The organism is Streptomyces sp. AC512_CC834 (genome assembly GCF_019049325.1).
Taxonomy (GTDB): Bacteria; Actinomycetota; Actinomycetes; order Streptomycetales; family Streptomycetaceae; genus Streptomyces.
The window spans coordinates 1-57,671 of the sequence record NZ_JAGMUO010000033.1 but is presented as its reverse complement, the minus strand read 5'-3'; the positions used below and the strand labels follow the sequence as shown (position 1 = coordinate 57,671).

Genomic DNA, 57,671 nt, shown 5'->3' with positions numbered 1-57,671 from the left:
CGAGAGCTTCGGGATCATCCTCGTCGAGGCCATGTCGGCCGGCGCCCCCGTGCTCGCGGCCGACCTGGACGCCTTCGCGCAGGTACTCGACCAGGGGGCGGCCGGCGCACTCTTCCCCAACGAGGACGCCGACGCCCTCGCCGACGCGGCCCTGCGGCTGCTGGCCGACCCGGAAGCCCGGGCCGTTCTGCGGGAGCGGGGCAGCGCCCACGTACGGCGCTTCGACTGGTCCACGGTCGGCGCCGACATCCTGTCCGTCTACGAGACGGTCACGGCGGGCGCGGCGGCGGTGGCCACCGACGAACGGGCGACGGGCCTGCGGGCCCGTTTCGGACTGGCGAGGGACTGACCCGCCTGCGGCCGGGGGCCCACCGATAGGGTTGCCGTCCGTGACCGCAACCCTCATCTGGATCCTGGTCGTCCTGGCCGTCCTCGTCGCCGTCGGCCTGTATCTGAGCTGGACGGCGGGCCGGCTGGACCGGCTGCACGCCCGGATCGACGCCGCCCGTGCCGCGCTGGACGCGCAGTTGCTGCGCAGGGCGTCCGTGGCCCAGGAACTCGCCACCTCGGGCGTGCTCGACCCCGCCGCCTCCATCGTCCTGTACGAGGCCGCGCACGCCGCCCGGCAGGCCGAGGAGGAGCTGCGGGAGGTCGCCGAGAGCGAGCTGAGCCAGGCCCTGCGGGCCGTGTTCGCCGATCCGCAGCAGGTGGACGTCCTGCGCGAGGCGCCCGGGGGAGAGGAGGCGGCCCACGAGCTGGCCGAGGCCGTGCGGCGCGTCCCGATGGCCCGGCGCTTCCACAACGACGCGGTGGGGGCCGCCCGCAGGCTGCGCGAGCACCGCAAGGTCCGCTGGTTCCGCCTCGCCGGACACGCCCCCTTCCCGCCGGCCTTCGAGATGGACGACGAGTCACCGGCGGCCCTGGTCGAACGGGCCGCGTAACCCCGGTCCGAGGGTCCACGCGCCGAAAACGATCCACCGCCTTCTCATTGGCTCTTGCTGTGGCCTGCTCGCCTCGCGTTTCCTCGTTGCTGCACAAACCCCTTCCCCTCAGCGAGGTACCCGTGTCCAGCACGCTCTCCGAAAACCAGGCACCCGAGACCGGCACCGCCCGGGTGAAGCGCGGCATGGCCGAGCAGCTCAAGGGCGGCGTCATCATGGACGTCGTCACGCCGGAGCAGGCGAAGATCGCCGAGGACGCGGGCGCCGTCGCCGTCATGGCGCTGGAGCGGGTCCCGGCCGACATCCGCAAGGACGGCGGGGTGGCCCGCATGTCCGACCCGGACATGATCGAGGGCATCATCGGCGCCGTCTCCATCCCCGTGATGGCCAAGTCCCGCATCGGCCACTTCGTGGAGGCCCAGGTCCTGCAGTCCCTCGGCGTCGACTACATCGACGAGTCCGAGGTCCTCACCCCGGCCGACGAGGTCAACCACAGCGACAAGTTCGCCTTCACGACCCCCTTCGTGTGCGGCGCCACCAACCTGGGCGAGGCCCTGCGCCGGATCACCGAGGGCGCCGCGATGATCCGCTCCAAGGGCGAGGCCGGCACCGGCAACGTCGTCGAGGCCGTCCGCCACCTGCGCCAGATCAAGAACGAGATCGCCCGGCTGCGCGGCTACGACAACAACGAGCTGTACGCCGCCGCCAAGGAGCTGCGCGCCCCGTACGAGCTGGTCAGGGAGGTCTCCGAACTGGGCAGGCTCCCCGTGGTGCTCTTCTCCGCGGGCGGCGTCGCCACCCCGGCCGACGCCGCGCTCATGCGTCAGCTCGGCGCCGAGGGCGTCTTCGTCGGCTCCGGCATCTTCAAGTCCGGCGACCCGGCCAAGCGCGCCGCCGCCATCGTGAAGGCGACCACCTTCTACGACGACCCGAAGGTCGTCGCGGAGGCGTCCCGCAACCTCGGCGAGGCCATGGTCGGCATCAACTGCGACACCCTGCCCGAGACCGAGCGCTACGCCAACCGCGGCTGGTAGGGCACGGAACCCATGAGTGACACCCCGGTCATCGGCGTCCTGGCCCTCCAGGGCGACGTACGGGAGCACCTCGTCGCCCTGGCCGCGGCCGACTCCGTGGCCAGGCCGGTGCGGCGCCCCGAGGAACTCGCCGAGGTGGACGGCCTGGTCCTGCCCGGCGGCGAGTCCACCACCATCTCCAAACTGGCCGTCCTCTTCGGAGTGATGGACCCCCTCCGCGCGCGCGTGCGGGACGGTCTGCCCGTCTACGGCACCTGCGCCGGCATGATCATGCTGGCCGACAAGATCCTCGACCCGCGCTCGGGGCAGGAGACGGTCGGCGGCATCGACATGATCGTGCGCCGCAACGCCTTCGGACGGCAGAACGAGTCCTTCGAGGCGGCCGTCGCCCTCGATGGCGTCGAGGGCGCCCCGGTGGAGGGCGTCTTCATCCGCGCGCCCTGGGTGGAGTCCGTGGGCGCCGCGGCCGAGGTGCTCGCCGAGCACGACGGCCACATCGTCGCGGTCCGCCAGGGCAACGCGCTGGCCACGTCGTTCCACCCGGAGCTGACCGGCGACCACCGCGTGCACCGCCTCTTCGCCGACATGGTGCGCGCGAACCGGGCAGCGGAGTCCTTGTAGGATTCCTGCGTTCGTTGCAGAGATGGGTTACGCGAAGGAGACAGGCAGATGTCCGGCCACTCTAAATGGGCTACGACGAAGCACAAGAAGGCCGTGATCGACGCCAAACGCGGCAAGCTCTTCGCGAAGCTGATCAAGAACATCGAGGTCGCGGCCCGGATGGGTGGCGTCGACATCGAGGGCAACCCGACGCTGTACGACGCCATCCAGAAGGCGAAGAAGCAGTCGGTGCCGAACAAGAACATCGACTCCGCGGTCAAGCGGGGCGGTGGCCTCGAGGCGGGCGGCGCCGACTACGAGACGATCATGTACGAGGGTTACGGCCCGAACGGCGTCGCGGTGCTCATCGAGTGCCTCACCGACAACCGCAACCGCGCCGCCTCCGACGTGCGCGTCGCCATGACCCGCAACGGCGGCTCCATGGCCGACCCGGGCTCGGTGTCGTACCTGTTCCACCGCAAGGGCGTCGTGATCGTACCCAAGGGCGAGCTGGGCGAGGACGACGTCCTGACCGCCGTCCTGGACGCGGGCGCCGAGGAGGTCAACGACCTCGGCGAGTCCTTCGAGGTCCTCAGCGAGGCCACCGACCTGGTCGCGGTCCGCACCGCCCTCCAGGGCGCGGGCATCGACTACGAGTCCGCCGACGCCAACTTCGTCCCGACCATGCAGGTCGAGCTGGACGAGGAGGGCGCCCGGAAGATCTTCCGGCTCATCGACGCCCTGGAGGACAGCGACGACGTGCAGAACGTCTTCGCCAACTTCGACGTGAGCGACGAGGTCATGGAGAAGGTGGACGCGTAGCGCGTCCCCCGCACGGCGGGCCGACGGGGACACACCCTGTCGGCCCGTCGCCCTGTCAGTGGCACCCGATAGCCTGGCGCACATCAAAGATCACCACCCGCGGACCGCAATCATCAATTGAGCAACCCCGATGGTGACCAGCCAGGTCCGCGAGAGCGGCGGCGGTTTAGCCGCAAAGGAGGCGGGGCGTTGCGCGTACTGGGGGTGGACCCGGGGCTGACCCGTTGCGGGGTCGGCGTCGTGGAGGGCGTCGCGGGCCGACCGCTCACCATGATCGGCGTCGGCGTCGTCCGCACGCCCGCGGACGCCGACCTCGGCCACCGTCTCGTCGCCGTCGAGCAGGGCATCGAGCAGTGGCTGGACGAGCACCGGCCGGACTGCGTCGCCGTGGAGCGCGTCTTCAGCCAGCACAACGTCCGTACGGTCATGGGCACCGCCCAGGCCAGCGCCGTCGCGATCCTGTGCGCCTCGCGCCGCGGCATCCCCGTCGCTCTGCACACCCCCAGCGAGGTCAAGGCGGCCGTCACCGGCAGCGGCCGCGCCGACAAGGCACAGGTCGGCGCCATGGTCACCCGGCTGCTGCGGCTCGCCGCGCCGCCCAAGCCCGCCGACGCCGCCGACGCCCTCGCGCTCGCCATCTGCCACATCTGGCGCGCCCCCGCGCAAAACCGCCTCCAGCAGGCCGTGGCCCGGCACGCCCCGAAAGCCCCGCAGACCGCCCGCACCCCGCCCGCACCGAAAGGCCGTACGGCATGATCGCCTTCGTCAGCGGTACCGTCGCCGCCCTCGCTCCCGACGCCGCGGTGGTCGAGGTCGGCGGCGTCGGCATGGCCGTCCAGTGCACGCCGAACACCCTCTCGACCCTCAGGCTCGGCAAGCCCGCCAAGCTCGCCACCTCCCTCGTCGTCCGCGAGGACTCGCTCACGCTCTACGGCTTCGCCGACGACGACGAGCGCCAGGTCTTCGAGCTGCTCCAGACGGCCAGCGGCGTCGGCCCCCGCCTGGCCCAGGCGATGCTGGCCGTGCACAACCCCGACGCCCTGCGCAGAGCCGTCTCCACCGGCGACGAGAAGGCGCTCACCGCCGTGCCCGGCATCGGCAAGAAGGGCGCGCAGAAGCTGCTCCTGGAGCTGAGGGACCGGCTCGGCGAGCCGATCGGCGCCCCCGCGGTCGGCGCCCCGGTCAGCACCGGCTGGCGCGACCAGTTGCACGCCGCGCTGATCGGCCTCGGGTATGCGACCCGCGAGGCCGACGAGGCCGTGACCGCCGTGGCCCCCCGAGCCGAGGCCGCCGAGGGCACGCCGCAGGTGGGGCAGCTCCTGAAGGCGGCCCTGCAGACCCTGAACCGCGCCCGCTGACCACACCCCCCGAACTCCCGAACCGCGCCCCACCAGCCACCCACCGACCCACGAGGCACACATGAACTGGGACGACACGACCGACGCGGAGGCCGCCGCCGAGCGGCTGGTGGGCGCTGTCGCCGACGGCGAGGACCAGGCCGTGGAGGCGGCCCTGCGCCCCAAGGACCTGGGCGAGTTCATCGGACAGGAGAAGGTCCGCGAGCAGCTCGACCTGGTGCTGCGGGCCGCACGCGCGCGCGGGGCGACCGCCGACCACGTGCTCCTCTCCGGCGCTCCCGGCCTCGGCAAGACCACCCTCTCGATGATCATCGCGGCCGAGATGGAAGCCCCCATCCGCATCACCTCGGGACCCGCCATCCAGCACGCGGGCGACCTCGCGGCGATCCTCTCCTCGCTCCAGGAGGGCGAGGTCCTCTTCCTCGACGAGATCCACCGCATGTCGCGGCCCGCCGAGGAGATGCTCTACATGGCCATGGAGGACTTCCGGGTCGACGTCATCGTCGGCAAGGGCCCGGGCGCCACCGCCATCCCCCTGGAGCTGCCCCCGTTCACCCTGGTCGGCGCCACCACGCGCGCGGGGCTGCTGCCGCCCCCGCTGCGCGACCGCTTCGGCTTCACCGCCCACATGGAGTTCTACGGACCGGCCGAACTGGAACGCGTCATCCACCGCTCCGCCGGTCTGCTCGACGTCCAGATCGACACCGTCGGCGCCGCCGAGATCGCCGGCCGCTCCCGCGGCACCCCCCGTATCGCCAACCGCCTGCTGCGCCGGGTCCGCGACTACGCCCAGGTCAAGGCCGACGGTCTGATCACCCAGGAGATCGCCGCGGCCGCCCTCGCGGTCTACGAGGTCGACGAGCGGGGCCTCGACCGCCTCGACCGGGGAGTGCTGGAGGCCCTCCTCAAGCTGTTCGGCGGCGGACCGGTCGGCCTGTCCACGCTCGCCGTCGCCGTGGGGGAGGAGCGTGAGACAGTGGAGGAGGTCGCCGAACCCTTCCTCGTACGGGAGGGGCTGCTCGCCCGCACCCCACGCGGGCGGGTCGCGACGCCGGCCGCTTGGGCCCACCTCGGCCTCACCCCGCCGCGTTCGCAGGGTTCCGGAAACGGACAACAGGACCTGTTCGGGGCGTGACGACCCCGTCACGAGCGGCACATTCGCCGGAGCAGGAACCCCGGTGCCATGCTGAGCGTTGTTCCATGCGCGCGGACTCGCTTAGACTCCGCCGATGCCGTCCTTGCCGGCGGCGTACACACCCCCAACCATCAGGCCGCTCACCATCGCGGTCGTGTGAAGGAAGTACCGACCCGTGAGTCTCGTGACCCTCCTCCCGTTCATCGTGCTCATCGGGGCCATGTTCCTGATGACCCGGTCGGCGAAGAAGAAGCAGCAGCAGGCCGCCAACATGCGGAACGAGATGCAGCCCGGATCCGGTGTCCGCACCATCGGGGGCATGTACGCCACGGTCAAGGAGGTCAACGAGGACACGGTCCTCCTCGACGCCGGCCCGGGCGTCGACCTGCTCTTCGCCAAGAACTCCATCGGTGCCGTCCTCACCGACGACGAGTACAACCGCATCGTCCACGGCATCGAGCACGACCTGAAGTCGGACTCGGACGTCGTCCCGGACGACGCCTCCTCCCTCACCGAGACCGACGCCCCCGCCGACGCCGCCTCCGACGACAAGTCCGTCGACCTCGGCAAGAAGGCCGCCGAGCCGGACGACAAGCCGGACGACGAGCCCGCCGCCGAGCCGGCCGACGAGCCGACGGTCGACGCCGCGCCCGCCGAGGCGAAGGCGGACGAGCAGGCGAAGAAGTCCGACGGCGGTTCCGAGGCGAAGTAGGCCGTGCCCCCCGGGGTGCGCGGGACGTTCCCGCGCATCCCGTGTGACGCGCGGCTCGCACGGATCCGGACACCATGTGATGGCCGCCGGTGACGCCTTCCCGGCGCGAAGCGGCCCGAGAGGGAGTACGCAAAGGTGGTAGCACCTAAAAAGGGAAAGAATGCGAGCGCTCAGAGTAAGCCCGGGCGCTCGCTGGCCCTGATTCTGATCGCCATCGTGGCGCTCACCGGAGGCATGTTCGCCTCCGGACACACGACTCCGCGTCTCGGTATCGACCTGGCCGGCGGCACCAGCATCACGCTCCGGGCCGTGCCGGAAGAGGGCCAGGAGTCCGCGATCAACAAGACCAACATGGACACCGCGGTCGAGATCATGAACCGCCGTGTCAATGGTCTGGGTGTTTCCGAGGCCGAGGTTCAGACCCAGGGCGACCGGAACATCATCGTCAACATTCCCAAGGGGACGAACTCGAAGGAAGCCCGGGCACAGGTCGGCACCACCGCCAAGCTCTACTTCCGTCCGGTCCTCGCCACCGAGCTCTCCGGCGCGGGCGCCACCGGCACCCCCTCGGCGAGCGAGACGGGCGGCGCCTCGGACAAGGCGACCGACAAGGCCACGGACAAGGCGTCCGACAAGGCGTCCGACAAGGACAAGGCCACCGACGGGGACAAGGCGAGCGGCACGCCGTCCGACTCCGCCTCGGCGAGCGCCACCAGCCAGGGCCGCGCCGCCAGCGACGCCCTGAAGGCGGACCCGAGCCCGTCCGCGACGAGCTCCGACGGCGCCTCCCCGTCCCCGAGCGCCAGCGCCTCCGGCGACGACGCCACCGCCAAGCTCCAGCAGCAGTACGCGGCCCTGGACTGCACCGACAAGGGCGCCCGCGCCACGGCCGGCGACGGATCCAAGCCCGCCGACTCGATGGTGGCCTGCGGCCAGAACTCGCAGGGCCAGTGGCAGAAGTACATCCTCGGCCCCGCGGCGGTCGACGGCACCGAGGTCGACGAGGCCGAGGCCGTCTACAACACGCAGACCGCCGCCGGCTGGACCGTGACGATGAAGTTCACGGACGAGGGCTCCAAGAAGTTCGCGGACGTCACCGGCAAGCTGGCCCAGAACCAGTCCCCGCAGAACCAGTTCGCCATCGTCCTGGACAACGAGGTCGTCTCCGACCCCTACGTCAGCCAGGCGCTCACCGGCGGCAGCGCGGAGATCTCCGGCAGCTTCGACCAGGAGGAGGCCCAGGGCCTCGCCAACATGCTGTCCTACGGCGCGTTGCCGCTGACCTTCAAGGAGGACAGCGTCACCACCGTCACCGCCGCGCTCGGCGGTGATCAGCTCAGGGCCGGTCTGATCGCGGGCGCGATCGGCCTCGCCCTGGTCGTCATCTACCTGCTGCTGTACTACCGCGGCCTGTCGTTCATCGCCGTCTGCTCGCTGCTCGTCTCGGCCGGTCTCACCTACGTGATCATGTCGCTGCTCGGCCCGACCATCGGCTTCGCGCTGAACCTGCCGGCCGTGTGCGGTGCCATCGTCGCCATCGGCATCACGGCGGACTCGTTCATCGTGTACTTCGAACGCGTCCGCGACGAGATCCGGGAGGGCCGCACGCTGCGTCCCGCCGTCGAGCGGGCCTGGCCGCGCGCCCGGCGCACCATCCTGGTCTCCGACTTCGTCTCCTTCCTCGCCGCCGCGGTGCTCTTCATCGTCTCCGTCGGCAAGGTGCAGGGCTTCGCCTTCACGCTGGGTCTGACGACCCTGCTCGACGTCGTGGTGGTGTTCCTCTTCACCAAGCCGCTGCTGACGCTGATGGCCCGGCGCAAGTTCTTCGCGAGCGGTCACAAGTGGTCCGGCCTCGACCCCAAGGCCCTGGGTGCCAAGCCTCCGCTGCGCCGCACCCGCCGTCCGTCCCGTCCTGCCGCCGGCCCTGTCGACCCGAAGGAGGCGTGAGAGATGTCGAAGCTCGGCACACTCGGCGCCCGTCTGCATCACGGCGAGGTCGGCTACGACTTCGTCAAGAACCGCAAGATCTGGTACGGCATCTCGATCCTCATCACCATCACGGCCATCCTCGGCCTGGCGGTGCGCGGACTGCACATGGGCATCGAGTTCCAGGGCGGCGCGGTCTTCACCACCCCGAAGAACATGAGCGCCTCGGTCTCCCAGGCCGAGACCTGGGCGGAAGAGGCCTCCGGCCACGACGCGATCGTCCAGAAGCTCGGTGACGGCAGCCTCCGCATCCAGATCTCGGGCACCGACACCCAGAAGTCGGACCAGATCAAGGAAGACCTCTCCAAGGACCTGGACGTCCCGGCGGAGAAGATCAACGCCGACCTGGTCGGCCCGAGCTGGGGTGACCAGATCGCGAACAAGGCCTGGCAGGGCCTCGGGATCTTCATGGTCCTCGTGGTGATCTACCTGGCGATCGCGTTCGAGTGGCGCATGGCGCTCGCCGCGTTCGTCGCGCTGATCCACGACATCACCATCACGGTCGGCATCTACGCCCTCGTCGGTTTCGAGGTCACACCCGGCACGGTGATCGGTCTGCTCACGATCCTCGGTTACTCGCTCTACGACACGGTCGTCGTCTTCGACAGCCTCAAGGAGCAGACGAAGGACATCACCAAGCAGACCCGCTGGACCTACGCGGAGATCGCCAACCGCTCGATCAACAGCACCCTGGTCCGCTCCATCAACACCACGGTGGTCGCGCTGCTGCCGGTGGCGGGCCTGCTGTTCATCGGCGGCGGTTTCCTCGGCGCCGGCATGCTCAACGACATCTCGCTGTCGCTGTTCGTCGGTCTCGCCGCGGGCGCGTACTCGTCGATCTTCATCGCCACGCCGCTCGTCGCCGACCTCAAGGAGGCCGAGCCGCAGATGAAGGCCCTCAAGAAGCGGGTCCTCGCCAAGCGTGCCCAGGCGGCGGCCAAGGGTGAGCCGGCGGACTCCGCCGTCGCCGAGGGGTCCTACGCCGAGGACGGAGCCGACGGGGGAGACGAGCCCGACGACGCGGCTCCCGCGGTCGTCGGTCCCCGCAACCAGCCCGCGTCCCGCGGCCGGGGCCGCGGCCGGCCCTCGGGGAAGCGCCGATGACCGGGACGACCGACATCACGGAGCTGCTCCTCAGCCGTATCCGGGATGTGGCGGACCACCCGGAGCCGGGCGTGGTGTTCAAGGACATCACCCCACTCCTGGCGGACCCGGCGGCGTTCACCGTCCTGACCGACGCGCTCGCCGAGGTCGCCGGGGACACCGGCGCCACCAAGGTCGTCGGCCTGGAGGCCCGGGGCTTCATCCTGGGCGCCCCGGTGGCCCTGCGGGCGGGCCTCGGCTTCATCCCCGTACGCAAGGCGGGCAAGCTCCCCGGAGCCACCCTCAGCCAGGCGTACGACCTGGAGTACGGCTCCGCCGAGATCGAGGTGCACGCCGAGGACCTGACCGCGGGCGACCGGGTACTGGTCGTCGACGACGTCCTCGCCACCGGCGGCACCGCCGAGGCCTCGCTGGAGCTGATCCGCCGGGCCGGCGCCGAGGTCGTCGGCCTCGCCGTCCTGATGGAGCTGGGCTTCCTCGGCGGCCGCGCCCGCCTGGAGCCCGCTCTGGCAGGGGCACCGCTGAAGGCGCTGCTCACGGTCTGAGCGCGCCGAGAGCACCCACCGCACGACGTGAGGCGGGCCCGGAGGAATCCGGCGCCCGCCTCAGGCGTTGCAGGTGTTGACGGCCCTCACATCGGCCTGCAGGCGATCCCGCGGCGCAGGATCGCTACCATGGGGTTTCCGGAGCCTGACCGGGCGAGCCGGATCGCGCACGAGGAGTCCTCTTGCCAGACGAGGCCCAGCCACTGACCGCCGCAAAGCCCGAGTCCGCCTCGGCGCCCGCGGCGAAGCCCGCGCCGAGCGAGCCCCAGGCGAAGAACGACACGCGCGGGCCGATCAAGCACGCCCCGTCCACGCCGGTCGACAAGCCGGCCGAGCAGCAGCCACGCCCCAAGGCGCTGCCGCCCGAGCGCGCGCAGAACGCTCCCGTGGTCCGCGCCCCCTCCGGGCAGCCCGCCCGCTCCGGCTCCTCCAACCGCGTCCGCGCCCGCCTCGCCCGCCTCGGCGTCCAGCGCGCCAACCCGTACAACCCGGTCCTGGAGCCGCTGCTGCGCATAGTGCGCGGCAACGACCCCAAGATCGAGACGTCGACCCTGCGCCAGATCGAGCGCGCCTACCAGGTCGCCGAGCGCTGGCACCGCGGCCAGAAGCGCAAGAGCGGCGACCCGTACATCACGCACCCGCTCGCCGTCACCACCATCCTCGCCGAGCTGGGCATGGACCCCGCCACGCTGATGGCCGGGCTGCTGCACGACACCGTCGAGGACACCGAGTACGGCCTGGAGGACCTGCGCCGCGACTTCGGCGACGTGGTCACCCTGCTCGTCGACGGCGTCACCAAGCTGGACAAGGTCAAGTTCGGCGAGGCCGCGCAGGCCGAGACCGTGCGCAAGATGGTCGTCGCCATGGCCAAGGACCCGCGCGTCCTGGTCATCAAGCTCGCCGACCGCCTGCACAACATGCGCACCATGCGCTACCTCAAGCGCGAGAAGCAGGAGAAGAAGGCGCGCGAGACCCTGGAGATCTACGCGCCGCTCGCCCACCGGCTGGGCATGAACACCATCAAGTGGGAGCTGGAGGACCTCGCCTTCGCGATCCTCTACCCCAAGATGTACGACGAGATCGTCCGCCTGGTCGCCGAGCGCGCCCCCAAGCGCGACGAGTACCTGGCCGTCGTCACCGACGAGGTCCAGCAGGACCTGCGCGCGGCCCGCATCAAGGCGACCGTCACCGGCCGCCCCAAGCACTACTACAGCGTCTACCAGAAGATGATCGTCCGCGGCCGTGACTTCGCGGAGATCTACGACCTGGTGGGCATCCGCGTCCTGGTGGACACCGTCCGCGACTGCTACGCGGCGCTCGGCACGGTCCACGCCCGCTGGAACCCGGTTCCGGGGCGGTTCAAGGACTACATCGCGATGCCCAAGTTCAACATGTACCAGTCGCTGCACACGACGGTCATCGGCCCCGGCGGCAAGCCGGTCGAGCTGCAGATCCGCACCTTCGACATGCACCGCCGCGCCGAGTACGGCATCGCCGCGCACTGGAAGTACAAGCAGGAGGCCGTGGCAGGGGCCTCCAAGGTGCGCACCGACGCCCCCAAGTCGTCCGGCAAGAGCAAGGACGACCACCTCAACGACATGGCGTGGCTGCGGCAGCTCCTGGACTGGCAGAAGGAGACCGAGGACCCCGGCGAGTTCCTGGAGTCCCTGCGCTTCGACCTCTCCCGCAACGAGGTCTTCGTCTTCACGCCCAAGGGCGACGTCATAGCGCTCCCGGCCGGGGCCACCCCCGTGGACTTCGCCTACGCCGTCCACACCGAGGTCGGCCACCGCACCATAGGGGCACGGGTCAACGGGCGGCTCGTCCCGCTGGAGTCCACCCTGGACAACGGCGACCTGGTGGAGGTCTTCACCTCCAAGGCGGCCGGCGCGGGCCCGTCCCGCGACTGGCTGGGCTTCGTCAAGTCGCCGCGCGCCCGCAACAAGATCCGCGCCTGGTTCTCCAAGGAGCGCCGCGACGAGGCGATCGAGCACGGCAAGGACGCCATCGTCCGCGCCATGCGCAAGCAGAACCTGCCGATCCAGCGCATCCTGACCGGCGACTCCCTGGTCACGCTCGCCCACGAGATGCGCTACTCGGACATCTCCGCGCTGTACGCGGCGATCGGCGAGGGCCATGTCTCCGCGCAGAACATCGTGCAGAAGCTGGTCCAGGCGCTGGGCGGCGAGGAGGCCGCCACCGAGGAGATCGACGAGTCGATCCCGCCGGCCCGCGGCCGCAAGCGCCGGACCAACGCCGACCCGGGCGTCGTCGTCAAGGGCGTCGACGACGTGTGGATCAAGCTGGCCCGCTGTTGTACGCCCGTTCCCGGCGACCCCATCATCGGCTTCGTCACCCGCGGCAGCGGCGTCTCCGTGCACCGCAGCGACTGCGTGAACGTGGACTCGCTGTCCCGCGAGCCGGAGCGCATCCTCGAGGTCGAGTGGGCCCCCAGCCAGTCCTCCGTCTTCCTGGTCGCCATCCAGGTCGAGGCCCTGGACCGCTCGCGGCTGCTGTCGGACGTCACGCGCGTGCTGTCCGACCAGCACGTCAACATCCTCTCCGCGGCCGTCCAGACCTCCCGCGACCGCGTGGCCACCTCCCGCTTCACCTTCGAGATGGGCGACCCGAAGCACCTCGGTCACGTCCTGAAGGCCGTACGCGGCGTCGAGGGCGTCTACGACGTGTACCGGGTGACATCGGCGCGCAGGCCGTCGTAGCGGGCGCTCACACAGGCACAGGGGCTCCCGTACGGCGTGTACGGGAGCCCCTGTGCGGTTGAGCGTGTGCGTCGGCCGCGTGTGGCCGGGTGGCCGGGTGGCCGTGTGCGGCCGGGTGTCAGCCGCCGAACTCGTGCAGCCCCTTGAGCGCCTGGTCAAGCAGCGCCTGCCGGCCCTCCAGCTCACGCCCGAGCTTGTCCGCCTTGGCGTTGTTGCCCTGGGCGCGCGCCTGCTCGATCTGGGAGCGCAGCTTGTCCACGGCGGCCTGGAGCTGACCGGTCAGACCCTCGGCACGCGCGCGTGCCTCCGGGTTGGTCCGGCGCCACTCGGTCTCCTCGGCGTCCTGGAGCGCCCGCTCGACCGCGTGCATCCGGCCCTCGACCTTCGGCCGGGCGTCGCGCGGCACGTGGCCGATGGCCTCCCAGCGCTCGTTGACCGAGCGGAACGCGGCACGGGCCGCCTTCAGGTCGGTGACCGGGACGAGCTTCTCGGCCTCCTCGGCCAGCTCCTCCTTGAGCTTCAGGTTCTCCGTCTGCTCCGCGTCCCGCTCGGCGAAGACCGAGCTGCGGGCGGCGAAGAACACGTCCTGGGCGCCGCGGAAGCGGTTCCACAGGTCGTCCTCGTGCTCGCGCTGGGCGCGGCCCGCCGCCTTCCACTCGGACATCAGGTCGCGGTAGCGCGCGGCCGTCGGTCCCCAGTCCGTCGAGTTGGAGAGCGCCTCGGCGTCGGAGACCAGCCGCTCCTTGGTCCGCCGGGCCTCCTCGCGCTGCGCGTCGAGCTGCGCGAAGTGCTGCTTGCGGCGCTTGGAGAACGCCGAGCGCGCGTGCGAGAAGCGGTGCCACAGCTCGTCGTCGGACTTGCGGTCCAGACGCGGCAGGCCCTTCCAGGTGTCGACCAGGGACCGCAGCCGCTCACCGGCCGCCCGCCACTGGTCCGAGCGGGCCAGCTCCTCGGCCTCGGCGACCAGTGCCTCCTTGGCGCCGCGCGCCTCGTCGGACTGCTTGGCGCGCTGGGCCTTACGCTCCTCGCGCCGGGTCTCCACCAGCGCGACGAGCTTGTCCAGCCGGGCCCGCAGGGCTTCCAGGTCGCCGACCGCGTGGTGCGCGTCCACCTGCTCCCGCAGATGGTCGACGGCGGTCTGGGCGTCCTTCGCCGACAGGTCGGTGGTCTTCACCCGCTTCTCGAGGAGGCCGATCTCGACAACCAGGCCTTCGTACTTGCGTTCGAAGTAGGCCAGTGCCTCCTCGGGGGAGCCTGCCTGCCAGGAGCCGACGACCTTCTCGCCGTCGGCCGTACGCACGTACACGGTCCCCGTCTCGTCGACGCGGCCCCACGGGTCGCTGCTCACAGCGCCTCCTCCACATGATGCCTGCGGGGGGCTTCGCTACCCCCGGGCATCGTCCACAGTTTCGTCACGGCAAACATAGGCGACCGGCGGGGGGCCTGTCCGCATCCCGCACGACCGAACTTTCGCTGATGAGGGTCAGGATTTGGCGACCGTGGCCTTGTTGATCACGACCGTCGCGTTGGGCGCGGTGTTGCCCGTTGTGGGGTCGGCGGGCTGGGCCCCCGCGGCCGCGATCTTCTTCAGCACCGTCATGCCGTCGTCCGAGATGGTGCCGAACGGGGTGTAGCTGGGCGGTAGCTGACTGTCCTGGTAGACGAGGAAGAACTGACTGCCGCCGGAGTCGGCCTGCCCGGTGTTCGCCATCGCGACCGTACCCGCCGGGTACACGTTGTCCTTGAGGCTCTTGTCCTTGAGGTTCTCGTCCGGAATGGTGTAGCCGGGGCCGCCGGTGCCCTTGCCCGTGGGGTCGCCGCACTGGAGCACGTAGATGCCCTCAGCGGTCAGCCGGTGGCACTTGGTGTGGTCGAAGAAGCCCTTGCCCGCCAGGAAGTTGAACGAGTTGACGGTGTGCGGAGCCGCCGACGACTTCAGGGCGATGTCTATGTCACCGCAGGTCGTCGCCAGCTTCATCGTGTACTTCGCCGACTTGTCGATGGTCATCGCAGGTTCCTTCTTCCAGGTCTGCGTCTTGACCTTGCCCTCGGCGGGCTTGTCGCACGGATCCGGCGCCTTGGTCGAGGCCGAGGCGCTCGGCGTGACCTCCGCGCCCGCGTTCGTCTTGCTGTCGTCGTCGTCCCCCAGGACCACTCCGGTCGTGTACAGCGCGAGACTGCCGATCAGGATCACGCCGAGCACCGACGCGATCGAGGCGTTGCGCATGCGCGCCTTGCGTCGGGCGGAAGTGCGTCGCTGCTGCTGCCGCAAGAACTTCTCCCGGGCGAGCTGACGCCGCCGCTGCTCCTGGGTGACCACCGGGTTCTCTCCTCATGCGTCTTCGTGTGCCGACCGGTACGCGTGGGTGCGATGAGCCGACCGTGGGCGTGTAGCCCCGTACCGTATATGGGTTCGCTGAGGAAACGGCACCGCCGGTAGGCTCTGACCATGGGCGCGGCCCGTTCGCAAGCCCACCCGTACCGACACAAACGAAGGACGATCGTGCTCATTGCCGGGTTCCCGGCCGGCGCCTGGGGGACGAACTGCTATCTCGTCGCCCCCGCCGCCGGCGAGGAGTGCGTGATCATCGATCCGGGCCACCAGGCGGCCCCCGGAGTCGAGGAAGCGGTCCGCAAGCATCGGCTCAGGCCCGTCGCCGTCGTCCTCACCCACGGCCACATCGACCACGTCGCCTCGGTCGTCCCGGTGTGCGGCGCCCACGACGTGCCCGCCTGGATCCACCCCGACGACCGGTACATGATGAGCGACCCCGAGAAGGGGATGGGTCGCAGCATCGGCATGCCGATCATGGGCGAGCTGACCGTCGGGGAGCCGGACGACGTCAAGGAGCTGACCGACGGCGCGAAGCTGGCGCTGGCGGGCATGGAGCTGACGGTCGCGCACGCGCCGGGCCATACCAAGGGGTCGGTGACCTTCGGCCTGCCCGAGGCGGCGGACATCCCGCCGGTCATGTTCTCGGGCGACCTGCTGTTCGCCGGCTCCATCGGACGCACCGACCTGCCGGGCGGCTCCATGGACGACATGCTCGAGTCCCTGGCGCGCGTGTGCCTGCCGCTCGACGACTCGACCGTGGTGCTGTCCGGCCACGGCTCCCAGACGACCATCGGCCAGGAGCGCGCCACCAACCCGTATCTGCGGCAGGTGGCCGCGGGCCGGCAAGGACTCAGCGCTTTCGACGCGCCCCGACGAGGAATGTGACGAGACAGATCCCGTGAGCACCTTCAAGGCCCCCAAGGGCACGTACGACCTGCTGCCGCCGGACTCCGCCAAGTACCTGGCCGTCCGCGAGGCGATCGCGGCCCCGCTGCGCAACTCCGGCTACGGCTACATCGAGACGCCCGGTTTCGAGAACGTCGAGCTGTTCGCGCGCGGTGTCGGTGAGTCGACCGACATCGTGACCAAGGAGATGTACGTCTTCGAGACCAAGGGCGGCGACCGGCTCGCCCTGCGCCCGGAGACGACCGCCGCCGTGCTGCGCGCGGTCCTGGAGGCCAACCTGCACAAGGCGGGCAACCTGCCGGTGAAGGTCTGGTACTCGGGCTCGCAGTACCGCTACGAGCGCCCCCAGAAGGGCCGGTACCGCCACTTCTCCCAGGTCGGTGCCGAGGCGATCGGCGCCGAGGACCCGGCGCTCGACGCCGAACTGATCATCCTGGCCGACCAGTCGTACCGCGCACTGGGCCTGCGGAACTTCCGCATCCTGCTCAACTCCCTGGGCGACAAGGAGTGCCGCCCCGTCTACCGGGCCGCGCTCCAGGACTTCCTGCGCGGCCTGGACCTGGACGAGGACACTCTGCGCCGCGCCGAGATCAACCCGCTGCGCGTCCTGGACGACAAGCGCCCGGACGTCCAGAAGAAGCTGACCGACGCCCCGCTGCTGCGCGACTACCTGTGCGACGCCTGCAAGGCGTACCACGAGGAGGTGCGTTCTCTGCTGGTGGCGCAGGGCGTGGTCTTCGAGGACGACACCAAGCTGGTCCGCGGCCTGGACTACTACACCCGCACGACGTTCGAGTTCGTCCACGACGGCCTCGGCTCCCAGTCCGCGGTGGGCGGCGGCGGCCGCTATGACGGTCTGTCCGAGATGATCGGCGGCCCGTCCCTGCCGTCGGTCGGCTGGGCCCTCGGCGTCGACCGCACCGTCCTCGCCCTGGAGGCGGAGGGCATCGAACCGGACATCCCGTCCGCCACGTCCGTCTTCGCGGTCCCCCTCGGCGAGGAGGCCCGCCGGATCCTGTTCGCCAAGGTCACCGAGCTGCGCAAGAACGGCGTGGCCGCCGACTTCTCCTACGGCGGCAAGGGCCTGAAGGCCGCGATGAAGGCGGCCAACCGCTCGGGCGCCCGCTACACCCTGGTCCTGGGCGAACGCGACCTGGCCGAGGGCGTCGTCCAGCTCAAGGACATGGAGTCCGGCGAGCAGATCGCGATCGGCGTCAACGAGATCGTGGCGGAGCTGGAGTCCAGGCTCGGTTAGCGGACCTGTACGCCTCGTCGCCTCCAGGGGCGCGCGTGTTCGTCCGCGTGTGCCCCTGGGGAACGGGTGTTGGCCGGAACGGGCCGCTTCGGAGTGATCGCCGAGCCGTTCATATGTTCATCGAACGGTGCCCATACAGGCTCGTGCGGCACAATGGCCCTGCCCGAAGCAGGTCCGACTCTCCAGTGACGGAATCGGCGTGATGAGCAAGACGACAGTGAAGGACGTTCCCACCGTGGCGCAGTCCGGGCCGGAAGCCACCGCCGGAACACCGCGCACCGAGGGCGGCAGCCGCGCCCTCGCGCTGCTGCTGGTGATCACGGGCGCGGCCGGCCTGCTCGCCGCATGGGTCATCACGATCGACGAGCACAAACTGCTCGAGGCCAAGATCGCCGGCACGACCTTCACGCCCGGCTGCAGCCTCAACCCCGTCGTCTCCTGCGGCGACGTGATGGAGAGCGATCAGGCCTCCGTCTTCGGCTTCTCCAACCCGATGCTCGGCCTCGTCGCCTACGGCATCGTCGTCTGCGTCGGCATGAGCCTGCTCGCCCGGGCCCGCTTCCCGCGCTGGTACTGGCTCACCTTCAACGCCGGCTGCCTGTTCGGTATCGGGTTCGTGTCGTGGCTGCAGTTCCAGTCCCTGTACCGGATCAACGCGCTGTGCCTGTGGTGCTGCCTGGCCTGGGTCGCCACGATCCTGATGTTCTGGTACGTGACGTCCTTCAACGTCCGCAAGGGCTTCCTGCCCGCGCCCAACTGGCTGCGCGGCTTCTTCGGCGAGTTCACCTGGGTCCTGCCGGTGCTGCACGTCGGCATCATCGGCATGATGATCCTCACTCGCTGGTGGGACTTCTGGACCGGCTGACGGACCGGCCGACGGACCGGCCGACGGGTCGGCCGACCGTCCGGGCCCACCGGGCCCGTCGCGTTGTCAGTGCGGTCATCTAGGGTTCAGAGCGTGGAGCCCGACCTGTTCACCGCCGCAGCCGAAGAACGCCAGGAGAAGGACCCGACCGGCAGCCCCCTCGCCGTGCGGATGCGCCCGCGCACCCTCGACGAGGTGGTCGGTCAGCAGCACCTGCTCAAGCCCGGTTCCCCTCTGCGCCGACTCGTCGGCGAGGGCGGCTCCGGCCCCGCGGGGCCCTCCTCTGTCATCCTCTGGGGCCCGCCGGGCACCGGCAAGACCACCCTGGCGTACGTCGTCTCCAAGGCCACCAACAAGCGCTTCGTGGAGCTGTCCGCGATCACCGCGGGCGTCAAGGAGGTCCGCGCGGTCATCGAGGGCGCCCGCCGCGCGGTCGGCGGGTACGGCAAGGAGACCGTCCTCTTCCTCGACGAGATCCACCGCTTCAGCAAGGCCCAGCAGGACTCCCTGCTCCCGGCCGTCGAGAACCGCTGGGTCACCCTGATCGCCGCCACCACCGAGAACCCGTACTTCTCGGTGATCTCCCCGCTGCTCTCCCGCTCCCTCCTGCTCACCCTCGAGCCCCTCACCGACGACGACGTCCGGGACCTGGTCCGCCGCGCCCTGACCGACGACCGCGGCCTCAAGGGCGCCGTCGCCCTGCCCGAGGACACCGAGGGGCACCTGCTGCGCATCGCCGGCGGCGACGCCCGCCGGGCCCTGACCGCCCTGGAGGCCGCCGCCGGGGCCGCGCTGGACAAGGGCGAGACGGAGATCGGCCTGACCACGCTGGAGGAGACGGTCGACCGGGCCGCGGTGAAGTACGACCGCGACGGCGACCAGCACTACGACGTCGCCAGCGCCCTGATCAAGTCCATCCGCGGCTCCGACGTGGACGCCGCCCTGCACTACCTGGCCCGCATGGTCGAGGCCGGCGAGGACCCCCGCTTCATCGCCCGGCGCCTGATGATCTCGGCCAGCGAGGACATCGGCCTGGCGGATCCGAACGCGCTGCCGATCGCCGTAGCCGCCGCCCAGGCCGTCGCCATGATCGGCTTTCCCGAGGCCGCCCTCACCCTCAGCCACGCCACCATCGCCCTCGCCCTCGCCCCGAAGTCCAACGCCGCGACCACCGCCATCGGCGCGGCCCTGGACGACGTACGCAAGGGGCACGCCGGACCGGTCCCCTCGCATCTGCGCGACAGCCACTACCAGGGCGCCGGCAAGCTGGGACACGGGCAGGGGTACGTGTATCCGCACGACCTGCCGGAGGGCATCGCCGCCCAGCAGTACGCGCCGGACGAGCTGAAGGACCGGACGTACTACGAGCCGACCCGGCACGGCGCCGAGGCCCGGTACGCGGACGCGGTGGAGTGGACCCGCGGGCACCTCGGTCGCAAGCGGTCCTGAGCAGCCTGTAGAATCACCCGGAAGTGCCGAGTCCCGTGCAGTCAGAACGGGACAACCGGCCGGAACCCCCAGCGGGTTCCAGGAGCGTCGCGCACCGTCGACAGGTGTCGCGGGCAGCCCACCACCACCCGGCTTCCGGGACCGGTCGGTGGGCCACTCGCGTGCTGCACGTATGTGCCCAGACCAGGGAGCGGCTGCCCGCAAGGTCCCGAGCGGACCGGGCGGGTTTCCCCGGCTGCGGATTGCGACCTCCCTCAACCCTGACAAGCCGAAAATCCAGGAAAGAGACACAGACAGTGGCGAACCAGCCCCGCCCCAAGGTCAAGAAGTCGCGTGCCCTCGGCATCGCGCTGACCCCGAAGGCCGTCAAGTACTTCGAGGCCCGCCCCTACCCGCCGGGTGAGCACGGCCGCGGCCGCAAGCAGAACTCGGACTACAAGGTCCGTCTGCTCGAGAAGCAGCGTCTGCGCGCGCAGTACGACCTCAGCGAGCGCCAGCTCGTCCGCGCCTACGAGCGTGCCTCCAAGACCAACATGAAGACCGGCGAGGCCCTGGTCATCGAGCTCGAGCGCCGTCTCGACGCGCTGGTCCTGCGCTCGGGCATCGCCCGGACGATCTACCAGGCCCGCCAGATGGTCGTCCACGGCCACATCCAGGTCAACGGCCAGAAGGTCGACAAGCCGTCCTTCCGCGTCCGCCCGGACGACGTCGTGCAGGTCCGCGACCGCTCCAAGGAGAAGACGCTCTTCACGATCGCCCGTGAGGGTGGCTTCGCCCCCGACGGCGAGACCCCGCGCTACCTCCAGGTGAACCTCAAGTCCCTGGCGTTCCGCCTGGACCGTGAGCCGAACCGCAAGGAGATCCCGGTGATCTGCGACGAGCAGCTCGTCGTCGAGTACTACGCCCGCTGATCCCAGCCCAGGCGCAGTACACCCGCGGTACCTCAGCCCGCCGTCTCCCCGCCCTTCCGGGTGCGTGAGGCGGCGGGCTTCGCCGTCCCGGCGCCCGCGGCACGCCGCCCGGCCGGACGCGGCGCCGGCAGCGAGGCCGGCACCCCGGGCCGGCGCAGCGCCCGCGACACCGCCTCCCGGCGGCCGAGCCGCGCCCCGTGCCGTACGCACTCCTCGTACCGCTCGTCGCCCAGTTGCTCCCGGGCCGCCGCCTCGCACAGCTCGTGCGGCGCGTTGTAGTGCGCCGAGCCGAACAACGGCAACCCCACCGACGGCCACATCCGCCCGGCAGCGCCCTGGAGCACCGCGGCCTCCGCGGCGTCGCCCTGCGCCACCGTGACCAGGGCCAGCAGCTCCACCGCAAGGACCGAGCCGAGCTGGTCCCGGAAGCGGTGGGCACTGCCCAGGCAGTCGGCCAGCAGCTCGCGGGCGCGCACCGGGTCGCCGTCGCTCCAGGCCGCGTAGGCCAGGACGTACAGGGCATAGCCGCGGGCCCAGCGCTCGCCGTGGTCCTCGCACACCTGGCGCACGTCCTCGCACAGGCGCACCGCGTCCGGCAGATCGCCCTGGAACGCCCGTGTCATCGCCAGCTCCACCTGGCCCATCAGCACATTGCTGTTGAGTTCGCCGATCTCCCGGTAGCGGTGCAGCGCCGAGCTCAGCAGCGCCTCCGCGCGCGGCATGTCGTCCGTCACCAGCGCCAGGCAGCCGGTGCGGTGCTCCGCGTACGCCACCGCCGTGGGGTTGGCCGACCGCTCCGCCTCCTGCCGGCACTCCTGGAGCGCCGCCAGCGCGGGCACCGTGTCGCCCTGCAGGATCGCCACGTGGGCGAGCACCCACAGCGCCTTCAGCCGGGGCTGTTCGCCCGCCGTCTCCTCCGCGTCCAGGCGCACCGCCTGCTCCAGCCAGTGCCGCCCCTCCGACAGCCGTCCGCAGCCGATCCAGTGGAACCACAGGGCGCCCGCCAGATACTGGCCCAGGTGCGCCTCGTCCGGCTCGGTCAGACAGTGCTCCAGGGCACCGCGCAGATTCGGCAGCTCCGCGTCCACCCGCGCGGCGACCTCGCCCTGGCGCGGCGAGAACCACTCCAGCTCGCACCAGGTCGCCAGGCCCACGTACCAGTCCCGGTGCCGCCGCCGCAGCCGGGTCGCGTCCCCCGTCGCCTCCAGCCAGTCGGCGCCGTACGCCCGTACCGTGCCGAGCATCCGGTACCGCACCCCGGCCAAGGACTCCTCGCGGGTCAGCACGGACTGGGCGAGCAGCGCGGAGAGCACGTCGAGCACGTCGTCGCCCGGCAGCCCGTCACCGCTGCACACGTACTCGGCGGCCTCCAGGTCGAACGACCCGGCGAACACCGAAAGGCGCGCCCACAGCAGCCGCTCCGGCGGCGTGCACAGCTCGTGGCTCCAGCCGATCGCCGTGCGCAGCGTCCGGTGCCTGGGCAGCGCGGTGCGGTCCCCGCCCGTCAGCAGCCGGAAACGGTCGTCCAGCCGTTGCAGCACCTGCCCCGGCGACAGCGCGCCGAGGCGCCCCGCCGCCAGCTCGATCGCCAGCGGGATCCCGTCCAGGCGCCGGCACAGCTCGCGCACCTCCCGGTGGTCCTCGTCCAGGTCGGCGTCGTAGCCGAAGGTGAGGTGCCGCTGCCCCGCCCGGACCGTCAGCAGCTCCACCGCCTCCTCGGGGCCGAGCGGCGCCAGCGGAACCAGTTGCTCCCCGGCCACGCCCAGCGGCCTGCGGCCCACCGCCAGCACCCTGAGCCCGGGGGCGCGGCCCAGCAGGTCGGTCACCAGCGCGGCACAGGCGTCGACCAGATGCTCGAACCCGTCCAGGACCAGCAGCAGCTCCTGCTCGGCGAGATGCGCGAACAGCGTCTCGCGCGGCAGCCGGGTCGTGTGGTCGGTCAGGCCCAACGCCTCCACGACCGCGTAGTCCACGAACTCCTCGTCGCGCAGCGGCGCCAGCTCCACCCGCCACACCCCGCCGCCGGGCGCGCACCGCGCGGCCGCCCGCGCGGCGAGGCGCGACTTGCCGACGCCGCCGGTCCCGGTGACGGTCACCAGCCGCCCGGAGTCCAACGCCCCGGTCAGCTTCGCGAGTTCCGTCGCTCTCCCCACGAAGGCGTCCAGTTCCAGCGGTAGATTGCCGTGCGGGATGCCGTCGCGCCGATGGTCTCGCATGAAACACGGAGCGTACTGAACCGAATTCACTCCGTACAATCGCTTCGCGCGACTTCACCGCTTCGCGCCGCGCGCGGACGGTAATCGGGTACGGAGCCCCGCGCCCGGCGCGATAGGCTCGGTGCACGACTTTCCCGATGTTCATGCACGTCTTTCAGGGAGCGGGTGCACACAGTGTCCGGTGGCGAGGTGGCCGGGATCCTGGTGGCCGTCTTCTGGGCGATCCTGGTCTCCTTCCTCGCCGTCGCACTGGCGAGGCTGGCCCAGACGCTCAGGGCGACCACCAAGCTCGTGGCGGACGTGACCGACCAGGCCGTCCCGCTGCTGGCCGACGCCTCGTCGGCGGTGCGCTCCGCGCAGACCCAGATCGACCGGGTCGACGCGATCGCCTCCGACGTCCAGGAGGTCACCTCGAACGCCTCGGCGCTGTCCACCACCGTGGCCTCCACCTTCGGCGGGCCCCTGGTCAAGGTCGCGGCGTTCGGGTACGGCGTGCGCCGGGCACTGGGCGGTCGCAAGGAGGACGTGCCCGCGGGCTCGGCCAAGGAGCCGCGGCGTACCGTGATCGTCGGCCGTACGATCCCGGCCGCGCGGCGGACGAAGCGGAAGAAGGACTGATCCAGCGATGTTCCGCCGTACGTTCTGGTTCGGCACCGGCGTGGCCGCCGGTGTGTGGGCCACCACCAAGGTCAACCGGAAGCTCAAGCAGCTCACCCCCGACAGCCTCGCCGCGACCGCGGCCAACAAGACGCTGGACGTGGGCACCCGGGTCAAGGACCGCGCGGTCGTCTTCGCGCTCGACGTCCGCGACAACATGGCCCGGCGGGAGGCCGAACTGGACGACGCGCTGGGCCTGAAGGCCCCCGTCGAGCAGAGCCCCGCCGACCAGAAACTCGCGGGCCCCCTGCGCCGTGCCGCGATCGAGAACAGCAACAACCCGACGTATGTCGACAGGACGACGTACTCGTACAACCGGAATGAGGACCACTGATGGAGTCGGCCGAGATTCGTCGCCGCTGGTTGAGCTTCTTCGAGGAGCGCGGTCACACCGTCGTCCCTTCGGCGTCGCTCATCGCGGACGACCCGACTCTGCTGCTGGTCCCGGCCGGCATGGTGCCGTTCAAGCCCTACTTCCTCGGTGAGGTCAAGCCGCCCTTCGACCGCGCCACCAGCGTGCAGAAGTGCGTGCGCACGCCCGACATCGAAGAGGTCGGCAAGACCACGCGCCACGGCACGTTCTTCCAGATGTGCGGCAACTTCTCCTTCGGCGACTACTTCAAGGAAGGCGCCGTCAAGTACGCCTGGGAGCTGCTCACCAGCCCCCAGGACAAGGGCGGTTACGGCCTCGACCCCGAGCGTCTGTGGATCACCGTCTACGAGGACGACGACGAGGCCGAGCGCATCTGGCACGACGTCGTGGGCGTCCCGACCGAGCGCATCCAGCGCCTCGGCAAGAAGGACAACTACTGGTCCATGGGCGTCCCCGGCCCCTGCGGCCCCTGCTCCGAGATCAACTACGACCGCGGCCCCGAGTTCGGCGCCGAGGGCGGCCCCGCCGTCAACGACGAGCGGTACGTGGAGATCTGGAACCTCGTCTTCATGCAGTACGAGCGGGGCGAGGGCATCGGCAAGGAGGACTTCGAGATCCTCGGGGACCTGCCCAGCCAGAACATCGACACCGGCCTCGGCCTGGAACGTCTCGCCATGATTCTGCAGGGCGTGCAGAACATGTACGAGATCGACACCTCCATGGCCGTCATCAAGAAGGCCACCGAACTGACCGGCGTGGCCTACGGCGACGCCCAGGCCTCGGACGTCTCCCTGCGCGTGGTCACCGACCACATGCGCACCTCCGTGATGCTCATCGGTGACGGCGTCACCCCCGGCAACGAGGGCCGCGGCTACGTGCTGCGCCGCATCATGCGCCGCGCCATCCGCAACATGCGGCTGCTCGGCGCCACCGGGCCGGTCGTCAAGGACCTGATCGACGTCGTGATCGCGATGATGGGGCAGCAGTATCCCGAGCTGATCACCGACCGCGAGCGCATCGAGAAGGTCGCCGTCGCCGAGGAGAACGCCTTCCTGAAGACGCTGAAGGCCGGCACCAACATCCTCGACACCGCCGTCGGCGACACCAAGGCCGGCGGCGGCACCGTCCTCGCCGGCGACAAGGCCTTCCTGCTCCACGACACCTGGGGCTTCCCGATCGACCTCACCCTGGAGATGGCCGCCGAACAGGGGCTGTCCGTGGACGAGGACGGGTTCCGCCGCCTGATGAAGGAGCAGCGGGAGCGCGCCAAGGCCGACGCCCGGGCCAAGAAGACCGGCCACGCCGGCACCGGTGCCTACCGGGAGATCGCCGACAGGGCCGGCGCCACCGACTTCGTCGGCTACTCCGACACCGAGACCGAGTCCACGATCGTCGGCATCCTCGTCGACGGCGCCTCGTCCCCGGCCGCCACCGAGGGCGACGCGGTCGAGATCGTCCTGGACCGCACCCCGTTCTACGCCGAGGGCGGCGGCCAGATCGGCGACACCGGCCGGATCCGGGTCGACACCGGCGCCGTGATCGAGGTCCGCGACTGCCAGAAGCCGGTGCCGGGCGTGTACGTCCACAAGGGCGTCGTCCAGGTCGGCGAGGTCACCGTCGGCGCGAAGGCCCAGGCCTCCATCGACGACCGCCGCCGCAAGGCCATCGCCCGCGCCCACTCGGCCACCCACCTCACCCACCAGGCCCTGCGCGACGCCCTCGGTCCGACGGCCGCGCAGGCGGGTTCCGAGAACCAGCCCGGCCGCTTCCGCTTCGACTTCGGCTCGCCCTCCGCCGTGCCGACGGTCGTGATGGCCGACGTCGAGCAGAAGATCAACGAGGTGCTCGCCCGCGACCTCGACGTGCGCGCCGACGTCATGGGCATCGACGAGGCCAAGAAGCAGGGCGCCATCGCCGAGTTCGGCGAGAAGTACGGCGAGCGCGTACGCGTCGTGACCATCGGCGACTTCTCCAAGGAGCTGTGCGGCGGCACCCACGTGCACAACACCGCCCAGCTCGGCCTGGTCAAGCTGCTCGGCGAGTCGTCCATCGGCTCGGGCGTGCGCCGCATCGAGGCGCTGGTCGGTGTGGACGCCTACCATTTCCTCGCCCGCGAGCACACGGTCGTCGCCCAGCTCCAGGAGCTGGTCAAGGGCCGTCCGGAGGAGCTTCCGGAGAAGGTCTCCGCCATGCTCGGCAAGCTCAAGGACGCCGAGAAGGAGATCGAGAAGTTCCGCGCCGAGAAGGTCCTCCAGGCCGCCGGCGGTCTCGCCGACTCCGCCAAGGACGTGCGCGGCATCGCCCTGGTGACCGGCCGGGTGCCGGACGGCACCACCGCCGACGACCTGCGCAAGCTGGTCCTCGACGTGCGCGGCCGCATCCAGGGTGGCCGGGCCGCGGTCGTGGCCCTGTTCACCACCGTGGGCGGCAAGCCCCTGACCGTCATCGCCACCAACGAGGCCGCCCGCGAACGCGGACTCAAGGCCGGTGACCTGGTGCGCACCGCCGCCAAGACCCTCGGCGGCGGGGGTGGAGGCAAGCCCGACGTCGCCCAGGGCGGCGGCCAGAACCCGGCTGCCATCGGCGACGCCGTCGACGCCGTCGAGCGTCTCGTGGCGGACACCGCCAAGTGAGCGGTCCGGAGAACGGCCGGGCGGGGGAGCAGGCCGGAGATCAGCCGGACGGCCCGGTGATGCGCCGCGGCCGCCGCCTGGCCGTCGACGTCGGCGACGCCCGCATCGGCGTCGCCTCGTGCGACCCCGACGGGATCCTCGCCACCCCGGTGGAGACCGTCCCGGGCCGCGACGTCCCGGCGGCGCACCGACGCCTGAGGCAGTTGGTCGAGGAGTACGAGCCGATCGAGGTCGTCGTCGGTCTCCCGCGCTCCCTCAAGGGGGGCGAGGGCCCGGCCGCGGCCAAGGTCAGGCGCTTCACGCAGGAGCTGGCCCGCGGCATCGCTCCGGTGCCGGTCAGGCTCGTCGACGAGCGGATGACGACGGTCACCGCCAGTCAGGGGCTGCGTGCCTCCGGAGTGAAGTCGAAGAAGGGCCGGTCGGTCATCGACCAGGCCGCCGCTGTGATCATCCTCCAGCAGGCCCTGGAATCCGAACGGGTGTCAGGCAGGCCACCCGGCGAGGGCGTCTAAGTGGTCATCTGATCGCGGTGCGGTAACGTTCCGCGCGATGCGGAGGCATTTCGAACAGCCACCGCACAGTAAGAGGCGGAACGGAAGCGGCCCCTTCGGCACAGGCCGCGCCCCCCGTCGCCTCGCGGCTCTAGGGGATCCATGACTGAGTATGGCCGGGGCCCAGGCTCCGAACCGTGGCATCCGGAGGACCCGTTGTACGGGGACGACGGATGGGGCGGACAGCAGGCCCACACGGGTCAGCAGTCTCCCTACGGCGGCCAGCCGCAGCAGTATCCGGAGCAGCAGGCGCAGCAGCAGTACGGCGACTGGGGCGACGGCGGGCAGTCGGGGTACGGCGGCGGGCAGCCGCAGTACGACCAGTACGGCCACCAGCACCCCGAGCCGCGGTACGACCAGTACGGCCGGCCGCAGTACGACCAGCACCAGTACGGTCAGCAGTACGACCAGCAGCAGTACGACCAGCAGTACGCGCCCCAGACCCACCAGCCGCAACAGGGCCATCAGGGCCAACAAGGTCAGCAGGGTCAGCAGGGATACGACAACGGCGGCTGGGGCACCGGCGCGCATCCCCAAGCCCAGTACCCGGCCGAGCCGTCCGACCCCTACGGACAACAGGCCGGCGGCTACGGTGCGGAGCAGCCCGACTTCTACGGCACCCCGCAGGCGTACCCGCCGCCGGAGCCGCCCGCCCGCCGGCGTGCCGAGCCCGAGCCGCAGCGCACCGACTGGGACCCCGGGCCGGACGAGGGCGAGCACGCTTTCTTCGCGGGCGGGGACGGCGGTGACGAGGACGACGCGGCGGACGACGGCCGCGAGGACCGCAGGAGCCGGGGCGGCAAGCCCAAGAAACGCCGCAGTGGATGCGCCTGTCTGGTGGTCTGCCTGGTGATGGGCGGCGGCGTGGCGGGCATCGGCTATTTCGGCTACCAGTTTTACCAGGATCGTTTCGGCGCGGCCCCGGACTTCGCGGGCGAGGGCAACGGCGAGCAGGTGAACATCACCATCCCCAAGGGCGCGGGCGGCTCGACGATCGGCCAGGAGCTGAAGCGAAAGGGCGTGGTGAAGAGCGTCGACGCCTTCATCGCCGCCCAGCAGAGCAACCCCCGGGGCAAGAGCATCCAGGACGGCGTCTACACGCTGCAGAAGGAGATGTCGGCCGAGAGCGCGGTCGAACTCCTGCTCAACCCGGAGAGCCGCAGCAACCTGATCATCGCCGAGGGCAGGCGCAACGCCGACATCTACGAGCTCATCGACAAGCGCCTCGAGGTGAAGAAGGGCACCACCGCCAAGGTCGCCAAGTCCGAGTACAAGAGCCTCGGCCTGCCCGAATGGGCGCTGAACCACAAGGACGTCAAGGACCCCCTGGAGGGCTTCCTCTACCCGTCCAGCTACTCGGCCGCCAAGGGACAGAAGCCCGAGGACGTGCTCAAGCAGATGGTGGCACGTGCCAGTGCGCAGTACGAGAAGATCGGCCTCGAGGAGAAGGCGGAGGGTCTCGGCCTCGAGGGGCCGTGGGAGCTGCTCACCGTGGCGAGCCTGCTGCAGGCGGAGGGCAAGACCCACGAGGACTTCCGCAAGATGTCCGAGGTCATCTACAACCGGCTCAAGGAATCCAACACCCAGACGAACCAGAAGCTGCAGTTCGACTCGACCTTCAACTACCTGAAGGGCCAGAGCAAGATCCACATCAGCGAGTCCGAGATCAACAGCAACAAGGACCCGTACAACACCTACACCAACAAGGGCCTGCCACCCGGTCCCATCGACAACCCCGGCGGAGAGGCCCTGCAGGCGGCGCTCAACCCGACGGCGGACGGCTGGCTCTACTTCGTGGCCACCGACGGCGTGAAGAAGACCGAGTTCGCGAAGACTCACGACGAGTTCCTGAAGCTGAAGGACAAGTTCGATGCCAGCTCCGGCGACTGACCGGCGCAGGGCCGCCGTTCTCGGCTCCCCGATCGCCCACTCCCTGTCCCCGGTACTGCACCGCGCCGCCTACGCGGAGCTGGGGCTGGCGGACTGGACGTACGACCGTTTCGACATCGACGAGGCGGCACTGCCCGGCTTCCTCGAGGAACTGGGTCCCGAGTGGGCGGGGCTGTCGCTGACCATGCCGCTCAAGCGGGCGGTGATCCCGCTGCTCGACGCGATCAGCGACACGGCGGCCTCCGTGGACGCGGTGAACACCGTGGTCCTCACCGAGGACGGCCGCAGGACCGGCGACAACACCGACATCCCCGGCATGGTCGCCGCGCTGCGCGAACACGGCATCGAGAAGGTCGACTCCGCCGCGGTCCTCGGCGCCGGCGCCACCGCCTCCTCCGCGCTGGCCGCGCTGGCCCGGATCTGCACCGGCGAGGTCGCCGTCTACGTCCGCAGCGCGGCACGCGCCGCCGAGATGCGGGGCTGGGCGCGACGGCTGGACGTCGACGTGCGCATCGCGGACTGGGCCGACGCCGAGGAGGCGCTGCGCGCCCCACTGGTGGTGGCCACCACCCCGGCCGGCACCACCGACGCCCTCGCCGCCGCCGTCCCTGAGATGCCGACGACCCTCTTCGACGTGCTCTACGACCCCTGGCCCACCGCGCTCGCCGCCCGCTGGTCGGCGTACGGCGGTGCCGTCGTCAGCGGCCTCGACCTGCTGCTGCACCAGGCGGTGCTCCAGGTGGAGCAGATGACCGGCCGCGCTCCGGCGCCGCTGGCGGCGATGCGAAAAGCGGGAGAGCACGCGCTGGCGGACCGCTAGGCTCCGTCCGGTTCCGCAGGGGGCGGAACGGGAGGGGAAGACGATCCATGGACACAGGTGTGCCGCTGGCCTCCGTCAAGAGTCAGATCTTCGAGGCCGTCCTGGGCTTCCTGCCCGTCTGGGTGCAGATCTCGGTGCTTGCGCTGATCGTGCTCGCCGTCCTCGCGAGCTGGGTGGTCAAGCTCAGGCGCAGGATCGCCGGGCGGCGCGCGACGCGCGCCGGGCAGGCCGTGCGCACGACGGCGCAAGACGGTCAGGGCACCGGCGCCGACCACCTGGGGCCGTACGCACCGCCGCGGCAGGAGGAGACCGGCGCCGACTTCCTCGGTTCCTACGCTCCCTCGCGGCAGCGGGGCAACGGTTCCGCCTGACGCGGCCCGGGACCCGTGCCCGCCCGCTCGGCCGTCCGTCCGGCCGTCCGTCCGTCCGTCAAATGGACCGGCGACCGGGCCGAGTGGCCGGACGTGGGAGGATCGAAGGCGGCGGACCGGGGCCGCGCACCCGGTCGAGTCGTCGCGTACGCGGACAGGACGCGTACGCAGGGCATACCGGGGCGCGAGCACTGAGGAGCACCGTTGAGCAGGTTGCGCTGGCTGACCGCGGGGGAGTCCCACGGTCCCGCACTCGTCGCGACGCTGGAGGGCCTGCCCGCCGGTGTGCCGATCACCACCGACATGGTGGCGGACCACCTGGCGAGGCGGCGGCTGGGCTACGGTCGCGGCGCGCGGATGAAGTTCGAGCGCGACGAGGTCACCTTCCTCGGCGGCGTCCGGCACGGTCTGACGATGGGCTCCCCGGTCGCCGTCATGGTCGGCAACACCGAGTGGCCCAAGTGGGAGCAGGTCATGGCGGCCGACCCGGTGGACCCGGAGGTGCTGGCCGGCCTCGCCCGCAACGCCCCGCTGACCCGGCCCCGGCCCGGCCACGCCGACCTCGCGGGCATGCAGAAGTACGGCTTCGACGAGGCCCGGCCGATCCTGGAGCGCGCCTCGGCCCGTGAGACGGCGGCCCGGGTGGCGCTGGGCGCGGTGGCCCGGTCGTACCTGAAGGAGACGACCGGCGTCGAGATCGTCAGCCATGTCGTCGAGCTGGCCGGGGCGAAGGCGCCGCACGGCGTGTACCCGACGCCGGCCGACGTCGGGAAGCTGGACGCCGACCCCGTGCGCTGCCTGGACGCGGACGCGTCGAAGGCGATGGTCGCCGAGATCGACCAGGCCCACAAGGACGGCGACACCCTCGGCGGCGTCGTCGAGATCCTCGCCTACGGCGTGCCGGTGGGCCTCGGCTCGCACGTCCACTGGGACCGCAAGCTCGACGCGCGGCTCGCCGGCGCCCTCATGGGCATCCAGGCGATCAAGGGCGTCGAGATCGGCGACGGCTTCGAGCTGGCCCGCGTGCCAGGCTCCCAGGCCCACGACGAGATCGTGGGCACGCCCGACGGCATCCGCCGTGTCACCGGCCGCTCCGGCGGCACCGAGGGCGGCCTCACCACCGGTGAACTGCTGCGGGTGCGCGCCGCGATGAAGCCGATCGCGACCGTGCCGCGGGCACTGAAGACCGTGGACGTGACCACCGGCGAGGCCACGCAGGCACACCACCAGCGCTCCGACGTGTCCGCCGTACCGGCGGCCGGAATCGTCGCCGAGGCCATGGTGGCCCTCGTACTCGCGGACGCCGTCGCGGAGAAGTTCGGCGGCGACTCGGTCGCCGAGACTCGCCGCAACGTCACCTCGTACCTCGAGAACCTGGCCGTCCGATGAGCGGGGCACCGCTGGTCGTCCTCGTCGGCCCGATGGGCGTCGGCAAGTCCACCGTCGGACGGCTGCTGGCCGAGCGGCTCGGCGTCGGCCACCGGGACACGGACGAGGACATCGTCTCCGCCGAGGGGCGGAGCATCGCCGAGATCTTCGTGAACGAGGGCGAGGGCGCCTTCCGTGAGCTGGAGAAGAACGCCGTACGCGCGGCGCTCACCGGACACGACGGAGTCCTCGCCCTCGGTGGTGGCGCGATCCTGGACGCGGACACGCGCGCGCTGCTCGCCGGGCAGCGCGTCGTCTACCTCTCGATGGACGTCGACGAGGCGGTCAAGCGCACCGGCCTGAACGCGGCGCGCCCACTGCTGGCGATCAACCCGCGCAAGCAGTGGCGCGAGCTGATGGAGGCCCGTCGGCACCTGTACGAGGAGGTGGCCGCGGTCGTCGTGACCACCGACGGCCGTACGCCCGAAGAAGTCACCCAAGCCGCCCTGGACGCACTGGAGTTGGCTGCAATTCCCGGAGGCCGACCCTCGGACCCCCGGCCGGAGGACGCTGTGGTGAACGCTGTGAAGAGGATCCAGGTCGGCGGCACCGCCGGATCAGAGCCCTACGAGGTCCTGGTGGGCCGGCAGCTCCTGGGCGAGCTGGGCGGCCTGATCGGCGCGAAGGCCAAACGCGTCGCGGTGATCCACCCCGAAGCGCTCGCCGAGACCGGTGACGCGCTGCGCGGCGACCTCGCCGAACAGGGCTACGAGGCGATCGCCATCCAGGTGCCCAACGCGGAGGAGGCCAAGACCGCCGAGGTCGCCGCCTACTGCTGGAAGGCGCTCGGCCAGTCCGGGTTCACCCGTACCGACGTCGTCATCGGGGTCGGCGGCGGGGCCAGCACCGACCTGGCCGGATTCGTGGCCGCGACCTGGCTGCGCGGCGTGCGCTGGATCGCCGTCCCCACCACCGTGCTGGCCATGGTGGACGCGGCCGTCGGCGGCAAGACCGGCGTCAACACCGCCGAGGGCAAGAACCTCGTCGGCGCCTTCCACCCGCCGGCCGGTGTGCTGTGCGACCTGGCCGCCCTGGACTCGCTCCCGGTCAACGACTACGTGTCCGGCCTGGCCGAGGTCATCAAGGCCGGCTTCATCGCCGACCCGGTGATCCTCGACCTCATCGAGTCCGACCCCGTGGCCGCGCGCACCCCGGCCGGACCGCACACCGCCGAGCTGATCGTGCGCTCCATCAACGTCAAGGCCGAGGTCGTCTCGTCCGACCTGAGGGAAGCGGGCCGCAGGGAGATCCTGAACTACGGCCACACCCTGGGCCACGCCATCGAGAAGAACGAGCGCTACAAGTGGCGCCACGGCGCCGCCGTCTCCGTCGGCATGCACTTCGCCGCCGAACTGGGCCGGCTGGCGGGCCGCCTGGACGACGCCACCGCGGACCGCCACCGCGCCATCCTCGAATCCGTCGGGCTGCCGCTGCACTACCGGTACGACCAGTGGCCCAAGCTGGTCGAGAACATGAAGGTCGACAAGAAGTCCCGCGGCGACGTGCTGCGCTTCATCGTCCTGGACGGCCTCGCCAAGCCCACCGTGCTGGAGGGCCCCGACCCGGCCGTCCTCCTCGCCGCCTATGGCGAGGTGGGCGAGTAGTACCCCGGTGCGCCTTCCGTCCGATTCGACCTGTCGGACGGGCACTTCGGGCCGCCCCCGGCCGTTCACCAAACGACGGCCGGGGGCGGTACCGTTCGGTAGCAGAGGGGGCGGGCACCCGTCCCGCCGTCAGCGCCCATCGCCTGTACGAGACGGAGTGGCACCGGATGCAGCACCCAGTGGGTTCTCCGCTGCCGCCGCCCCACCAGCCGGGGCACGGACCGGCCGCCGGCTGGTCCCCGGCCGCACACCACCCCGGCCCGCACCAGGGACCCGTCGCCCCCGTGCCGCAGCCCTCGGCGCCGGGGTACCCCCTGCGGGCCCCGCACCCCGGCGCGGCCCAGCAGGCCCCGTCGCCGCCCCCGGCTCCGGGCCCGCAGCAGCCGGCTCCCGCCCCGCCCGTGCCGGAGACCACCGGCCATGTGCCGCTGCCGCCCGGCGGCCCGGTGGCCGTGCCCAGCGTGCCCCCCGCCATGGCCGCCGCGCCGGACTCCACCTCGACCACCCTCGCGGTGCTGCTCATCGGCCCCGCGGGCGCCGGCAAGACCAGCGTCGCCAAGTACTGGGCGGACCACCGCCGGGTCCCCACCGCGCACATCAGCCTCGACGACGTCCGTGAATGGGTCCGCTCAGGCTTCGCCGACCCCCAGACCGGGTGGAACGAACACTCGGAGGCGCAGTACCGCCTGGCCCGCCGCACCTGCGGCTTCTCCGCGCGCAACTTCCTCGCCAACGGCATCTCGTGCATCCTCGACGACGCGGTCTTCCCGGACCGCCCGGTCGTCGGCCTCGGCGGCTGGAAGCGGCACGTCGGCCCCGGCCTGCTCCCGGTGGTCCTCCTGCCGGGCCTGGACATCGTCCTGGAGCGCAACGCCGAACGCAGCGGCAACCGACGCCTCACCGACGAGGAGGTGGCCCGCATCCACGGCCGCATGGCCGGCTGGTACGGCTCCGGCCTCCCCATCATCGACAACTCCCAACTCGACGTCCCGGACACGGCCCAGGTCCTCAACGAGGTCCTGTCCCGCTCGATAGCCAGCCCCCCGAACTGGTAAGCAGGGGCGTGGGGCTGTATCGATGTGCGGCTCCGCCGCGGGGCGCGACAAGCCCCCACCGGCGGCCAGACGCCCCACACAACACAAGGCCCCACCCCAATGGGCGCACCCCGCATTCCCCGGCCCCGCCCACTCGGCCCACCCAAGCAGCGCACTCCCCGGCGGAGCCATACGCTCGGCTCATGTCAGAGGTCTACGCGGCCCGCCGGACGCGCCTACGGGAACGCTGCAACGCGGGCGGCAGCGCGGCGGCGCTCGTCTCCCGGCCCGCCAACGTGCGTTATCTCGCCGGCGCCGCCCCGCACGGCGCCGTGCTGCTGCTCGGCAAGACCGAGGACCTGCTGGTCTGCTCGGGCCCGCCGGACGACCGGCCGGCCGACGGACGGCCCGACGAGTCGCTGCCGGTGCGCGCGCTGCCCGGACCCGGCGGCGATCCGGCCGTCGCGGCCTCCGGCCTCGCCGCCGACCAGGGCGCCGAGTCCCTCGCCACGGAGGACCACCACCTCACCGTGGTCCGGCACCGTGCCATGCGCTCGGTCGTTCCCCGGCTGCGCCTGACCGACCTCGGACAGGCGGTCGAGCAGCTCCGGGTGGTCAAGGACGAGGAGGAGATCTCCTGCCTGCGCATCGGCGCCGAGATCGCCGACCAGGCCCTCGGTGAACTCCTGGAGTCCATCCTGGTCGGCCGCACCGAACGGCATCTCGCCCTGGAGCTGGAACGCCGTCTCGTCGACCACGGAGCCGACGGCCCCGCCTTCCTCACCTCCGTCGGCACGGGCCCGAACTCGGGGCGCCGCGGCCACCGGCCCACCGACCGGCGCGTGGAGGAGGGCGACTTCCTCTCCGTCTGCCTGGGCGCGACGTACCGCGGATACCGTTGCGAGATCGGCCGTACGTTCGTCATCGGCACCTCGCCGGCCGACTGGCAGATCGAGCTGTACGACCTCGTCTTCTCCGCCCAGCGGGCCGGACGTGAGGCCCTCGCACCCGGCGCCGCCTGCCGTGATGTGGACCGCGCGGCCCGCCAGGCACTGGACTCGGCGGGGTACGCGGAGAACCTTCCGGCCCTCACCGGTCACGGTGTCGGACTCGAAATCGACGAGGACCCGCAGTTGGCCCCCGCGGCCATGGGTAAACTGGACGCTTGTGTGCCGGTCACCGTCGAACCGGGGGTCCACCTCCCGGGCCGGGGCGGGGTCCGGATCGATGACACGCTCGTCGTGCGCCCCGAGGCGGACGGCGGACCCGAGCTACTCACCATCACGACCAAGGAGCTGCTCGCGCTCTAGCCGAGCCGTGCGCGCCGGGGTCGTCCACGTCAGTCCAGTCCAGGAGATTCCGCAACCGTGGCTTCCACGAACGACCTCAAGAACGGCATGGTGCTCAAGCTCGAAGGCGGCCAGCTCTGGTCAGTCGTCGAGTTCCAGCACGTCAAGCCCGGCAAGGGCCCGGCATTCGTGCGCACCAAGCTCAAGAACGTGCTTTCCGGCAAGGTCGTCGACAAGACCTTCAACGCCGGCGTCAAGGTCGAGACGGCCACTGTCGACAAGCGTGACATGCAGTTCTCGTACATGGACGGCGATTACTTCGTCTTCATGGACATGGAGACCTACGATCAGCTACACGTCGAGCGCAAGGCGGTCGGCGACGCCGCCAACTTCCTGATCGAGGGCTTCACCGCCACCGTCGCCCAGCACGAGGGCGAGGTGCTCTTCGTCGAGCTGCCCGCCGCCGTCGAGCTGGTCATCAAGGAGACCGAGCCGGGCGTCCAGGGCGACCGCTCCACGGGGGGCACCAAGCCCGCCACGCTGGAGACCGGTCACCAGATCAGCGTCCCGCTCTTCATCACCACCGGTGAGAAGATCAAGGTCGACACCCGCTCCAGCGACTACCTCGGCCGGGTGAACAGCTAACCGTGGCTGCTCGCAACACGGCCCGCAAGCGCGCCTTCCAGATCCTCTTCGAGGGCGACCAGCGCGGCGCCGACGTCCTGACGGTGCTCGCCGACTGGGTCCGGCACTCCCGGGCCGACACCCGGCAGCCGCCCGTGAGCGAGTACACGATGGAGCTGGTCGAGGGCTACGCGGCGCGCGCCGAGCGCATCGACGAGCTGATCGCCCAGTACTCGGTCGGCTGGACGCTCGACCGGATGCCGGTCGTCGACCGCAACATCCTGCGCCTGGGCGCGTACGAGCTGGTCTGGGTCGACGCGACCCCGGACGCCGTCGTCCTGGACGAGATGGTGCAGTTGGCGAAGGAGTTCTCCACGGACGAGTCGCCCGCGTTCGTCAACGGCCTGCTCGGCCGGCTGAAGGACCTGAAGCCCTCGCTGCGCCGCGAGTAGCTCCGCGGGTCTTGCGGGGGACGCGGGGGACGCGGCGTCGTGGGGGTGCGGACGTCATAAGGCCGCCGGGGTGGCCGGAACCGTACGAACGGTTCCGGCCACCCCGGCGGCACGTTTCTGCTGAGGTCTGCTGAGGCGGCTGTGGCTCAGAGCTCCTCGTGGGACGCCACCGCGCGGCGCGCGTCCGCGTCCAGGACACCCCAACTGATGAGCTGTTCGGTGAGGACCGAGGGCGACTGGTCGTAGATGACGGCGAGGGTGCGCAGGTCGTCCTGGCGGATCGAGAGCACCTTGCCGTTGTAGTCGCCGCGCTGCGACTGGATCGTGGCCGCGTACCGCTGGAGCGGGCCCGCCTTCTCGGCCGGCACGGTGGCCAGCCGCTCCAGGTCCAGGACCAGCTTCGGCGGCGGCTCGGCGGCACCGCCAGGAGTGGTGCCCGGCAGCAGCTCCTGCACGGGAACGCCGTAGAAGTCCGCCAGCTCGGCGAGGCGCTGCACGGTCACGGCACGGTCGCCGCGCTCGTACGAACCGACCACGACGGCCTTCCAGCGGCCCTGGGACTTCTCCTCGACACCGTGGAGGGAAAGGCCCTGCTGGGTGCGGATGGCCCGGAGCTTGGCCCCGAGCTGTTTGGCGTATTCGCTGGACATATGGCTCCCCGGACAAGGTGTCGACGCGGCAGGCTGTGTTGTCGGCCGCGCGGCTGGTAACTCACTGTGAGGTTACGCAGCGTTACTCTGCTGCGTCAAGCCGAATGGTCCGCACCGACTCTTCCGTGGTATCCGCCATCCATTACTCCGGGCGGGTGACGCGGGTGCGGCAGAAGAGTGACGGGGGAGTGTCAGGGGGCCGTGAAGGCCGGTGCTGTGGGCCTGCTACCGTAGGTGGCGCATATTAGACGTCCTTTAAGATCCGTCCCGTGAGGCGGAGAAGGAGGTCCGTTTCCCATGGACGCACAGTACGACCAGCACGACCAGCAGCAGGACGCGCGACCGGACGCCCGGTCCGACGCCCGGCCCGTTCTGGAAGGGCCCGACATCGCCCGGGTCCTGACCCGCATCGCCCACGAGATCGTCGAACGCGCCAAGGGCGCCGACGACGTGGTGCTCCTCGGCATCCCGACCCGGGGCGTCTTCCTCGCCCGGCGGCTCGCCGACAAGCTCGAGCAGATCACCGAGCGCAAGATGCCCGTCGGCTCGCTCGACATCACCATGTACCGCGACGACCTGCGCATGCACCCGCCGCGTGCGCTGGCCCGCACCGACATCCCCGGCGACGGCATCGACGGCCGGCTGGTCGTCCTCGTCGACGACGTGCTCTTCTCCGGCCGCACCATCCGCGCCGCCCTCGACGCGCTGAACGACATCGGCCGCCCGCGCGCGGTGCAGCTCGCGGTCCTCGTCGACCGCGGCCACCGCGAACTGCCCATCCGCGCCGACTACGTCGGCAAGAACCTCCCCACGTCGCTGCGGGAGACGGTCAAGGTCCAGCTCGCCGAGGAGGACGGTCGCGACACCGTGCTGCTCGGTGCCAAGCCGACCACCCCGGGCGCCCACCCTTAGCACCCCGCGTACGCGTCCAGCAGTGCCGTACGCCTGCCCGGTGCGCCCGCTCGGTGCGCCCGCACGCCCGGCCGCCCGAATTATCCCGCTCTTCCGCTTGAATCGCCTTACGGAGCCTGACAGATGCAGCGTCATCTCATCTCGGCCGCCGACCTCACCCGCGACGACGCCGTCCTGATCCTCGACACCGCCGAGGAGATGGCCCGGGTCGCGGACCGGCCGATCAAGAAACTGCCGACCCTGCGCGGCCGTACCGTCGTCAACCTCTTCTTCGAGGACTCCACCCGGACCAGGATCTCCTTCGAGGCCGCCGAGAAGCGCCTGTCCGCGGACGTCATCAACTTCACCGCCAAGGGCTCCAGCGTCTCCAAGGGCGAGTCCCTCAAGGACACCGCCCAGACCCTGGAGGCCATGGGCGTCGACGCCGTCGTCATCCGGCACAGCGCCTCCGGCGCCCCGTACCGCCTGGCCACCTCGGGCTGGATCGACGCGGCCGTGGTCAACGCGGGGGACGGCACGCACCAGCACCCCACCCAGGCCCTGCTCGACGCCTTCACCATGCGCCGCCGCCTGGTCGGCCGCGACGCCGGCCTGGGCAAGGACCTGGACGGCCGCCGGATCACCCTGGTCGGCGACATCCTGCACAGCAGGGTCGCCCGCTCCAACGTCGACCTGCTGCACACCCTCGGCGCCGAGGTCACCCTCGTCGCCCCGCCCACCCTGCTGCCGGTCGGCGTCGAGACCTGGCCCTGCGAGGTCTCCTACGACCTCGACTCCACGCTTCCCAAGTCCGACGCGGTGATGCTGCTGCGCGTGCAGCGCGAGCGCATGAACGCCGCGTTCTTCCCGACCGAGCGCGAGTACTCCCGCCGCTACGGCCTCGACGGCGACCGCATGGCGAAGATGCCCGACCACGCGATCGTGATGCACCCAGGACCGATGGTCCGGGGCATGGAGATCACCGCCGACGTCGCCGACTCCGACCGCTGCACCGTCGTCGAGCAGGTCACCAACGGCGTCTCCATCCGGATGGCCGTCCTGTACCTGCTGCTCGGCGGCAACGAACCCGCCGTGACCCACGCCCGCCCCACCGAGGAGAAGTAAGACAGATGAGCAAGATCCTGATCCGCGGTGCGAAGGTGCTCGGCGGCGAGCCGCAGGACGTGCTGATCGACGGCACCGTCATCGAGGCGGTCGGCCGGGACCTGTCCGCCGAGGGCGCGGAGGTCGTGGAGGCCGACGGCAAGGTGCTGCTGCCCGGTCTGGTCGACCTGCACACCCATCTGCGCGAGCCCGGCCGCGAGGACTCCGAGACCGTCCTCACCGGCACCCGCGCCGCGGCGAGCGGCGGCTACACCAACGTCTTCGCCATGGCCAACACCTTCCCGGTCGCCGACACCGCCGGCGTCGTCGAGCAGGTCTGGCGGCTCGGCCAGGAGTCCGGCTACTGCGACGTGCAGCCCATCGGCGCCGTCACCGTCGGCCTGGAGGGCGCCAAACTCGCCGAGCTGGGTGCCATGCACGAGTCCGCGGCCGGCGTCACCGTCTTCTCCGACGACGGCAAGTGCGTCCACGACGCCGTGATCATGCGCCGCGCCCTGGAGTACGTGAAGGCCTTCGGCGGCGTCGTCGCCCAGCACGCCCAGGAGCCCCGGCTCACCGAGGGCGCCCAGATGAACGAGGGCGTCGTCTCCGCCGAGCTGGGCCTGGGCGGCTGGCCCGCCGTCGCCGAGGAGTCGGTCATCGCGCGGGACGTGCTGCTCGCCGAGCACGTCGGCTCCCGCGTCCACATCTGCCACCTGTCGACCGCCGGGTCCGTCGAGATCGTCCGCTGGGCCAAGTCCCGCGGCATCGACGTCACCGCCGAGGTCACCCCGCACCACCTGCTCCTCACCGACGAGCTGGTCCGGTCGTACGACCCGGTCTACAAGGTCAACCCGCCGCTGCGCACCGAGCGTGACGTGCTGGCCCTGCGCGAGGCGCTCGCCGACGGCACCATCGACATCGTCGCCACCGACCACGCCCCGCACCCGCACGAGGACAAGGACTGCGAGTGGGCCGCCGCCGCCATGGGGATGGTGGGCCTGGAGACCGCGCTGTCGGTGGTGCAGGAGACCATGGTGGACACGGGCCTGCTGGACTGGGCCGGCGTCGCCGACCGGATGTCCGTCAAGCCCGCGCAGATCGGACAGGCCACCGGACACGGCCGTCCCGTCTCGGCCGGTGAGCCCGCCAACCTCACCCTCGTCGACACGGAATACCGTGGCCAGGTGGACCCCGCGGGCTTCGCCTCGCGCAGTCGCAACACCCCGTACGAGGGTCGTGAGCTGCCGGGCCGTGTGACGCACACGTGGCTGCGGGGCAAGGCCACGCTCGTCGACGGGAAGCTCACGTGACATCTGTAGCACCGGTAATCCTGCTGGCCGCCGAGAAGGAATCGGCGGAAGTGACCGACTGGGCCGCCCGGGTCGGCTGGGTCGTCGGCCTCGGCCTGTTCGTCGCGCTCGTGTACTGGCTGATGCGCGAGGGCTGGAAGTGGCGCGGCACCCTCCAGGGCGACCTCCCCGAGCTGCCCAGCGCGCCGGACGCCCCCGGCCCGGCGAAACTGGTACTGAGCGGCCGCTACCACGGCTCCACCACCGCCGGTCAGTGGCTGGACCGCATCGTGGCGCACGGCCTGGGCACCCGCAGCCGGGTCGAGCTGACTCTCACGGACGCGGGACTGGACGTCGTGCGCCCCGGCGCGGCCGACTTCTTCGTCCCCGTCGCCGCGCTGCGCGAGGCCCGGCTCGACAAGGGCATCGCCGGCAAGGTCCTCACCGAGGGCGGCCTGCTGGTCGTCACCTGGGCCCACGGAGACAAGCTGATCGACTCCGGCTTCCGCTCCGACCACGCGGCCGAGCACAACGAGTGGGTCGAAACCCTGAACGACATGATCAACAAGACGGAAACGGAAGGCGCACGATGACGACCTCCACCAGGGGAGTTGACAGGACTCCCGCCGTACTCGTCCTGGAGGACGGCCGGATCTTCCGCGGCCGTGCCTACGGGGCCGTGGGGGCCACCTTCGGCGAAGCCGTGTTCTCCACCGGCATGACCGGCTACCAGGAGACCCTCACCGACCCGTCGTACCACCGCCAGGTCGTCGTCATGACCGCCCCGCACATCGGCAACACGGGCGTCAACGACGAGGACATGGAGTCCAGGAAGATCTGGGTCTCCGGCTACGTCGTGCGCGACCCCGCGCGCGTGCCCTCCAACTGGCGCTCCACGCGCTCGCTCGACCAGGAGCTGGCCGCCCAGGGCGTCGTCGGCATCAGCGGCATCGACACCCGCGCCCTCACCCGCCACCTGCGCGAGCGCGGCGCCATGCGCGTCGGCGTCTTCTCCGGCAACGCGCTGCCCGACGAGGGCACCATGCTCGCCGAGGTCCGCCAGGCCCCCGAGATGAGCGGCGCCGACCTCTCCGCCGAGGTCGCCACCACCGAGGCGTACGTCGTCCCGGCGGTCGGCGAGAAGAAGTACACCGTCGCCGCCGTGGACCTCGGCATCAAGGGCATGACCCCGCACCGCATGGCCGAGCGCGGCATCGAGGTGCACGTCCTGCCCGCCACGGCCACCGTCGAGGACGTCTACGCCGTCAACCCGGACGGCGTGTTCTTCTCCAACGGCCCCGGCGACCCGTCCACCGCCGACCACCCGGTCGCCGTGATGCGGGGCGTCCTGGAGCGCGGCACCCCGCTCTTCGGCATCTGCTTCGGCAACCAGATCCTGGGCCGCGCCCTCGGCTTCGGCACCTTCAAGCTGAAGTACGGCCACCGCGGCATCAACCAGCCCGTGCAGGACCGTACGACCGGCAAGGTCGAGGTCACCGCGCACAACCACGGCTTCGCCGTCGACGCCCCGCTCGACCAGGTCTCCGACACCCCCTACGGCCGTGCCACGGTCTCCCACGTCTGCCTCAACGACAACGTGGTGGAGGGGCTCCAGCTCCTCGACCGGCCGGCCTTCAGCGTCCAGTACCACCCCGAAGCGGCAGCCGGCCCGCACGACGCCGCCTACCTGTTCGACCGCTTCGTGAACCTCATGGAGGGCCAGCGTGCCTAAGCGCACCGATATCCAGTCCGTCCTGGTCATCGGCTCCGGCCCGATCGTCATCGGCCAGGCCGCCGAGTTCGACTACTCCGGCACCCAGGCGTGCCGCGTGCTCAAGGCCGAGGGCCTGCGCGTCGTCCTGGTCAACTCCAACCCGGCGACGATCATGACCGATCCGGAGATCGCCGACGCCACCTACGTCGAGCCGATCACCCCCGAGTTCGTCGAGAAGATCATCGCCAGGGAGCGGCCCGACGCGCTGCTGCCCACCCTGGGCGGCCAGACGGCCCTGAACACCGCGATCTCCCTGCACGGCAACGGCGTACTGGAGAAGTACGGCGTCGAGCTGATCGGCGCCAACGTCGAGGCCATCAACAAGGGCGAGGACCGCGACCTGTTCAAGGAGGTCGTGGAAGAGGTCCGCAAGAAGATCGGCCACGGCGAGTCGGCCCGTTCCCACATCTGCCACTCCATGGACGACGTCCTCAAGGGCGTCGAGGCGCTCGGCGGCTACCCGGTCGTCGTCCGTCCCTCCTTCACCATGGGCGGCGCCGGCTCCGGCTTCGCCCACGACGAGGAGGAACTGCGCCGCATCGCCGGGCAGGGCCTCACCCTCTCGCCGACCACCGAGGTGCTCCTGGAGGAGTCCATCCTCGGCTGGAAGGAGTACGAGCTGGAGCTGATGCGCGACAAGCACGACAACGTCGTGGTCGTCTGCTCCATCGAGAACTTCGACCCCATGGGCGTGCACACCGGCGACTCGATCACCGTCGCGCCCGCGATGACGCTGACCGACCGCGAGTACCAGGTGCTCCGGGACGTCGGCATCGCGATCATCCGCGAGGTCGGCGTGGACACCGGCGGCTGCAACATCCAGTTCGCGGTGAACCCCGAGGACGGCCGGGTCATCGTCATCGAGATGAACCCGCGCGTGTCGCGGTCCTCGGCGCTCGCCTCCAAGGCGACCGGCTTCCCGATCGCCAAGATCGCCGCCAAGCTGGCCGTCGGCTACACGCTGGACGAGATCCCCAACGACATCACCCAGGAGACCCCGGCCTCCTTCGAGCCGACGCTCGACTACGTGGTCGTCAAGGCCCCGCGGTTCGCCTTCGAGAAGTTCCCGAGCGCGGACTCGACCCTCACCACCACCATGAAGTCGGTCGGCGAGGCCATGGCCATCGGCCGCAACTTCACCGAGGCCTTCCAGAAGGCGCTGCGCTCGCTGGAGAAGAAGGGCAGCCAGTTCACCTTCGTCGGCGAGCCCGGCGACAAGGCCGAGCTGCTGCGCGAGGCCGTCCGGCCCACCGACGGCCGTATCAACGCCGTCATGCAGGCCGTCCGCGCGGGCGCCACGCCCGAGGAGGTCTTCGAGTACACGAAGATCGACCCCTGGTTCGTCGACCAGCTCTTCCTGATCAAGGAGATCGCCGACGAACTGGCCGCCGCCCCCGAGCTGACCGCCGGCCTGCTCGCCGAGGCCAAGCGGCACGGCTTCTCCGACCAGCAGGTCGGCGAGATCCGCGGCCTGCGCGAGGACGTCGTCCGCGAGGTCCGGCACGCCCTCGGCATCCGCCCGGTCTACAAGACGGTCGACACCTGCGCTGCCGAGTTCGCCGCGAAGACGCCGTACTTCTACTCCTCCTACGACGAGGAGACGGAGGTCGCGCGGCGCGAGAAGCCCGCCGTGATCATCCTGGGCTCGGGCCCGAACCGCATCGGCCAGGGCATCGAGTTCGACTACTCCTGCGTCCACGCCTCCTTCGCGCTGTCCGACGCCGGGTACGAGACCGTGATGGTCAACTGCAACCCGGAGACCGTCTCCACCGACTACGACACCTCCGACCGGCTGTACTTCGAGCCGCTCACCCTGGAGGACGTCCTGGAGATCGTCCACGCGGAGCAGCAGGCAGGCCCGATCGCGGGCGTGATCGTGCAGCTCGGCGGGCAGACCCCGCTGGGCCTGGCCCAGGCGCTCAAGGACAACGGCGTGCCGGTCGTCGGCACCTCGCCCGAGGCCATCCACGCCGCCGAGGACCGCGGCGCCTTCGGGCAGGTCCTGGCGCAGGCCGGGCTCCCCGCCCCCAAGCACGGCACCGCCACCACCTTCGCCGAGGCCAAGGCCATCGCCGACGAGATCGGCTACCCGGTGCTCGTGCGGCCCTCCTACGTCCTGGGCGGACGCGGCATGGAGATCGTCTACGACGAGACCCGGCTGGAGGCGTACATCGCCGAGTCGACCGAGATCGGCCCGTCCCGTCCGGTCCTGGTCGACCGCTTCCTGGACGACGCGATCGAGATCGACGTCGACGCCCTGTACGACGGCGAGGAGCTGTACCTCGGCGGCGTCATGGAGCACATCGAGGAGGCCGGCATCCACTCCGGCGACTCGGCGTGCGCCCTGCCCCCGATCACGCTCGGCGGCTTCGACATCAAGCGGCTGCGCGCCTCCACCGAGTCCATCGCCAAGGGCGTCGGCGTGCGCGGCCTGATCAACATCCAGTTCGCGCTGGCCGGGGACATCCTCTACGTCCTGGAGGCCAACCCGCGCGCGTCCCGCACCGTCCCCTTCACCTCGAAGGCGACGGCGGTGCCGCTGGCCAAGGCCGCCGCCCGCATCTCGCTCGGCGCCACCGTCGCCGAGCTGCGCGCCGAGGGCCTGCTCCCGGCCACCGGCGACGGCGGCGAGCTGCCGCTGGACGCGCCGATCTCCGTCAAGGAGGCCGTGATGCCGTGGTCCCGCTTCCGGGACATCCACGGCCGCGGCGTCGACACGGTCCTCGGCCCGGAGATGCGCTCCACCGGCGAGGTCATGGGCATCGACTCCGTCTTCGGCACCGCCTACGCCAAGTCGCAGGCGGCCGCCTACGGGCCGCTGCCCACCAAGGGACGGGCGTTCATCTCGGTCGCCAACCGCGACAAGCGCTCGATGATCTTCCCGGCCCGCGAGCTGGTCGCCCACGGCTTCGAGCTGCTCGCCACCTCAGGCACCGCCGAGGTCCTCAAGCGCAACGGCATCAACGCCACCGTCGTGCGCAAGCAGTCCGAGGGCACCGGGCCGAACGGCGAGAAGACCATCGTCCAGCTCATCCACGACGGCGGGGTCGACCTCATCGTCAACACCCCGTACGGCACCGGCGGCCGCCTCGACGGCTACGACATCCGTACGGCCGCCGTGGCCCGCTCCGTACCGTGCCTGACGACGGTCCAGGCGCTGGCGGCGGCGGTCCAGGGCATCGACGCCCTCAACCACGGGGACGTGGGAGTGCGCTCGCTCCAGGAACACGCCGAGTTCCTGACCGCGGCCCGCGACTAGCAGCCCCTGGGGGGACACCGGAAACGGTGTCCCCCTCTTCATGCCCTTCATGCTCTTCATGCCCTTCATGAGGCTTCACGAGGACACCATGTACAAGATCTTCTTCTCTCTCGTCTTCAAGCGCATGGACCCGGAGGGCGCACACCACCTCGCCTTCCGCTGGATCCGCCTCGCCGCCCGCGTCCCCGTGCTGCGCACCTTCGTCGCCGCCGCGCTCGCGCCCCGCCACAAGGAACTGCGCACCGAGGCCCTGGGCCTGCGCATGCACGGGCCCTTCGGGCTCGCCGCCGGCTTCGACAAGAACGCGGTCGCGATCGACGGCATGGCGATGCTCGGCTTCGACCACGTCGAGATCGGCACCGTGACGGGGGAGCCGCAGCCCGGCAACCCCAAGAAGCGGCTGTTCCGGCTGGTGGGCGACCGGGCGCTGATCAACCGCATGGGCTTCAACAACGACGGCTCGCTCGCCGTCGCCGCCCGCCTGGCCTCCCGCACGCCCGCCTTCAGGACCGTCGTCGGCGTCAACATCGGCAAGACGAAGGTCGTCCCGGAGGAGGAGGCCGTCGGCGACTACGTGAAGTCCGCCGAACGGCTGGCCCCGCACGCCGACTACCTGGTCGTCAACGTCTCCTCCCCGAACACGCCCGGCCTGCGCAACCTCCAGGCGACCGAGGCGCTGCGCCCGCTCCTGAGCGCCGTCCGCGAGGCCGCCGACCGCGCGGTCCCCGCACGACGCGTCCCCCTCCTGGTCAAGATCGCACCGGACCTCGCCGACGAGGACGTGGACGCGGTCGCCGACCTGGCCGTGGAGCTGGGCCTGGACGGGATCATCGCCACCAACACCACCATCGCGCGCGAGGGGCTCGGCCTGACCTCCTCGCCCGTCCTCGTCCGGGAGACCGGCGGCCTGTCCGGTGCCCCGCTCAGGGAACGCTCCCTGGAGGTGCTGCGCCGCCTGTACGCGCGCGTGGGCGACCGGATCACCCTGGTGGGCGTCGGCGGCGTCGAGACCGCCGAGGACGCCTGGGAGCGCATCCTGGCCGGCGCCACGCTGGTCCAGGGCTACAGCGCGTTCATCTACGAGGGGCCCTTCTGGGGCCGTGCCATGCACAAGGGGCTCGCCGCACGCCTGCGGCAGAGCCCGTACGCCACCCTCGCCGACGCGGTCGGCGCCGACATGAGAAAGCCCCGGTGACCCACATGACGGTACTCGAACCCTTCGGCGCCCGGCTGCGCCGCGCGATGGACGAACGCGGCCCGCTGTGCGTCGGCATCGACCCGCACGCCTCCCTGCTCGCGCAGTGGGGCCTGAACGACGACGTGGCCGGTCTGGAGCGCTTCAGCCGCACCGTCGTCGAGGCGGTGGCCGACCGGGTCGCCGTGCTCAAGCCGCAGAGCGCCTTCTTCGAACGGTTCGGCTCGGGCGGCGTCGCCGTCCTGGAGAAGTCGGTCGAGGAGGCGCGGGCGGCCGGCGCGCTGGTCGTCATGGACGCCAAGCGCGGCGACATCGGCTCGACCATGGCCGCGTACGCCGAGGCCTTCCTGCGCAAGGGCGCCCCGCTGTTCTCGGACGCGCTGACGGTCTCGCCGTACCTCGGCTACGGCTCCCTGAAGCCGGCCGTCGACATGGCCCGCGAGAGCGGCGCGGGCCTGTTCGTGCTGGCGCTGACCTCCAATCCGGAGGGCGGCGAGGTCCAGCACGCGGTCGGGGCCGACGGGCGCGGCGTCGCGGCGACGATGCTGGCCCGCCTGGCCGCCGAGAACGCGGGGGAGGAGCCTCTCGGCTCCTTCGGCGCGGTCGTCGGCGCCACCCTCGGCGACCTGTCGTCGTACGACCTGAACATCAACGGGCCGCTCCTGGCGCCGGGCATCGGCGCGCAGGGAGCCACCCCCGCGGATCTGCCGCGGGTCTTCGGCGCCGCGGTGCGCAACGTCGTCCCCAACGTCAGCCGGGGTGTCCTTCGTCACGGGCCCGATGTGGTGGCGTTGCGGACGGCCGCGGACCGTTTCGCGGAGGAGGTCCGGACCGCGGTCACGGCGTCCTGACCCTGGATACATCCTCAAATCAGAGGCGATATGTCCTAAATGTACGGCCTGACGGAGGCTGACCAGGACTTTTCCGCTGTTCTCGCTGACTCTGGCGGAGTTGACCGCTAGTCTCCGTCGAGAGTCAACGGGCAAGCGTGTTGCTCGTGGCTCACCAGGTGTGGGGCGACTAGGTTCCTCACCGGTCCGTATCCGACAGTTCGACATCCGAGGTGACGTAGGCGTGGCTCTTCCGCCCCTTACCCCTGAACAGCGCGCAGCCGCGCTCGAAAAGGCCGCCGCGGCTCGCCGGGAGCGGGCCGAGGTCAAGAATCGACTCAAGCACTCCGGCGCCTCCCTCCACGAGGTCATCAAGCAGGGTCAGGAGAACGACGTCATCGGCAAGATGAAGGTCTCCGCCCTCCTCGAGTCCCTGCCGGGCGTGGGCAAAGTCCGCGCCAAGCAGATCATGGAGCGACTGGGCATCTCCGAGAGCCGCCGCGTGCGCGGTCTCGGGTCCAACCAGATCGCCTCCCTGGAGCGCGAGTTCGGCAGCACCGGCAACTGAGTCCGGACCACTCCGGGATTGCTGGAATAATCGCTGCATGGCTGCAACACCCCGGGGGACACCCCCCGTACCCCCGGACGCACGTCCGCGGCTGACCGTGCTCTCCGGCCCCTCGGGGGTCGGCAAGAGCACGGTCGTCGCCCATATGCGCAAGGAACACCCCGAGGTATGGCTGTCGGTCTCGGCGACGACCCGCAGGCCCCGCCCCGGCGAGCGGCACGGTGTCCACTACTTCTTCGTCACCGACGAGGAGATGGACAAGCTGATCGCCAACGGTGAGCTGCTGGAGTGGGCCGAGTTCGCCGGCAACCGCTACGGCACGCCGCGTACGGCCGTGCTGGAGCGCCTGGACGCCGGTGAGCCGGTGCTCCTGGAGATCGACCTCCAGGGTGCGCGGCAGGTCCGCGCGTCCATGCCCGAGGCCCGGCTGGTGTTCCTGGCCCCGCCCTCCTGGGAGGAGCTGGTGCGCAGGCTCACCGGCCGGGGCACCGAACCGCCGGAGGTGATCGAGCGCCGCCTCGCCGCGGCCAGGGTCGAGCTGGCGGCCGAGTCGGAGTTCGACCAGACCCTGGTGAACACCTCCGTCGAGGACGTGGCTCGCGAGCTGCTAGCCTTGACGAACGTGGTGTGATCGTTACTGGTCATCCTGCGATCATCCCGACTTCATCTTTCCCATCCATCGGAAGGTAGAGCGTGTCCTCTTCCATCTCCGCGCCCGAGGGCATCATCAACCCGCCGATCGACGAGCTCCTCGAGGCCACGGACTCGAAGTACAGCCTCGTGATCTACGCGGCCAAGCGGGCCCGCCAGATCAACGCGTACTACTCGCAGCTCGGCGAGGGCCTCCTCGAATACGTCGGTCCGCTCGTCGACACCCACGTCCACGAGAAGCCGCTCTCGATCTCCCTGCGCGAGATCAACGCGGGGCTGCTGACCTCCGAGGCCATCGAGGGTCCGGCGCAGTAATACCGGCAGCATCGGCAGTATCGGCGGTAATATCTTCAGCCTTACGCTGACTTTTCCACAGGCCCGGCAGTCCGACTGCCGGGCCTGTGGTGTGTGATGGGTCGTACGCGCTGTCCGAGCGCGATATCCGAGCGCGTCATCCGAGCCGGGGAGAGACGGTGGACAAGCCCAAGGTCGTTCTGGGGGTCAGCGGCGGCATCGCCGCGTACAAGGCCTGTGAGCTGCTGCGCAGACTCACGGAGTCCGGCCACGAGGTCCGGGTCGTCCCCACCGCCTCCGCACTGCACTTCGTCGGCGCCGCCACCTGGTCCGCCCTGTCCGGCAACCCCGTGTCGACCGAGGTGTGGGACGACGTGCACGAGGTCCCGCACGTGCGCATCGGCCAGCACGCCGACCTGGTCGTCGTCGCGCCGGCCACCGCCGACATGCTCGCCAAGGCGGCCCACGGGCTGGCCGACGACCTCCTCACCAACACGCTGCTCACGGCCCGCTGCCCGGTCGTCTTCGCCCCCGCCATGCACACCGAGATGTGGGAGCACCCGGCCACCCGGGAGAACGTGGCGACGCTGCGCCGCCGCGGCGCCGTCGTCATCGAGCCCGCCGTCGGCCGCCTCACCGGCGTCGACACCGGCAAGGGCCGGCTGCCCGACCCCGGCGAGATCTTCGAGGTCTGCCGCCGGGTCCTCGCCCGCGGAGTGCGGGAGCCCGACCTCGCCGGACGCCATGTCGTCGTCAGCGCCGGCGGCACCCGGGAGCCCCTCGACCCGGTCCGCTTCCTCGGCAACCGCTCCTCCGGCAAGCAGGGCTACGCCCTCGCCCGCACCGCCGCCGCCCGCGGCGCCCGCGTCACCCTGGTCGCGGCGAACGCGTCACTGCCCGGTCCGGCCGGCGTGGACGTGGTGCCGGTGGGTACGGCGGTGGAGCTGCGCGAGGCGATGCTGCGGGCCGCGGCGGACGCCGACGCCGTCGTCATGGCCGCGGCGGTGGCCGATTTCCGACCCGCGACGTACGCCACCGGGAAGATCAAGAAGAAGGACGACCAGGAACCCGAGCCGATCACCCTGGTGCGCAACCCGGACGTCCTCGCGGAGATCTCCGGGACCCGGGCCCGCTCCGGTCAGGTGATCGTCGGCTTCGCCGCCGAGACGGACGACGTCCTGGCCAACGGCCGGGCCAAGCTGAAGCGGAAGGGCTGCGACCTCCTCGTGGTGAACGAGGTGGGGGAGCGCAAGACCTTCGGCTCGGAGGAGAACGAGGCGGTGGTCCTGGGCGCCGACGGCAGCGAGACCCCGGTGGCCCACGGCCCGAAGGAAGCCCTGGCCGAAACGGTGTGGGACCTCGTGGCGCAGCGGCTCGGCTGAATGACTCATTCATGCCACGCTCCTCGCGAACCCCGCGCATTGGAGCGTGGCGACCCTGGCCAAGGGCGCCTCGTTCTGGGCAGAATGCCCGTGCCGCAGGTCACAGCCCTCCCGAGAGCTGAGACAGGTGGGCCCGTGGCAGAGTCCGACCGATAAACTGTTCTCGGACGTCGCCGGGTGCAGCTCCCCGTGCCGTCCACCAATGATCAGCCAGCAGCCGCTGCAACCCCAGGGAGCGTTGTGTCCCGTCGCCTGTTCACCTCGGAGTCCGTGACCGAAGGTCACCCCGACAAGATCGCTGACCAGATCAGCGACACCATTCTCGACGCGCTTCTGCGTGTGGACCCGACCTCCCGGGTCGCCGTCGAAACCCTGATCACCACCGGTCTGGTGCACGTCGCCGGCGAAGTGACGACCAAGGCCTACGCGGACATCGCCACGCTCGTCCGCGGCAAGATCCTGGAGATCGGCTACGACTCCTCCAAGAAGGGCTTCGACGGCGCCTCCTGCGGTGTCTCCGTCTCGATCGGCGCCCAGTCCCCGGACATCGCGCAGGGCGTCGACACGGCCTACGAGAGCCGGGTCGGGGGTGTCGCCGCGGGCGACGACAGCGACGCGCTGGACCGGCAGGGCGCCGGTGACCAGGGCCTGATGTTCGGCTACGCGTCCGACGAGACGCCGACGCTGATGCCGCTGCCGGTCTTCCTCGCGCACCGTCTGTCCAAGCGCCTGTCCGAGGTCCGCAAGAACGGCACGATCCCCTACCTGCGCCCGGACGGCAAGACGCAGGTCACCATCGAGTACGACGGCGACAAGGCCGTCCGCCTCGACACGGTCGTCGTCTCCTCCCAGCACGCGAGCGACATCGACCTGGAGTCGCTGCTGGCCCCCGACATCAAGGAATTCGTCGTCGAGCCGGAGCTGAAGGCGCTCCTCGACGACGGCATCAAGCTCGACACGGAGAACTACCGTCTCCTGGTCAACCCGACCGGCCGCTTCGAGATCGGCGGCCCGATGGGCGACGCCGGTCTGACCGGCCGCAAGATCATCATCGACACCTACGGCGGCATGGCCCGCCACGGCGGCGGCGCCTTCTCCGGCAAGGACCCGTCCAAGGTCGACCGCTCCGCCGCCTACGCGATGCGCTGGGTCGCCAAGAACGTCGTCGCCGCGGGCCTGGCCGCCCGCTGCGAGGTCCAGGTGGCCTACGCCATCGGCAAGGCCGAACCGGTCGGCCTGTTCGTGGAGACCTTCGGCACCGCCAAGATCGACACCGAGAAGATCGAGAAGGCGATCGACGAGGTCTTCGACCTCCGCCCGGCCGCCATCATCCGCGACCTCGACCTGCTCCGCCCGATCTACGCCCAGACCGCGGCCTACGGCCACTTCGGCCGTGAGCTGCCCGACTTCACCTGGGAGCGCACCGACCGCGTGGACGCTCTGCGGCAGGCGGCGGGCCTGTAGGGCACACCCGCCCGACGGTACGTACGAGGCCCGGCGCCCCCGAAGCCGAAGGGGCGCCGGGCCTCGGCGTGTCCGGCGCCCGGTCCCCAATCCGCTCGGGGGAGTTGTCAGTGGTCTTTGCGAGAATGCAGGCGTGAGCAGCGAGAACGGACCGGCGGAGGGCGGCGCGCAGGACGCGCCGCCCGAGCAGCTCGCGCTCATCCGGGAGAGTGTGCGCAAGGCGAAGACCCCGCGGGCCAAACCCCGGACCTGGCGCGGAGCCGCGCTCGCCAAGGAGCTGCCGGTCGCCCGCGTGCTGGTCGACAAGGGCGTACTCCACCTCGACCGGTACTTCGACTACGCCGTGCCCGAGGAACTCGACGCCGACGCCCAGCCCGGCGTGCGGGTGCGGGTGCGGTTCGGGGCCGGACGGAACCGGGTGCGGGACGGGCGCCGCGAGGGCGGCGGACTCGTCGACGGGTTCCTGATCGAGCGGCTCGCCGAGTCCGACTACGCAGGTCCCCTGGCCGCGCTGGCCCAGGTCGTCTCGCCCGAGCGGATCCTCGACCAGGAGCTGCTGGGACTCACCCGGGCGGTCGCCGACCGGTACGCGGGCAGCCTCGCCGACGTGCTCCAGCTCGCCGTACCGCCGCGCAACGCGCGCGCCGAGAAGCGGGCGTCGGCCGACCCGCTGCCCCCGCCGCCGGTACCCGAGCCGGGTACCTGGGCGCGGTACGAGCAGGGGGCCGCCTTCGTGGCGGCCCTGGCCTCGGGCGGTGCGCCGCGCGCGGTGTGGAACGCGTTGCCGGGACCGCGGTGGAGCGAGGAGCTCGCGCGGGCCGTGGCGGCGACGCTGGCCTCCGGCCGGGGCGCGCTCGTCGTCCTGCCGGACGGCAGGGCGGTCGCCCGCGCCGACGCCGCGCTGACGGCCCTGCTGGGCGAGGGACGGCACGCGGTGCTCACCGCCGACGCGGGACCCGAGAAGCGGTACGCGCAGTGGCTCGCGGTGCGCCGCGGGGCCGTACGGGCCGTCGTCGGGACCCGGGCCGCCATGTTCGCGCCGGTGCGGGACCTCGGCCTGGTCGCCCTGTGGGACGACGGCGACGACAGCCACAGCGAGCCGCACGCCCCGCAGCCGCACGCGCGCGAGGTGCTGCTGCTGCGTGCCGCCCAGGACCGGTGCGCCTTCCTGCTGGGCGGCTGGAGCTGCACCGTGGAGGCCGCCCAGCTCGTGGAGACGGGCTGGGCCCGGCCGCTGGTCGCCGCCCGGGAGCAGGTGCGGGCCGCCGCCCCGCTGGTCCGGACCGTGGGCGACCAGGACCTGGCCCGGGACGAGGCCGCCCGCGCCGCCCGGCTGCCGACCCTCGCCTGGCAGGCCGTCAGGGACGGACTGCGGCTCGGACCGGTGCTCGTGCAGGTGCCCCGGCGGGGCTACGTACCCCGGATGGCGTGCGCGGCGTGCCGTACGCCCGCGCGGTGCCGGCACTGCTCGGGTCCGCTGGAGGGGCAGGAGTCCGGGTCCGCGCTGCGCTGCGGCTGGTGCGGGCGCGAGGAGGGCTCCTGGCACTGCCCGGAGTGCGGGGCCTTCCGGCTGCGCGCGCAGGTCGTGGGCGCCCGGCGCACCGCGGAGGAGCTGGGGCGTGCCTTCCCCGCCGTGCCGGTGCGCACCTCCGGGCGCGAGCAGGTGCTGGACACCGTGTCCGAGGCCCCCGCGCTGGTGGTCAGCACCCCGGGGGCCGAGCCCGTCGCCGAGGGCGGTTACACGGCGGCGCTGTTGCTCGACGGCTGGGCGATGCTCGGGCGGCCCGACCTGCGCGCCGGCGAGGACGCGCTGCGGCGCTGGCTGGCCGCCGCCGCCCTGGTACGCCCGCAGAGCGCCGGGGGCACCGTCGTCGCGGTCGCCGAGCCGACCCTGCGGCCGGTGCAGGCGCTGGTGCGCTGGGACCCCGTCGGCCACGCGGTGCGGGAGCTGGCCGAACGGGACGAGCTGGGCTTTCCGCCGGTGTCGCGGATGGCGGCCGTGGCGGGGCCGCCGGAGGCGGTGGCCGGCTTCCTCGGCGCCGTCGAACTGCCGCGGGAGGCGGAGGTACTCGGCCCGGTGCCCCTGCCGGTCACGCCGCCGGGGCGGCCGCGGCGGGCGGGGGCGCCGCCGCCGGGGGAGCACTGGGAGCGGGCGCTGGTCCGGGTGCCGCCGGGGCGCGGAGCGGCGCTGGCCGGTGCGCTGAAGGCCGCTCGGGCGGCGCGGACCGTGCGGGGGAGCGATGCGGCGGTGTGGGTGCGGATCGATCCGCCCGACATCGGGTGAGACGACGGGCGGACACGCCGCGGCCCTCCGCCTTCCCGGAGGGGAGCCGGGTGGGCGGAGGGCCGTCGTGGCGTCGCGGTTCGGCCGCCGCGGTTCAGCCGTTGCGCGGGCCGGGGAAGGCCGTCGGGCGGACCTCCTCGCGCAGGGCCGGACTGCCCGACGTCGGCTGGGTCGGCATGGCACGGGCCGCCGGGACCGTGGGCACGGAGGGAAGGCCCGGGCCCACGTTGACCGCGCGGGTGCCCGTCGGCTCCGGGGTGTGCTCGGGGGTGTGCTCGGGGGTCCCGGCGGCGGACGACGCCGTCTGGGCAGCGGTGCGGCGGGCGCCGTAGCGCCGGTGCACCGCCTGCTTGGTGACGCCGAGCGCGGAGCCCACCGCGTCCCACGAGAAGCCGAGCGAACGGTCGAAGTCCACGGCGGCCGTGACCAGGGTCTCGACACTGTCCCGCAGCTCCTGGGCGAGACGGACCGTCGGGGCGGGAGCGCGTCCGTAGACGACGAAGCCCGTGGAGGGGCCGGAGCGGCGCGGACGGTAGACGTTGCCCAACTGGGCGGTGAGGGTGCGCAGTGCGTCCACCTGCCGGCGGACCCGCTCGATGTCCCGCACCAGCAAGTGCAGGCTGGCCCGAGCCTGGGCGTCGTGGGTTGCGTGGTCGGCCATGAACAAGCCTCTCGAACCGGCGTTGAAAGGAATCGGGCCGCGCGGGCGGCCCGGTGTGTCAACTCTTCCTTGACCAACGCGTGGGCGCTCCGCGGGTCACGGGGTGGGGGCGTGGGGGTGTGGTTGTGCGCCCCCCTCGGCCTGCGGCCCCATGGGGGGTCTCCCACCCGCGCACCACCCGGTTTCCAGTCGGTCGAGAGGCTGAGCTCTCTCCCGTGGTGGTGCCGCACCGTCGGCGGCTTTCCGTCGGTTGACGGCTCGTAGACTGGTGCGCTGCCCAGCAACCACCCCCGCCCGAGAGGCCCGTCCCACCCATGAAGCTCGTCTTCGCCGGTACCCCCGAGGTCGCCGTTCCCGCCCTGGACGCCCTGATCGCCTCCGGGCGCCACGAGGTGGCCGCCGTCGTCACGCGACCCGACGCTCCCGCCGGGCGTGGGCGCCGGCTGGTCGCCTCGCCCGTGGCCGAGCGGGCCGAGGAGGCGGGCATCGAGGTACTCAAGCCCGCGAAGCCGCGCGAGGCCGACTTCCTGGAGCGGCTGCGCGAGATCGCGCCCGACTGCTGCCCCGTCGTCGCCTACGGAGCCCTGCTGCCCCGCGTCGCCCTGGACGTGCCCGCCCGCGGCTGGGTCAACCTGCACTTCTCCCTGCTGCCCGCCTGGCGCGGCGCCGCCCCCGTGCAGCACGCGGTGATGGCGGGCGACGAGATCACCGGCGCGTCCACCTTCCTGATCGAGGAGGGCCTGGACTCCGGCCCCGTCTACGGGACGGTCACCGAGACCGTCCGCCCCACCGACACCAGCGGCGACCTGCTGACCCGGCTGGCGTTCGCCGGCGCGGGCCTGCTCGCGGCCACCATGGACGGCATCGAGGACGGCAGCCTCGACGCCGTACCGCAGCCGTCCGAGGGCGTCACCCTCGCCCCGAAGATCACCGTCGAGGACGCCCGGGTCGACTGGGCCGCCCCGGCGCTGCGGGTGGACCGGGTGGTGCGCGGCTGCACCCCGGCCCCCGGCGCCTGGACCACCTTCCGGGGCGAGCGGCTCAAGCTCGTGCATGCCGTGCCCGTGCCCGACCGGACCGACCTCGCCCCGGGGCGGCTCGCCGCCCATAAGAACAACGTGTACGTCGGCACCGGCTCGTACGCCGTCGAGCTGCTGTGGGTGCAGGCGCAGGGCAAGAAGCCGATGCGGGCCGCGGACTGGGCGCGCGGCGCGCGGATCACCGAGGGGGCGCGGCTGGGCGACTGACCTGCGCCTTCGCAGCACCGCTCACCGGTCCGGCGTACGCTGGTGAGCGCACGTCACCCCACACCCGGAGCACCTTTTCGTGAGCGAGCAGCCCCGTCGTCCCCGCAAGCCCGGCAAGCCGTACCGCAGACCCCAGAAGGACCCCGTCCGCATCCTCGCCTTCGAGGCGCTCAGGGCCGTGGACGAGCGGGACGCGTACGCCAACCTCGTCCTGCCGCCGCTGCTGCGCAAGGCGCGCGAGAAGGAGGGCCCCGAGGGATTCGACGCCCGGGACGCGGCCCTCGCCACCGAGCTGGTGTACGGGACGCTGCGCCGCCAGGGCACGTACGACGCGATCATCGCGGACTGCGTCGACCGGCCGCTGCGCGAGGTCGACCCGCCCGTGCTGGACGTGCTCGCCCTGGGCGTGCACCAGCTTCTCGGGACGCGGATTCCGAGTCACGCCGCCGTCTCCGCCTCCGTCGAGCTGGCGCGGGTCGTGCTCGGGGACGGGCGGGCCAAGTTCGTCAACGCCGTGCTGCGCAAGGTGGCGCGGGACGATCTCGACGGGTGGGTGGAGCGGGTCGCCCCGCCCTACGACGAGGATCCCGAGGACCACCTGGCCGTCGTGCACTCGCACCCGCGCTGGGTCGTCTCCGCGCTGTGGGACTCGCTGGGCGGCGGCCGGGCCGGCATCGAGGAACTGCTGGCCGCCGACAACGAACGCCCCGAGGTCACGCTCGTCGCGCGGCCCGGCCGGGCCACCCGCGAGGAACTGCTCGGCGAGGAGGCCGCCGTACCGGGGCGCTGGTCGCCGTACGCGGTGCGGCTGAGCGAGGGCGGCGAACCGGGCGCCGTCGACGCCGTACGGGAGAACCGCGCCGGGGTGCAGGACGAGGGCAGCCAGCTCGTCGCCCTGGCCCTGGCGGGCGCACCCCTGGACGGACCGGACTGGCGCTGGCTGGACGGATGCGCGGGGCCCGGCGGCAAGGCCGCGCTCCTCGGCGCCCTCGCCGCCGAGCGGGGCGCCTTCCTGCTCGCCTCCGAGAAGCAGCCGCACCGCGCCGGTCTCGTGGCCAGGGCGCTGGACGGCAACCCGGGGCCGTACCAGGTGATCGCCGCCGACGGCACCCGCCCGGCGTGGCGGCCCGGCAGCTTCGACCGCGTCCTGGTCGACGTGCCGTGCACGGGCCTGGGCGCCCTGCGCCGCCGGCCCGAGGCGCGCTGGCGGCGCCGCCCCGAGGACCTGGACGGCTTCGCCCCGCTCCAGCGCGGGCTGCTGCGGGGCGCCCTGGAGGCCGTACGGATCGGCGGCGTCGTCGCCTACGCGACCTGCTCGCCGCACCTCGCCGAGACCCGCGCCGTCGTCGCGGACGTCCTCAAGCAGCACCCCGGCACCGAGCTGCTCGACGCCCGGCCGCTGCTGCCCGGCGTGCCCGACCTGGGCGAGGGACCCGACGTCCAGCTCTGGCCCCACCTGCACGGCACGGACGCCATGTACCTGGCCATGATCCGCCGCACCGCGT

General features: G+C 71.5%; 52 protein-coding genes (1 of these 52 running past the window's edge). 47 read left to right on the top strand and 5 right to left on the bottom strand.

Annotation, left to right across the window (positions count from 1 at the left end; translation table 11 throughout):
* The 13 genes from KUM40_RS13340 to relA form a co-directional block, all read left to right on the top strand.
* Positions 1–349, top strand: partial view of a glycosyltransferase family 4 protein gene (locus KUM40_RS13340; RefSeq protein ID WP_217166052.1) — the final stretch only. 815 nt of this gene lie to the left of the window's left edge; the window shows 349 of its 1,164 coding nt (coding positions 816–1,164); its start codon lies off the left edge, out of view; its stop codon occupies positions 347–349.
* Positions 350–389: 40 nt separating this feature from the next.
* Positions 390–941 (top strand): hypothetical protein, encoded by a 552-nt coding sequence (locus KUM40_RS13335; protein WP_217166051.1) that lies wholly within the window; start codon positions 390–392, stop codon positions 939–941.
* 122 nt (positions 942–1,063) lie between these two features.
* Positions 1,064–1,975: a pyridoxal 5'-phosphate synthase lyase subunit PdxS gene (pdxS, locus tag KUM40_RS13330; protein ID WP_217166050.1), complete on the top strand. Its 912-nt coding sequence runs from the start codon at positions 1,064–1,066 to the stop codon at positions 1,973–1,975.
* A 12-nt stretch (positions 1,976–1,987) separates the two neighbouring features.
* The gene (pdxT, locus tag KUM40_RS13325) at positions 1,988–2,596 is read left to right on the top strand and encodes a pyridoxal 5'-phosphate synthase glutaminase subunit PdxT (RefSeq protein ID WP_217166049.1); all 609 of its coding nucleotides are present in this window, start codon (positions 1,988–1,990) and stop codon (positions 2,594–2,596) included.
* A 48-nt stretch (positions 2,597–2,644) separates the two neighbouring features.
* The gene (locus KUM40_RS13320) at positions 2,645–3,397 is read left to right on the top strand and encodes a YebC/PmpR family DNA-binding transcriptional regulator (protein WP_217166048.1); all 753 of its coding nucleotides are present in this window, start codon (positions 2,645–2,647) and stop codon (positions 3,395–3,397) included.
* Positions 3,398–3,586: 189 nt separating this feature from the next.
* The gene (ruvC, locus tag KUM40_RS13315; RefSeq protein WP_217166047.1) at positions 3,587–4,153 is read left to right on the top strand and encodes a crossover junction endodeoxyribonuclease RuvC; all 567 of its coding nucleotides are present in this window, start codon (positions 3,587–3,589) and stop codon (positions 4,151–4,153) included.
* Positions 4,150–4,755 (top strand): Holliday junction branch migration protein RuvA, encoded by a 606-nt coding sequence (gene ruvA / locus KUM40_RS13310; protein ID WP_217166046.1) that lies wholly within the window; start codon positions 4,150–4,152, stop codon positions 4,753–4,755. The genes ruvC and ruvA overlap by 4 nt, the downstream gene beginning before the upstream one ends.
* 61 nt (positions 4,756–4,816) lie before the next feature.
* The gene (gene ruvB / locus KUM40_RS13305) at positions 4,817–5,890 is read left to right on the top strand and encodes a Holliday junction branch migration DNA helicase RuvB (protein ID WP_217166045.1); all 1,074 of its coding nucleotides are present in this window, start codon (positions 4,817–4,819) and stop codon (positions 5,888–5,890) included.
* Positions 5,891–6,065: 175 nt separating this feature from the next.
* Complete coding sequence (gene yajC, locus KUM40_RS13300; RefSeq protein WP_217166044.1) at positions 6,066–6,602, top strand: preprotein translocase subunit YajC; 537 nt, start codon at positions 6,066–6,068, stop codon at positions 6,600–6,602.
* 135 nt (positions 6,603–6,737) lie between these two features.
* The gene (gene secD / locus KUM40_RS13295; RefSeq protein WP_217166043.1) at positions 6,738–8,549 is read left to right on the top strand and encodes a protein translocase subunit SecD; all 1,812 of its coding nucleotides are present in this window, start codon (positions 6,738–6,740) and stop codon (positions 8,547–8,549) included.
* A 3-nt stretch (positions 8,550–8,552) separates the two neighbouring features.
* On the top strand, positions 8,553–9,692 hold the full coding sequence (secF, locus tag KUM40_RS13290) for a protein translocase subunit SecF (protein ID WP_217166042.1): 1,140 nt from the start codon (positions 8,553–8,555) through the stop codon (positions 9,690–9,692).
* A complete protein-coding gene (locus KUM40_RS13285; protein ID WP_217166041.1) occupies positions 9,689–10,237 on the top strand; it encodes an adenine phosphoribosyltransferase in 549 nt (182 codons plus the stop codon). Before secF ends, KUM40_RS13285 begins: the two co-directional genes overlap by 4 nt.
* 182 nt (positions 10,238–10,419) lie before the next feature.
* Complete coding sequence (relA, locus tag KUM40_RS13280) at positions 10,420–12,957, top strand: GTP pyrophosphokinase (RefSeq protein WP_217166040.1); 2,538 nt, start codon at positions 10,420–10,422, stop codon at positions 12,955–12,957.
* A 118-nt stretch (positions 12,958–13,075) separates the two neighbouring features.
* On the opposite strand, the gene KUM40_RS13275 is transcribed toward relA, so the two are convergent.
* On the bottom strand, positions 13,076–14,305 hold the full coding sequence (locus KUM40_RS13275) for a DUF349 domain-containing protein (protein ID WP_217166039.1): 1,230 nt from the start codon (positions 14,303–14,305) through the stop codon (positions 13,076–13,078).
* 135 nt (positions 14,306–14,440) lie between these two features.
* Positions 14,441–15,277, bottom strand: a complete 837-nt coding sequence (locus KUM40_RS13270; RefSeq protein WP_217166038.1) for a peptidylprolyl isomerase — start codon at positions 15,275–15,277, stop codon at positions 14,441–14,443.
* Positions 15,278–15,460: 183 nt separating this feature from the next.
* Between KUM40_RS13270 and KUM40_RS13265 the strand changes: the two genes are divergently transcribed.
* The 5 genes from KUM40_RS13265 (at position 15,461) to rpsD (ending at position 20,678) form a co-directional block, all read left to right on the top strand.
* Positions 15,461–16,177 carry an MBL fold metallo-hydrolase gene (locus tag KUM40_RS13265; RefSeq protein WP_217166037.1) on the top strand — a complete coding sequence of 239 codons (717 nt, stop codon included), beginning with the start codon at positions 15,461–15,463 and terminating at the stop codon, positions 16,175–16,177.
* A 13-nt stretch (positions 16,178–16,190) separates the two neighbouring features.
* Positions 16,191–17,453 carry a histidine--tRNA ligase gene (hisS, locus tag KUM40_RS13260; RefSeq protein ID WP_217166036.1) on the top strand — a complete coding sequence of 421 codons (1,263 nt, stop codon included), beginning with the start codon at positions 16,191–16,193 and terminating at the stop codon, positions 17,451–17,453.
* 202 nt (positions 17,454–17,655) lie between these two features.
* Positions 17,656–18,318, top strand: coding sequence for a vitamin K epoxide reductase family protein (locus KUM40_RS13255; RefSeq protein ID WP_217166035.1), 663 nt, complete (start codon positions 17,656–17,658; stop codon positions 18,316–18,318).
* 93 nt (positions 18,319–18,411) lie between these two features.
* The gene (locus KUM40_RS13250; RefSeq protein ID WP_217166034.1) at positions 18,412–19,767 is read left to right on the top strand and encodes a replication-associated recombination protein A; all 1,356 of its coding nucleotides are present in this window, start codon (positions 18,412–18,414) and stop codon (positions 19,765–19,767) included.
* 296 nt (positions 19,768–20,063) lie between these two features.
* The gene (gene rpsD, locus KUM40_RS13245; protein WP_217166033.1) at positions 20,064–20,678 is read left to right on the top strand and encodes a 30S ribosomal protein S4; all 615 of its coding nucleotides are present in this window, start codon (positions 20,064–20,066) and stop codon (positions 20,676–20,678) included.
* A 32-nt stretch (positions 20,679–20,710) separates the two neighbouring features.
* Here rpsD and KUM40_RS13240 read toward each other — a convergent pair whose 3' ends face one another.
* The gene (locus tag KUM40_RS13240) at positions 20,711–22,894 is read right to left on the bottom strand and encodes a regulator (RefSeq protein WP_217166032.1); all 2,184 of its coding nucleotides are present in this window, start codon (positions 22,892–22,894) and stop codon (positions 20,711–20,713) included.
* A gap of 165 nt (positions 22,895–23,059) precedes the next feature.
* Between KUM40_RS13240 and KUM40_RS13235 the strand changes: the two genes are divergently transcribed.
* The 13 genes from KUM40_RS13235 (at position 23,060) to nusB (ending at position 36,620) form a co-directional block, all read left to right on the top strand.
* The gene (locus tag KUM40_RS13235) at positions 23,060–23,512 is read left to right on the top strand and encodes a DUF948 domain-containing protein (RefSeq protein ID WP_217166031.1); all 453 of its coding nucleotides are present in this window, start codon (positions 23,060–23,062) and stop codon (positions 23,510–23,512) included.
* Between the two features lie 7 nt (positions 23,513–23,519).
* Positions 23,520–23,885, top strand: coding sequence for a hypothetical protein (locus KUM40_RS13230; protein WP_217166030.1), 366 nt, complete (start codon positions 23,520–23,522; stop codon positions 23,883–23,885).
* Positions 23,885–26,557, top strand: coding sequence for an alanine--tRNA ligase (gene alaS, locus KUM40_RS13225; protein ID WP_217166029.1), 2,673 nt, complete (start codon positions 23,885–23,887; stop codon positions 26,555–26,557). Before KUM40_RS13230 ends, alaS begins: the two co-directional genes overlap by 1 nt.
* A gap of 59 nt (positions 26,558–26,616) precedes the next feature.
* Entirely contained in the window at positions 26,617–27,069 is a 453-nt protein-coding gene (ruvX, locus tag KUM40_RS13220; RefSeq protein ID WP_217166057.1) for a Holliday junction resolvase RuvX, read from the top strand.
* Positions 27,070–27,210: 141 nt separating this feature from the next.
* The gene (gene mltG / locus KUM40_RS13215; protein ID WP_217166028.1) at positions 27,211–28,998 is read left to right on the top strand and encodes an endolytic transglycosylase MltG; all 1,788 of its coding nucleotides are present in this window, start codon (positions 27,211–27,213) and stop codon (positions 28,996–28,998) included.
* Entirely contained in the window at positions 28,979–29,818 is an 840-nt protein-coding gene (locus KUM40_RS13210) for a shikimate dehydrogenase (protein ID WP_217166027.1), read from the top strand. The genes mltG and KUM40_RS13210 overlap by 20 nt, the downstream gene beginning before the upstream one ends.
* Before the next feature lie 47 nt (positions 29,819–29,865).
* On the top strand, positions 29,866–30,189 hold the full coding sequence (locus KUM40_RS13205) for a hypothetical protein (RefSeq protein ID WP_217166026.1): 324 nt from the start codon (positions 29,866–29,868) through the stop codon (positions 30,187–30,189).
* A gap of 204 nt (positions 30,190–30,393) precedes the next feature.
* Positions 30,394–31,578, top strand: coding sequence for a chorismate synthase (gene aroC, locus KUM40_RS13200; RefSeq protein WP_217166025.1), 1,185 nt, complete (start codon positions 30,394–30,396; stop codon positions 31,576–31,578).
* A complete protein-coding gene (gene aroB, locus KUM40_RS13195) occupies positions 31,575–33,221 on the top strand; it encodes a 3-dehydroquinate synthase (RefSeq protein ID WP_217166024.1) in 1,647 nt (548 codons plus the stop codon). The genes aroC and aroB overlap by 4 nt, the downstream gene beginning before the upstream one ends.
* A 167-nt stretch (positions 33,222–33,388) precedes the next feature.
* Entirely contained in the window at positions 33,389–34,276 is an 888-nt protein-coding gene (locus KUM40_RS13190) for a Pro-rich N-terminal domain-containing protein (protein WP_217166023.1), read from the top strand.
* A 182-nt stretch (positions 34,277–34,458) separates the two neighbouring features.
* Positions 34,459–35,565 carry an aminopeptidase P family protein gene (locus tag KUM40_RS13185; protein ID WP_217166022.1) on the top strand — a complete coding sequence of 369 codons (1,107 nt, stop codon included), beginning with the start codon at positions 34,459–34,461 and terminating at the stop codon, positions 35,563–35,565.
* A 57-nt stretch (positions 35,566–35,622) separates the two neighbouring features.
* Positions 35,623–36,189: an elongation factor P gene (efp, locus tag KUM40_RS13180; protein WP_217166021.1), complete on the top strand. Its 567-nt coding sequence runs from the start codon at positions 35,623–35,625 to the stop codon at positions 36,187–36,189.
* Positions 36,190–36,191: 2 nt separating this feature from the next.
* Entirely contained in the window at positions 36,192–36,620 is a 429-nt protein-coding gene (nusB, locus tag KUM40_RS13175) for a transcription antitermination factor NusB (RefSeq protein ID WP_217166020.1), read from the top strand.
* Positions 36,621–36,766: 146 nt separating this feature from the next.
* Here the strand turns inward: nusB and bldD are convergent, their stop codons facing one another.
* A complete protein-coding gene (gene bldD / locus KUM40_RS13170; RefSeq protein ID WP_007447547.1) occupies positions 36,767–37,270 on the bottom strand; it encodes a transcriptional regulator BldD in 504 nt (167 codons plus the stop codon).
* Positions 37,271–37,567: 297 nt separating this feature from the next.
* Here bldD and pyrR point away from each other — a divergent pair, with 297 nt between their 5' ends.
* From pyrR to KUM40_RS13100, 14 genes are all read left to right on the top strand, one after another.
* Positions 37,568–38,182 (top strand): bifunctional pyr operon transcriptional regulator/uracil phosphoribosyltransferase PyrR, encoded by a 615-nt coding sequence (gene pyrR / locus KUM40_RS13165; RefSeq protein WP_217166019.1) that lies wholly within the window; start codon positions 37,568–37,570, stop codon positions 38,180–38,182.
* 123 nt (positions 38,183–38,305) lie between these two features.
* Positions 38,306–39,286, top strand: a complete 981-nt coding sequence (locus KUM40_RS13160; RefSeq protein WP_217166018.1) for an aspartate carbamoyltransferase catalytic subunit — start codon at positions 38,306–38,308, stop codon at positions 39,284–39,286.
* A 5-nt stretch (positions 39,287–39,291) separates the two neighbouring features.
* On the top strand, positions 39,292–40,578 hold the full coding sequence (locus KUM40_RS13155) for a dihydroorotase (RefSeq protein ID WP_217166017.1): 1,287 nt from the start codon (positions 39,292–39,294) through the stop codon (positions 40,576–40,578).
* Positions 40,575–41,150 carry a hypothetical protein gene (locus tag KUM40_RS13150; RefSeq protein ID WP_217166016.1) on the top strand — a complete coding sequence of 192 codons (576 nt, stop codon included), beginning with the start codon at positions 40,575–40,577 and terminating at the stop codon, positions 41,148–41,150. Before KUM40_RS13155 ends, KUM40_RS13150 begins: the two co-directional genes overlap by 4 nt.
* Entirely contained in the window at positions 41,147–42,289 is a 1,143-nt protein-coding gene (gene carA, locus KUM40_RS13145; RefSeq protein WP_217166015.1) for a glutamine-hydrolyzing carbamoyl-phosphate synthase small subunit, read from the top strand. The genes KUM40_RS13150 and carA overlap by 4 nt, the downstream gene beginning before the upstream one ends.
* Positions 42,282–45,590 carry a carbamoyl-phosphate synthase large subunit gene (gene carB / locus KUM40_RS13140; RefSeq protein ID WP_217166014.1) on the top strand — a complete coding sequence of 1,103 codons (3,309 nt, stop codon included), beginning with the start codon at positions 42,282–42,284 and terminating at the stop codon, positions 45,588–45,590. The genes carA and carB overlap by 8 nt, the downstream gene beginning before the upstream one ends.
* An 88-nt stretch (positions 45,591–45,678) precedes the next feature.
* Positions 45,679–46,785 carry a quinone-dependent dihydroorotate dehydrogenase gene (locus KUM40_RS13135; RefSeq protein ID WP_217166056.1) on the top strand — a complete coding sequence of 369 codons (1,107 nt, stop codon included), beginning with the start codon at positions 45,679–45,681 and terminating at the stop codon, positions 46,783–46,785.
* A 5-nt stretch (positions 46,786–46,790) separates the two neighbouring features.
* A complete protein-coding gene (pyrF, locus tag KUM40_RS13130; RefSeq protein WP_217166013.1) occupies positions 46,791–47,636 on the top strand; it encodes an orotidine-5'-phosphate decarboxylase in 846 nt (281 codons plus the stop codon).
* A gap of 223 nt (positions 47,637–47,859) precedes the next feature.
* A complete protein-coding gene (locus tag KUM40_RS13125; RefSeq protein ID WP_190206445.1) occupies positions 47,860–48,183 on the top strand; it encodes an integration host factor in 324 nt (107 codons plus the stop codon).
* 37 nt (positions 48,184–48,220) lie between these two features.
* Positions 48,221–48,814 carry a guanylate kinase gene (gene gmk / locus KUM40_RS13120; protein ID WP_217166012.1) on the top strand — a complete coding sequence of 198 codons (594 nt, stop codon included), beginning with the start codon at positions 48,221–48,223 and terminating at the stop codon, positions 48,812–48,814.
* A gap of 62 nt (positions 48,815–48,876) precedes the next feature.
* Positions 48,877–49,149 carry a DNA-directed RNA polymerase subunit omega gene (gene rpoZ / locus KUM40_RS13115; protein ID WP_067025681.1) on the top strand — a complete coding sequence of 91 codons (273 nt, stop codon included), beginning with the start codon at positions 48,877–48,879 and terminating at the stop codon, positions 49,147–49,149.
* Between the two features lie 158 nt (positions 49,150–49,307).
* Positions 49,308–50,510 carry a bifunctional phosphopantothenoylcysteine decarboxylase/phosphopantothenate--cysteine ligase CoaBC gene (coaBC, locus tag KUM40_RS13110; RefSeq protein ID WP_217166011.1) on the top strand — a complete coding sequence of 401 codons (1,203 nt, stop codon included), beginning with the start codon at positions 49,308–49,310 and terminating at the stop codon, positions 50,508–50,510.
* Between the two features lie 240 nt (positions 50,511–50,750).
* Positions 50,751–51,974: a methionine adenosyltransferase gene (metK, locus tag KUM40_RS13105; protein ID WP_217166010.1), complete on the top strand. Its 1,224-nt coding sequence runs from the start codon at positions 50,751–50,753 to the stop codon at positions 51,972–51,974.
* Positions 51,975–52,107: 133 nt separating this feature from the next.
* Complete coding sequence (locus KUM40_RS13100) at positions 52,108–54,258, top strand: primosomal protein N' (RefSeq protein ID WP_217166009.1); 2,151 nt, start codon at positions 52,108–52,110, stop codon at positions 54,256–54,258.
* 94 nt (positions 54,259–54,352) lie between these two features.
* Here KUM40_RS13100 and KUM40_RS13095 read toward each other — a convergent pair whose 3' ends face one another.
* Entirely contained in the window at positions 54,353–54,919 is a 567-nt protein-coding gene (locus tag KUM40_RS13095) for a hypothetical protein (protein ID WP_217166008.1), read from the bottom strand.
* A gap of 314 nt (positions 54,920–55,233) precedes the next feature.
* Between KUM40_RS13095 and fmt the strand changes: the two genes are divergently transcribed.
* Together fmt and KUM40_RS13085 are read left to right on the top strand one after the other, a co-directional pair.
* The gene (gene fmt / locus KUM40_RS13090; protein WP_217166007.1) at positions 55,234–56,166 is read left to right on the top strand and encodes a methionyl-tRNA formyltransferase; all 933 of its coding nucleotides are present in this window, start codon (positions 55,234–55,236) and stop codon (positions 56,164–56,166) included.
* A 79-nt stretch (positions 56,167–56,245) separates the two neighbouring features.
* A partial coding sequence (locus KUM40_RS13085; RefSeq protein WP_217166006.1) for an RsmB/NOP family class I SAM-dependent RNA methyltransferase occupies positions 56,246–57,671 on the top strand: 1,426 nt, incomplete at its 3' end.

Bases quoted from the DNA above. Each gene is read 5' to 3' on its own strand.
- gmk (WP_217166012.1), top strand. From the start codon at position 48,221: ATGGCTGCAACACCCCGGGGGACACCCCCCGTACCCCCGGACGCACGT.
- alaS (WP_217166029.1), top strand. From the start codon at position 23,885: ATGGAGTCGGCCGAGATTCGTCGCCGCTGGTTGAGCTTCTTCGAGGAG.
- ruvA (WP_217166046.1), top strand. From the start codon at position 4,150: ATGATCGCCTTCGTCAGCGGTACCGTCGCCGCCCTCGCTCCCGACGCC.
- KUM40_RS13135 (WP_217166056.1), top strand. From the start codon at position 45,679: ATGTACAAGATCTTCTTCTCTCTCGTCTTCAAGCGCATGGACCCGGAG.
- pyrR (WP_217166019.1), top strand. From the start codon at position 37,568: ATGGACGCACAGTACGACCAGCACGACCAGCAGCAGGACGCGCGACCG.
- KUM40_RS13185 (WP_217166022.1), top strand. From the start codon at position 34,459: ATGTCAGAGGTCTACGCGGCCCGCCGGACGCGCCTACGGGAACGCTGC.
- carA (WP_217166015.1), top strand. From the start codon at position 41,147: ATGACGACCTCCACCAGGGGAGTTGACAGGACTCCCGCCGTACTCGTC.
- KUM40_RS13205 (WP_217166026.1), top strand. From the start codon at position 29,866: ATGGACACAGGTGTGCCGCTGGCCTCCGTCAAGAGTCAGATCTTCGAG.
- aroB (WP_217166024.1), top strand. From the start codon at position 31,575: ATGAGCGGGGCACCGCTGGTCGTCCTCGTCGGCCCGATGGGCGTCGGC.
- ruvB (WP_217166045.1), top strand. From the start codon at position 4,817: ATGAACTGGGACGACACGACCGACGCGGAGGCCGCCGCCGAGCGGCTG.
- KUM40_RS13095 (WP_217166008.1), bottom strand. From the start codon at position 54,919: ATGGCCGACCACGCAACCCACGACGCCCAGGCTCGGGCCAGCCTGCAC.
- KUM40_RS13210 (WP_217166027.1), top strand. From the start codon at position 28,979: ATGCCAGCTCCGGCGACTGACCGGCGCAGGGCCGCCGTTCTCGGCTCC.
- KUM40_RS13255 (WP_217166035.1), top strand. From the start codon at position 17,656: ATGAGCAAGACGACAGTGAAGGACGTTCCCACCGTGGCGCAGTCCGGG.
- KUM40_RS13160 (WP_217166018.1), top strand. From the start codon at position 38,306: ATGCAGCGTCATCTCATCTCGGCCGCCGACCTCACCCGCGACGACGCC.
- pyrF (WP_217166013.1), top strand. From the start codon at position 46,791: ATGACGGTACTCGAACCCTTCGGCGCCCGGCTGCGCCGCGCGATGGAC.
- mltG (WP_217166028.1), top strand. From the start codon at position 27,211: ATGACTGAGTATGGCCGGGGCCCAGGCTCCGAACCGTGGCATCCGGAG.
- KUM40_RS13155 (WP_217166017.1), top strand. From the start codon at position 39,292: ATGAGCAAGATCCTGATCCGCGGTGCGAAGGTGCTCGGCGGCGAGCCG.
- secF (WP_217166042.1), top strand. From the start codon at position 8,553: ATGTCGAAGCTCGGCACACTCGGCGCCCGTCTGCATCACGGCGAGGTC.
- KUM40_RS13240 (WP_217166032.1), bottom strand. From the start codon at position 22,894: ATGCGAGACCATCGGCGCGACGGCATCCCGCACGGCAATCTACCGCTG.
- bldD (WP_007447547.1), bottom strand. From the start codon at position 37,270: ATGTCCAGCGAATACGCCAAACAGCTCGGGGCCAAGCTCCGGGCCATC.
- ruvX (WP_217166057.1), top strand. From the start codon at position 26,617: ATGCGCCGCGGCCGCCGCCTGGCCGTCGACGTCGGCGACGCCCGCATC.
- KUM40_RS13285 (WP_217166041.1), top strand. From the start codon at position 9,689: ATGACCGGGACGACCGACATCACGGAGCTGCTCCTCAGCCGTATCCGG.
- fmt (WP_217166007.1), top strand. From the start codon at position 55,234: ATGAAGCTCGTCTTCGCCGGTACCCCCGAGGTCGCCGTTCCCGCCCTG.
- KUM40_RS13230 (WP_217166030.1), top strand. From the start codon at position 23,520: ATGTTCCGCCGTACGTTCTGGTTCGGCACCGGCGTGGCCGCCGGTGTG.
- pdxT (WP_217166049.1), top strand. From the start codon at position 1,988: ATGAGTGACACCCCGGTCATCGGCGTCCTGGCCCTCCAGGGCGACGTA.
- KUM40_RS13320 (WP_217166048.1), top strand. From the start codon at position 2,645: ATGTCCGGCCACTCTAAATGGGCTACGACGAAGCACAAGAAGGCCGTG.
- KUM40_RS13190 (WP_217166023.1), top strand. From the start codon at position 33,389: ATGCAGCACCCAGTGGGTTCTCCGCTGCCGCCGCCCCACCAGCCGGGG.